General features: G+C 64.8%; 46 protein-coding genes and 2 rRNA genes (1 of these 48 only partly in view). 22 read left to right on the forward strand and 26 right to left on the reverse strand.

All coding sequences use genetic code 11. The features are described 5' to 3' along the window. Both AC07WS_RS13155 and rrf read left to right on the forward strand, forming a co-directional pair. Window positions 1-2,568 (forward strand): 23S ribosomal RNA (locus tag AC07WS_RS13155); the annotation flags it as partial. Window positions 2,569-2,694: 126 nt separating this feature from the next. Continuing rightward, window positions 2,695-2,807 (forward strand): 5S ribosomal RNA (gene rrf / locus AC07WS_RS13160). Between the two features lie 112 nt (window positions 2,808-2,919). Here rrf and AC07WS_RS13165 read toward each other — a convergent pair. Continuing rightward, a complete protein-coding gene (locus AC07WS_RS13165; RefSeq protein ID WP_494729522.1) occupies window positions 2,920-3,615 on the reverse strand; it encodes a FadR/GntR family transcriptional regulator in 696 nt (231 codons plus the stop codon). A gap of 108 nt (window positions 3,616-3,723) precedes the next feature. Between AC07WS_RS13165 and AC07WS_RS13170 the strand changes: the two genes are divergently transcribed. The 8 genes from AC07WS_RS13170 to glcF all read left to right on the forward strand — a co-directional run bounded on the left by AC07WS_RS13170 (window position 3,724) and on the right by glcF (window position 13,340). Then, entirely contained in the window at window positions 3,724-4,506 is a 783-nt protein-coding gene (locus tag AC07WS_RS13170) for a (Fe-S)-binding protein (RefSeq protein ID WP_494729523.1), read from the forward strand. Next, complete coding sequence (locus tag AC07WS_RS13175; protein WP_494729524.1) at window positions 4,503-5,192, forward strand: LutC/YkgG family protein; 690 nt, start codon at window positions 4,503-4,505, stop codon at window positions 5,190-5,192. The genes AC07WS_RS13170 and AC07WS_RS13175 overlap by 4 nt, the downstream gene beginning before the upstream one ends. Beyond that, window positions 5,189-6,631, forward strand: coding sequence for a LutB/LldF family L-lactate oxidation iron-sulfur protein (locus AC07WS_RS13180; RefSeq protein WP_494729525.1), 1,443 nt, complete (start codon window positions 5,189-5,191; stop codon window positions 6,629-6,631). The genes AC07WS_RS13175 and AC07WS_RS13180 overlap by 4 nt, the downstream gene beginning before the upstream one ends. Before the next feature lie 155 nt (window positions 6,632-6,786). Continuing rightward, window positions 6,787-8,499 (forward strand): lactate permease LctP family transporter, encoded by a 1,713-nt coding sequence (locus AC07WS_RS13185; RefSeq protein WP_494729526.1) that lies wholly within the window; start codon window positions 6,787-6,789, stop codon window positions 8,497-8,499. Window positions 8,500-8,544: 45 nt separating this feature from the next. Then, window positions 8,545-9,444: a LysR substrate-binding domain-containing protein gene (locus AC07WS_RS13190; RefSeq protein ID WP_494729527.1), complete on the forward strand. Its 900-nt coding sequence runs from the start codon at window positions 8,545-8,547 to the stop codon at window positions 9,442-9,444. A gap of 94 nt (window positions 9,445-9,538) precedes the next feature. Further along, complete coding sequence (locus AC07WS_RS13195; protein WP_494729528.1) at window positions 9,539-11,029, forward strand: FAD-linked oxidase C-terminal domain-containing protein; 1,491 nt, start codon at window positions 9,539-9,541, stop codon at window positions 11,027-11,029. Further along, entirely contained in the window at window positions 11,026-12,111 is a 1,086-nt protein-coding gene (glcE, locus tag AC07WS_RS13200) for a glycolate oxidase subunit GlcE (protein ID WP_494729529.1), read from the forward strand. The genes AC07WS_RS13195 and glcE overlap by 4 nt, the downstream gene beginning before the upstream one ends. 2 nt (window positions 12,112-12,113) lie before the next feature. Beyond that, window positions 12,114-13,340 carry a glycolate oxidase subunit GlcF gene (gene glcF, locus AC07WS_RS13205; RefSeq protein ID WP_494729530.1) on the forward strand — a complete coding sequence of 409 codons (1,227 nt, stop codon included), beginning with the start codon at window positions 12,114-12,116 and terminating at the stop codon, window positions 13,338-13,340. A gap of 13 nt (window positions 13,341-13,353) precedes the next feature. Here glcF and AC07WS_RS13210 read toward each other — a convergent pair whose 3' ends face one another. Together AC07WS_RS13210 and AC07WS_RS13215 are read right to left on the reverse strand one after the other, a co-directional pair. Beyond that, window positions 13,354-13,932, reverse strand: coding sequence for a C39 family peptidase (locus tag AC07WS_RS13210; RefSeq protein WP_494729531.1), 579 nt, complete (start codon window positions 13,930-13,932; stop codon window positions 13,354-13,356). A gap of 24 nt (window positions 13,933-13,956) precedes the next feature. Next, window positions 13,957-14,661, reverse strand: a complete 705-nt coding sequence (locus tag AC07WS_RS13215) for a hypothetical protein (protein WP_494729532.1) — start codon at window positions 14,659-14,661, stop codon at window positions 13,957-13,959. Between the two features lie 245 nt (window positions 14,662-14,906). On the opposite strand from AC07WS_RS13215, the gene AC07WS_RS13220 reads away from it, so the two are divergent. Continuing rightward, the gene (locus AC07WS_RS13220) at window positions 14,907-15,842 is read left to right on the forward strand and encodes an exopolyphosphatase (RefSeq protein ID WP_494729533.1); all 936 of its coding nucleotides are present in this window, start codon (window positions 14,907-14,909) and stop codon (window positions 15,840-15,842) included. Between the two features lie 34 nt (window positions 15,843-15,876). On the opposite strand, the gene AC07WS_RS13225 is transcribed toward AC07WS_RS13220, so the two are convergent. Together AC07WS_RS13225 and AC07WS_RS13230 are read right to left on the reverse strand one after the other, a co-directional pair. Continuing rightward, window positions 15,877-17,133 carry a nitronate monooxygenase gene (locus AC07WS_RS13225; RefSeq protein WP_494729534.1) on the reverse strand — a complete coding sequence of 419 codons (1,257 nt, stop codon included), beginning with the start codon at window positions 17,131-17,133 and terminating at the stop codon, window positions 15,877-15,879. A 157-nt stretch (window positions 17,134-17,290) separates the two neighbouring features. Next, window positions 17,291-17,776: a YajQ family cyclic di-GMP-binding protein gene (locus AC07WS_RS13230; protein WP_494729535.1), complete on the reverse strand. Its 486-nt coding sequence runs from the start codon at window positions 17,774-17,776 to the stop codon at window positions 17,291-17,293. A 154-nt stretch (window positions 17,777-17,930) separates the two neighbouring features. On the opposite strand from AC07WS_RS13230, the gene murB reads away from it, so the two are divergent. After that, complete coding sequence (gene murB, locus AC07WS_RS13235) at window positions 17,931-18,968, forward strand: UDP-N-acetylmuramate dehydrogenase (protein ID WP_494729536.1); 1,038 nt, start codon at window positions 17,931-17,933, stop codon at window positions 18,966-18,968. Between the two features lie 33 nt (window positions 18,969-19,001). Here the strand turns inward: murB and ppnP are convergent, their stop codons facing one another. The 15 genes from ppnP to AC07WS_RS13310 all read right to left on the reverse strand — a co-directional run bounded on the left by ppnP (window position 19,002) and on the right by AC07WS_RS13310 (window position 37,724). Continuing rightward, window positions 19,002-19,316: a pyrimidine/purine nucleoside phosphorylase gene (gene ppnP, locus AC07WS_RS13240; RefSeq protein ID WP_020705687.1), complete on the reverse strand. Its 315-nt coding sequence runs from the start codon at window positions 19,314-19,316 to the stop codon at window positions 19,002-19,004. Next, on the reverse strand, window positions 19,313-20,380 hold the full coding sequence (locus AC07WS_RS13245; RefSeq protein WP_494729537.1) for a diguanylate cyclase: 1,068 nt from the start codon (window positions 20,378-20,380) through the stop codon (window positions 19,313-19,315). Before AC07WS_RS13245 ends, ppnP begins: the two co-directional genes overlap by 4 nt. An 18-nt stretch (window positions 20,381-20,398) precedes the next feature. Beyond that, on the reverse strand, window positions 20,399-21,448 hold the full coding sequence (gene cheB, locus AC07WS_RS13250) for a chemotaxis-specific protein-glutamate methyltransferase CheB (protein WP_494729538.1): 1,050 nt from the start codon (window positions 21,446-21,448) through the stop codon (window positions 20,399-20,401). Beyond that, window positions 21,445-23,757, reverse strand: coding sequence for a hybrid sensor histidine kinase/response regulator (locus AC07WS_RS13255; RefSeq protein ID WP_494729539.1), 2,313 nt, complete (start codon window positions 23,755-23,757; stop codon window positions 21,445-21,447). The genes cheB and AC07WS_RS13255 overlap by 4 nt, the downstream gene beginning before the upstream one ends. Then, window positions 23,754-24,440 (reverse strand): chemotaxis protein CheW, encoded by a 687-nt coding sequence (locus AC07WS_RS13260; RefSeq protein ID WP_494729540.1) that lies wholly within the window; start codon window positions 24,438-24,440, stop codon window positions 23,754-23,756. The genes AC07WS_RS13255 and AC07WS_RS13260 overlap by 4 nt, the downstream gene beginning before the upstream one ends. A 12-nt stretch (window positions 24,441-24,452) precedes the next feature. Next, entirely contained in the window at window positions 24,453-25,676 is a 1,224-nt protein-coding gene (locus AC07WS_RS13265; RefSeq protein ID WP_494729541.1) for a CheR family methyltransferase, read from the reverse strand. Then, window positions 25,673-26,116 carry a chemotaxis protein CheW gene (locus tag AC07WS_RS13270; RefSeq protein ID WP_494729542.1) on the reverse strand — a complete coding sequence of 148 codons (444 nt, stop codon included), beginning with the start codon at window positions 26,114-26,116 and terminating at the stop codon, window positions 25,673-25,675. The genes AC07WS_RS13265 and AC07WS_RS13270 overlap by 4 nt, the downstream gene beginning before the upstream one ends. Before the next feature lie 12 nt (window positions 26,117-26,128). Continuing rightward, window positions 26,129-27,943 (reverse strand): methyl-accepting chemotaxis protein, encoded by a 1,815-nt coding sequence (locus tag AC07WS_RS13275; RefSeq protein WP_494729543.1) that lies wholly within the window; start codon window positions 27,941-27,943, stop codon window positions 26,129-26,131. Between the two features lie 22 nt (window positions 27,944-27,965). Next, entirely contained in the window at window positions 27,966-29,780 is a 1,815-nt protein-coding gene (locus AC07WS_RS13280) for a methyl-accepting chemotaxis protein (RefSeq protein WP_494729544.1), read from the reverse strand. Window positions 29,781-29,917: 137 nt separating this feature from the next. Then, a complete protein-coding gene (locus AC07WS_RS13285; RefSeq protein ID WP_494729545.1) occupies window positions 29,918-31,150 on the reverse strand; it encodes an argininosuccinate synthase in 1,233 nt (410 codons plus the stop codon). 24 nt (window positions 31,151-31,174) lie between these two features. Next, the gene (gene argF / locus AC07WS_RS13290; protein ID WP_494729546.1) at window positions 31,175-32,104 is read right to left on the reverse strand and encodes an ornithine carbamoyltransferase; all 930 of its coding nucleotides are present in this window, start codon (window positions 32,102-32,104) and stop codon (window positions 31,175-31,177) included. 137 nt (window positions 32,105-32,241) lie between these two features. Beyond that, the gene (locus AC07WS_RS13295; protein WP_494729547.1) at window positions 32,242-35,076 is read right to left on the reverse strand and encodes an ATP-binding protein; all 2,835 of its coding nucleotides are present in this window, start codon (window positions 35,074-35,076) and stop codon (window positions 32,242-32,244) included. A 124-nt stretch (window positions 35,077-35,200) separates the two neighbouring features. Next, window positions 35,201-36,103: a ribosome small subunit-dependent GTPase A gene (gene rsgA / locus AC07WS_RS13300; protein ID WP_494729548.1), complete on the reverse strand. Its 903-nt coding sequence runs from the start codon at window positions 36,101-36,103 to the stop codon at window positions 35,201-35,203. Beyond that, window positions 36,100-36,459 carry a 4a-hydroxytetrahydrobiopterin dehydratase gene (locus tag AC07WS_RS13305; protein ID WP_494729549.1) on the reverse strand — a complete coding sequence of 120 codons (360 nt, stop codon included), beginning with the start codon at window positions 36,457-36,459 and terminating at the stop codon, window positions 36,100-36,102. Before AC07WS_RS13305 ends, rsgA begins: the two co-directional genes overlap by 4 nt. Further along, window positions 36,456-37,724, reverse strand: a complete 1,269-nt coding sequence (locus AC07WS_RS13310) for a M48 family metallopeptidase (RefSeq protein ID WP_494729550.1) — start codon at window positions 37,722-37,724, stop codon at window positions 36,456-36,458. The genes AC07WS_RS13305 and AC07WS_RS13310 overlap by 4 nt, the downstream gene beginning before the upstream one ends. Window positions 37,725-37,777: 53 nt before the next feature. Here AC07WS_RS13310 and orn point away from each other — a divergent pair, with 53 nt between their 5' ends. Next, window positions 37,778-38,374, forward strand: coding sequence for an oligoribonuclease (gene orn, locus AC07WS_RS13315; RefSeq protein ID WP_494729551.1), 597 nt, complete (start codon window positions 37,778-37,780; stop codon window positions 38,372-38,374). A 62-nt stretch (window positions 38,375-38,436) separates the two neighbouring features. Beyond that, window positions 38,437-39,447: a DUF1176 domain-containing protein gene (locus AC07WS_RS13320; protein WP_494729552.1), complete on the forward strand. Its 1,011-nt coding sequence runs from the start codon at window positions 38,437-38,439 to the stop codon at window positions 39,445-39,447. A gap of 14 nt (window positions 39,448-39,461) precedes the next feature. Here AC07WS_RS13320 and AC07WS_RS13325 read toward each other — a convergent pair whose 3' ends face one another. Then, window positions 39,462-40,868 (reverse strand): hypothetical protein, encoded by a 1,407-nt coding sequence (locus AC07WS_RS13325; RefSeq protein WP_494729553.1) that lies wholly within the window; start codon window positions 40,866-40,868, stop codon window positions 39,462-39,464. Window positions 40,869-41,028: 160 nt separating this feature from the next. Here AC07WS_RS13325 and AC07WS_RS13330 point away from each other — a divergent pair, with 160 nt between their 5' ends. Next, window positions 41,029-42,003 (forward strand): hypothetical protein, encoded by a 975-nt coding sequence (locus tag AC07WS_RS13330; protein WP_494729554.1) that lies wholly within the window; start codon window positions 41,029-41,031, stop codon window positions 42,001-42,003. Between the two features lie 10 nt (window positions 42,004-42,013). Beyond that, complete coding sequence (locus AC07WS_RS13335) at window positions 42,014-42,661, forward strand: Pr6Pr family membrane protein (protein ID WP_494729555.1); 648 nt, start codon at window positions 42,014-42,016, stop codon at window positions 42,659-42,661. An 84-nt stretch (window positions 42,662-42,745) separates the two neighbouring features. On the opposite strand, the gene AC07WS_RS13340 is transcribed toward AC07WS_RS13335, so the two are convergent. Together AC07WS_RS13340 and AC07WS_RS13345 are read right to left on the reverse strand one after the other, a co-directional pair. Further along, entirely contained in the window at window positions 42,746-43,579 is an 834-nt protein-coding gene (locus AC07WS_RS13340) for a carboxylesterase family protein (protein ID WP_494729556.1), read from the reverse strand. Window positions 43,580-43,589: 10 nt separating this feature from the next. After that, window positions 43,590-44,285, reverse strand: a complete 696-nt coding sequence (locus AC07WS_RS13345; RefSeq protein ID WP_494729557.1) for a UPF0149 family protein — start codon at window positions 44,283-44,285, stop codon at window positions 43,590-43,592. Between the two features lie 126 nt (window positions 44,286-44,411). Between AC07WS_RS13345 and AC07WS_RS13350 the strand changes: the two genes are divergently transcribed. Together AC07WS_RS13350 and AC07WS_RS13355 are read left to right on the forward strand one after the other, a co-directional pair. Beyond that, window positions 44,412-45,437 carry a serine/threonine protein kinase gene (locus AC07WS_RS13350; protein WP_494730005.1) on the forward strand — a complete coding sequence of 342 codons (1,026 nt, stop codon included), beginning with the start codon at window positions 44,412-44,414 and terminating at the stop codon, window positions 45,435-45,437. Window positions 45,438-45,610: 173 nt separating this feature from the next. Further along, complete coding sequence (locus AC07WS_RS13355) at window positions 45,611-47,866, forward strand: coiled-coil domain-containing protein (protein WP_494730006.1); 2,256 nt, start codon at window positions 45,611-45,613, stop codon at window positions 47,864-47,866. 102 nt (window positions 47,867-47,968) lie between these two features. Here AC07WS_RS13355 and AC07WS_RS13360 read toward each other — a convergent pair whose 3' ends face one another. From AC07WS_RS13360 to AC07WS_RS13370, 3 genes are read right to left on the reverse strand one after another with little or no spacing between them, the layout of a single operon-like run. Continuing rightward, window positions 47,969-48,925, reverse strand: a complete 957-nt coding sequence (locus tag AC07WS_RS13360) for a hypothetical protein (RefSeq protein WP_494729558.1) — start codon at window positions 48,923-48,925, stop codon at window positions 47,969-47,971. An 8-nt stretch (window positions 48,926-48,933) separates the two neighbouring features. Further along, window positions 48,934-49,305 carry a DUF8785 domain-containing protein gene (locus AC07WS_RS13365; RefSeq protein ID WP_494729559.1) on the reverse strand — a complete coding sequence of 124 codons (372 nt, stop codon included), beginning with the start codon at window positions 49,303-49,305 and terminating at the stop codon, window positions 48,934-48,936. A gap of 37 nt (window positions 49,306-49,342) precedes the next feature. Next, window positions 49,343-50,401 carry a DUF475 domain-containing protein gene (locus AC07WS_RS13370; protein WP_494729560.1) on the reverse strand — a complete coding sequence of 353 codons (1,059 nt, stop codon included), beginning with the start codon at window positions 50,399-50,401 and terminating at the stop codon, window positions 49,343-49,345. Between the two features lie 107 nt (window positions 50,402-50,508). Between AC07WS_RS13370 and AC07WS_RS13375 the strand changes: the two genes are divergently transcribed. The 4 genes from AC07WS_RS13375 to AC07WS_RS13390 all read left to right on the forward strand — a co-directional run. Beyond that, on the forward strand, window positions 50,509-50,943 hold the full coding sequence (locus tag AC07WS_RS13375; protein ID WP_494729561.1) for a divergent PAP2 family protein: 435 nt from the start codon (window positions 50,509-50,511) through the stop codon (window positions 50,941-50,943). A 256-nt stretch (window positions 50,944-51,199) separates the two neighbouring features. Then, on the forward strand, window positions 51,200-52,408 hold the full coding sequence (locus AC07WS_RS13380; protein WP_494729562.1) for an efflux RND transporter periplasmic adaptor subunit: 1,209 nt from the start codon (window positions 51,200-51,202) through the stop codon (window positions 52,406-52,408). A 3-nt stretch (window positions 52,409-52,411) separates the two neighbouring features. Further along, a complete protein-coding gene (locus AC07WS_RS13385) occupies window positions 52,412-55,633 on the forward strand; it encodes an efflux RND transporter permease subunit (RefSeq protein ID WP_494729563.1) in 3,222 nt (1,073 codons plus the stop codon). A 228-nt stretch (window positions 55,634-55,861) separates the two neighbouring features. Then, a protein-coding gene (locus AC07WS_RS13390; protein WP_494729564.1) for an OmpP1/FadL family transporter crosses the window boundary here: on the forward strand, window positions 55,862-57,165 show its 5' portion. The gene runs 109 nt beyond the window's last position; only the first 1,304 of its 1,413 coding nucleotides appear in the window; it begins with the start codon at window positions 55,862-55,864; its stop codon lies off the right edge, out of view.

Consider the following 57,165-nt stretch of genomic DNA (forward strand, 5'->3'; position numbering starts at 1 on the left):
GGAGCCATAGCGGGTGATAGCCCCGTATGTGAAATGCGATGTGTGGAACTAAGCGTACGACAAGTAGGGCGGGACACGAGAAATCCTGTCTGAATATGGGGGGACCATCCTCCAAGGCTAAATACTCGTAATCGACCGATAGTGAACCAGTACCGTGAGGGAAAGGCGAAAAGAACCCCGGGAGGGGAGTGAAATAGATCCTGAAACCGTGTGCATACAAACAGTAGGAGCGGACTTGTTCCGTGACTGCGTACCTTTTGTATAATGGGTCAGCGACTTACATTCAGTGGCAAGGTTAACCAGATCGGGAAGCCGTAGAGAAATCGAGTCCGAACAGGGCGATAGTCGCTGGGTGTAGACCCGAAACCAAGTGATCTACTCATGGCCAGGATGAAGGTGCGGTAACACGCACTGGAGGTCCGAACCCACTAATGTTGAAAAATTAGGGGATGAGCTGTGGGTAGGGGTGAAAGGCTAAACAAACTTGGAAATAGCTGGTTCTCTCCGAAAACTATTTAGGTAGTGCCTCAAGTATCACCATCGGGGGTAGAGCACTGTTATGGCTAGGGGGTCATCGCGACTTACCAAACCATTGCAAACTCCGAATACCGATGAGTGCGAGCTTGGGAGACAGACGTCGGGTGCTAACGTCCGGCGTCAAGAGGGAAACAACCCAGACCGCCAGCTAAGGTCCCAAAGATTGGCTAAGTGGAAAACGAAGTGGGAAGGCTAAAACAGTCAGGATGTTGGCTTAGAAGCAGCCATCATTTAAAGAAAGCGTAATAGCTCACTGATCGAGTCGTCCTGCGCGGAAGATGTAACGGGGCTAAGCCAGTCACCGAAGCTGCGGATATGCGTAAGCATATGGTAGGAGAGCGTTCTGTAAGCCTGCGAAGGTGTCTTGTAAAGGATGCTGGAGGTATCAGAAGTGCGAATGCTGACATGAGTAGCGATAATGGGGGTGAAAAGCCCCCACGCCGTAAGCCCAAGGTTTCCTGTTCAACGTTCATCGGAGCAGGGTGAGTCGGCCCCTAAGGCGAGGCAGAGATGCGTAGCTGATGGGAAGCAGGTTAATATTCCTGCACCGTCGTATGATGCGATGGGGGGACGGATCGCGGAAGGTTGTCTGACTGTTGGAATAGTCAGTTTCTGGTTCATAGAAGGCGCTTAGGCAAATCCGGGCGCAGGATTCAAGGGATCGGGACGAGGCACTTAGGTGCTGAAGCAATCGGAAGTGGTTCCAAGAAAAGCCTCTAAGCTTCAGTCATACGAGACCGTACCGCAAACCGACACAGGTGGGCGAGATGAGTATTCTAAGGCGCTTGAGAGAACTCGGGAGAAGGAACTCGGCAAATTGGTACCGTAACTTCGGGAAAAGGTACGCCCTTGTAGCTTGGCTGATTTACTTCAGTAGGGCGAACGGGTTGCAATAAACTGGTGGCTGCGACTGTTTAATAAAAACACAGCACTCTGCAAACACGAAAGTGGACGTATAGGGTGTGACGCCTGCCCGGTGCTGGAAGATTAAATGATGGGGTGCAAGCTCTTGATTGAAGTCCCAGTAAACGGCGGCCGTAACTATAACGGTCCTAAGGTAGCGAAATTCCTTGTCGGGTAAGTTCCGACCTGCACGAATGGCGTAACGATGGCCACACTGTCTCCTCCCGAGACTCAGCGAAGTTGAAGTGTTTGTGATGATGCAATCTACCCGCGGCTAGACGGAAAGACCCCATGAACCTTTACTGTAGCTTTGCATTGGACTTTGAATCAATCTGTGTAGGATAGGTGGGAGGCTTAGAAGCGGGGACGCCAGTTCTCGTGGAGCCATCCTTGAAATACCACCCTGGTTCATTTGAGGTTCTAACCTTGGCCCGTTATCCGGGTCGGGGACAGTGCATGGTAGGCAGTTTGACTGGGGCGGTCTCCTCCTAAAGTGTAACGGAGGAGTTCGAAGGTACGCTAGGTACGGTCGGACATCGTGCTAATAGTGCAATGGCATAAGCGTGCTTAACTGCGAGACTGACAAGTCGAGCAGGTACGAAAGTAGGACATAGTGATCCGGTGGTTCTGTATGGAAGGGCCATCGCTCAACGGATAAAAGGTACTCTGGGGATAACAGGCTGATTCCTCCCAAGAGTTCATATCGACGGGGGAGTTTGGCACCTCGATGTCGGCTCATCACATCCTGGGGCTGTAGCCGGTCCCAAGGGTATGGCTGTTCGCCATTTAAAGTGGTACGTGAGCTGGGTTTAAAACGTCGTGAGACAGTTTGGTCCCTATCTGCCGTGGGCGTTGGAAATTTGAAGGGGGCTGCTCCTAGTACGAGAGGACCGGAGTGGACAGACCTCTGGTGTACCGGTTGTCACGCCAGTGGCATTGCCGGGTAGCTAAGTCTGGAAGAGATAACCGCTGAAAGCATCTAAGCGGGAAACTTGCCTTAAGATGAGATTTCCCAGAGCCTTGAGCTCTTTGAAGGGTCGTTCGAGACCAGGACGTTGATAGGTCAGGTGTGGAAGTGCAGTAATGCATTAAGCTAACTGATACTAATTGCCCGTACGGCTTGTCCCTATAACCTTAGCAGGTTATGGTGAATGAGAAGTACGTTGTAACGTTCGTTGATACAACTTCATTACCCCATTTACTTACTTTCCAGATTCGGAGCGCCGCTGACAGCGTCGCTCGTACAAGTCAATGCCTGATGACCATAGCAAGTTGGTCCCACCCCTTCCCATCCCGAACAGGACCGTGAAACAACTCTGCGCCGATGATAGTGCTGCAACCAGTGTGAAAGTAGGTTATCGTCAGGCTAGTTATATAAAAAAGCCCACCAAGTGATCTTGGTGGGCTTTTTTTCGTTCATGTAACGCCAAACGACAGGATTGGCGCGATTTCCTGGGCGCGGAAGAGTGGTTGGACCAATCAAGCCGCTTCTATCCTGCTGACCACGTAATCGATGTGCGCCTGCATGGCGGTGCGCGCCGCTTCCGGTCTGCGCGCGCAAATCGCCTGGCAGATGGCGCGGTGCTGCTGCAGGAGCTGGCCCGACACTTCGGCGTCGAGCGCCCGCAGGCTGGAACCGTTCAACGTTATATGCTCGCGCAGGATGCCAAGCACGCTGGCATGCAGATGCAAAAACATGCTGTTGTGCGAGGCCAGCGCTATCGCCTCATGCAGCCGGGCGTCGATTGACGCTTCCACCGCCTGGTCGTCGCCGATGCGGGCTTGTTCCAGGCTATTCAATAAATTGCGGATTTGTCCGTGCTCCTCATCATTGCCACGTAGTGCCGCGTAGTAGGCCGTCGCGCCTTCGAGCACACGCCGGAATTCCAGCACATCGCCCAGCACGGCCGGATGGTCGGTCACCAGCTGCCCCCAAGGCGAAGCCGTGCTGGTGCGCAGCTGGTCGCTGACGAATACGCCGGCTCCGCGCTTGCTGCGCAATAGTCCCCGCGCCACCAGGCGCTGCAGCGCCTCGCGTATCGTGTTGCGCGACACCTCATATTGCTCCGCCAGTGCGCGTTCGGAGGGCAGGCGCGCATTGGCCGGATAAGTGCCGTCCAGCAGCGCCGTCTCCAGCTTGCGCAATACGCCCTCGACCAGTCCGCTTGTTTTCATTTCGACGCTCTCCTGTTGTAGCCGCTGGTCCAACCAATTTGCGACGGCTTCGATGCACGGGAATTATGGAGCTTGTCCGACGAATAAGCAAAACAGAGGAGACCTCACATGCTAGCGCGACACTATCCGCCCGGCCCGGACAAGGCCCACCCACACGTCTACCTGTTCGGCACCTGCGTGGTCGACCTGTTCATGCCGGAAGCCGGGCTCGATGCCGTGCGCCTGCTGGAACGCGAGGGCCTGACGGTGCATTTCCCGCGCGGCCAGAGCTGCTGCGGCCAACCTGCCTACAGCAGCGGCAATCCCGAACAGGCGCGCGCCGTGGCGCGGGCACAACTTGATCTGTTTTCCCAACCCTGGCCGGTCATCGTGCCGTCCGGTTCCTGCGCCGGCATGATGCGCCACCACTGGCCGACGCTGTTCGACGACGATCCGCAAGCAGCCGCCCAGGCGCGCGAGCTGTCCGAGCGTGTCTACGAACTGAGTGAATTCCTGCTGCACGTACTGCACGTGAATTTTTCCGAGACATCGCCGCAACCGGACGAACAGGTGGTGCTGCATACGTCCTGCGGCGCGCGGCGCGAGATGGGCACGCGCGCCCACGGCGTCGCCCTGCTCGACGCGCTGCCCGGCGTAACGCGCGTGGAGCACGCACATGAATCGGAGTGCTGCGGATTCGGCGGCACCTTCTCCCTCAAGCACGACGACATCTCCGGCGCCATGGTCAGCGACAAAATCGCCTCCGCCTGCGCCACGGGTTGTGAGCGGTTGGTCTCCGCCGATTGCGGCTGCCTGCTCAACATCGGCCACGCCGCCAAGCGGCAGGGCGCACCGCTACAGGTGGAACACTTGGCCAGCTTCCTGTGGCGCCGGGTGGGAGGCGCGGCATGAGCGCACGTGAACTCATACTGGGCAAACTGCTCGCAGCGGCACCGGCTCCCGGCATGCCTCTACGCGAACTGGAAGACCGCATCAACGCGCATCATGCGCGCGGCCCGTTGCGCGAGGCGTCAGCCACCAAACTGGCAGATACGCTGGAGCGCGTGATGACGTCGGTGCGCACCGACGTGTGGCGAGTCGATGTACACGGTTGGCCCACGCTGCTGGCGCAGAAGCTCGCAGCCGCTGGCGTAGCCAATCTGCTGCTCGACACCGCCCGTGCCGAAGGCGCTGCGCTGGCCGCGGCCTTGCCCGCCGAAGTGCGCACCGTGCCGTTCGACCGTCCGCTGGAGGAGTGGAAGAACGAGCTGTTTGCCGGCGTCGACGCCGGCTTCACCGTGGCCCGCTCAGGTATCGCCGCCACCGGCACGCTGGTGCTGGCGCCTGACGCGGGATCGCCGCGCACGGTGTCGCTGGTCCCGCCGCTGCATGTGGCGCTGGTCTATGCGAGCACGCTGCATGCGGACCTGCATGCGGCGATGCACGCCGAAGCCTGGAGCGCGACCATGCCGACCAACCTGGTTCTGGTGTCCGGCCCGTCGAAGACTTCGGACATCCAGCAAACGCTGGCTTACGGTGCGCACGGCCCGCGCGCGCTATGGGTATTTATCATCGACGACTCAGGAGCGACAGCATGAACGCCCCCATGCACTTCATGCCGCCGGCCGATTTCCGCGCCCGCGTCAGCGACGCGCTGCAAGACACCAAACTGCGCGGCAGCATGCGTGGTGCGATGGACTTCCTGCAGGATAAGCGCCGCGCACAGTTCCCCGACAGCGACGAACTGGAACAGCTGCGCGATCTGGGCGAAGCGGTGCGGCAGCACGCGCTGGCGCATCTGCCGGAACTGCTGGTGCAGTTCGAAGCGAAGCTGCAAGCGGCCGGCGCCCACGTGCACTGGGCCGCGACCGCCGACGAAGCCAACGCCATCATCCTTGAAATCGCCCGGCGGCGCGGCGCGCGCAGCGTCATCAAGGGCAAGTCGATGGCCAGCGAAGAGGTGGAGCTGAACCACTACATGGCGCAACACGGCATCGACTGCATCGAATCCGACATGGGCGAATACATCGTGCAGCTGGCGGGCGAGAAGCCGTCGCACATCGTCATGCCGGCGGTGCACAAGACGCGCGCCGATATCGGCGCGCTGTTCGAACGCCACATCCCCGGCACGCCGTACAGCGAAGACGTCGATACGTTGATCCAGGCGGGCCGGCGCGCGCTGCGCCAGGCGTTTGCCGATGCCGACATCGGCCTGTCCGGCGTGAACTTTGCGGCGGCCGATACCGGCACCCTGTGGCTGGTCGAAAACGAGGGTAACGGCCGCCTGTCGACCAGCGTGCCCGATGTGCATATCGCCTTGATGGGTATGGAAAAGGTGGTGGCAAAGCTGGAGCACATCGTACCGCTGGCCAGCCTGCTGACACGTTCGGCGACCGGGCAGGCCATCACCACCTACTTCAACCTGATCACGGGACCACGCCGCACTGGCGAAATGGACGGGCCGCGCGAACTGCACGTGGTGCTGCTCGATAACGGCCGCACGCAAGCCTACGCCGACGAGCAGTTGCGCGCCACGCTGCAGTGCATACGCTGCGGCGCCTGCATCAACCACTGCCCGGTCTATGCGCGGGTGGGCGGCCACGCCTATGGCACCACCTATCCCGGCCCGATCGGCAAGATCATTTCGCCACACCTGCTGGGGCTTGAAGCGACCGCCGACCTGGCGACCGCCTCCAGCCTGTGCGGCGCGTGCGGCGAGGTATGCCCGGTGCGCATCCCGATACCGGCCCTGCTGGTGCGCCTGCGCACCGAGGCCAATCGCGATCCGGCGCAGAAAGTCGAGCATGCGCTGCGCGGGCAGGGCGCCAGCTTCAGTCGCAGCGAGCGGCTGGTGTGGCGGTTCTGGAGCGGCGCATTCGCGCGGCCTGGCGTGTATCGCTGGTTCCGCTGGGCGGCCACGCGGCTGCGCGCCTTCACGCCGAGCAGCCAGCTGGGATGGACCCGTCACCGCGAACCGCTCAAGCCGGCCGCGCGCAGCCTGGCCGACCTGCTGCGTGAAAGGGGGCAGGCCGAATAGCGTTGTATCGCCGTCTCGGGGTGGGGTGAATATTTTTCACGGCTGCGGCCAATTCATTTCATCTTTTCGTACCACCGAAAGCCGGCGCCCCGCCTATAAACTCGTCGCATCTTTTAGCTGTCAAAAAAATACTTGTACTCTTGGAGGAGACCGCAATGCAAACCTGGAATCAGATATACGCGCCGCTAGGCAGTTTGGGGCTGTCCGCCCTGGTTGCCGCCGTGCCGATCATTTTCTTCTTTCTCGCGCTGGCAGTGCTGCGCATCAAAGGCCACGTCGCCGCCGCCGTGACGCTGGCGTTGGCGCTGGCAGTGGCCATCTTCGCCTATGGCATGCCGGTGCCGCAGGCGCTGGCCGCGGCGGGCTATGGCTTCGCCTACGGCCTGTGGCCGATCGCCTGGATCATCGTCACCGCGGTGTTCCTGTACAAAGTGGTCGACCGCACCGGCCAGCTCGATATCATCCGCGCCTCGGTGCTGTCGATTACCGACGACCAGCGCCTGCAGATGCTGCTGATCGGCTTTTCGTTCGGTGCCTTCCTCGAAGGCGCGGCGGGCTTCGGCGCGCCGGTGGCGATTACGTCGGCGCTGCTGGTCGGCCTGGGCTTCAATCCGCTGTACGCTGCGGGCCTGTGCCTGATCGCCAACACGGCGCCGGTGGCGTTCGGCGCGATGGGCATTCCCATCATCGTCGCCGGCCAGGTCACCGGCATCGACGCCATGCAGATCGGCGCGATGGCCGGCCGTCAGCTGCCGCTGCTGTCGCTGGCGGTGCCATTCTGGCTGGTGTTCATGATGGACGGCACGCGCGGCATCAAGGAAACCTGGCCTGCGGCGCTGGTCGCCGGCGGCAGCTTCGCTGTGACGCAGTACATCACCTCCAACTTCATCGGACCTGAACTGCCGGACATTACGTCCGCGCTGGTCAGCCTTGGTTCGCTGACGGCACTGCTGAAAGTATGGCAGCCGGCCAGCGCCAAGGCCGGCGCCCGCAGCGCCATCTCGATGGGTGGCGGTACGGCGGCCATGGCCACCTTCGGCGGCGGCTCGCCAATCGGCGCCGCACCGCGTATCCGCAAGCAGTCGCCATACAGCACCGCGCAGACGGTGCGCGCCTGGGCGCCGTTCGGCATCCTGACCGCCATCGTCACCGTATGGAGCCTGCCGCAGTTCAAAGCGCTGTTCGCCGGCAGCGGCGCGCTGGCCGGCACCGTGATGAAATTCCATGTGCCCTACCTGGACCAGATGGTGATCAAGATGACGCCTATCGTGGCGGCCCCCAAGGCCTACGAGGCGGTCTTCAAGCTGGACCTGTTGTCGGCTGTCGGTACCGCGATCCTGCTGTCCACGCTGGTCTCGATGGCGCTGCTGCGCTTCAAGCCGATGGCCGGCCTGCGCGCGCTGGGCGATACGGTAGTTGAACTGCGCCGTCCTATCCTGTCCATTGGCCTGGTGTTGGCGTTTGCGTTTGTCGCCAACTACTCCGGCATGTCGTCGACCCTGGCGCTGGTACTGGCCGGCACCGGCGCTGCCTTCCCGTTCTTCTCGCCGTTCCTCGGCTGGCTGGGCGTTTTCCTGACCGGCTCGGACACTTCGTCGAACGCTTTGTTCTGCTCCCTGCAAAACACCACGGCGCATCAGATCAATGTATCCGACACCTTGCTGGTGGCAGCCAACACCACCGGCGGCGTGACTGGCAAGATGATCTCCCCGCAATCGATCGCCGTGGCTTGCGCCGCGACCGGATTGGTGGGCCGCGAATCCGAGTTGTTCCGCTTTACCCTCAAACATAGCCTGCTGTTCGCCACCATCGTTGGTATCATGACGGTATTGCAGGCGTATGTATTGACGGGGATGGTGCCGCACTGACGCCGAATCCCAGCCCTGCCAAGGGTTTGTGAAAGGCGCATAACCATGCCCAGACGTTTCCCCCCAGTGCACGCGCTATCCGCCTTCGAGGCGGCGGCGCGTGCCGGTTCATTTGCAGTCGCCGCGCAGCAGCTGTGCATTACGCCGTCGGCGTTATCGCACCGCATCCGTCTCTTGGAGGAGTTTGTAGGCGACCGCTTGTTCGTGCGCGACGGACGTTCGCTGACGCTGTCGCCGTTCGGCCGCAGTTACCTGGACGTGGTATGCCAGGCGCTGCGCACACTGACCGATTTCCCCCTTCCGCACCGCAGCGCGCCGACACAGCCGCGCGTCAAGATCACGGTGCCGCCGACCTTCGCGCGCTACCTGCTGATGCCGCGACTGGCCGAGTTCACCGAAGCCCATCCCGAGATCGTGGTCGAAGTGTTCCTGTCGGTTCCCCTGTATGACCTGTGTGTGAACGAGACGGATCTGGAAGTGCGCTTCGGCGCCGGCAAGTATCCCGACATGGTGACCACGCGGCTGTTCGGCGAACCGGCATTTGCGGTCGCCAGCCCGGCCTATCTGGAGAAGATAGGCGGCATCGCCACGCCGGCCGATTTGAAGAAGGCCACCTTGCTGCGCTCCGCGCTGGAGCAATGGAAGCCATGGTTCGAGCAGGCCGGCCTGGATTGGCCGGAGCCGGCCGACGCGTTGCGCGTCGACGACCTTGGCCTGCTGCTGGAGGCGGTACGCCACGGCCACGGTGTGGGTTTGACGCGACAGCACTTCGCGCAGGACATGATCGCCAGCGGCGAAGTGGTGCAGCTGTTCGACGTGCGCCTGGCGTCGCCGCCGCACGCGTATTACGTGGTGTACGAGCAGAGCGCCCATATCCGGCCGGAGGTGAGCTTGTTCATCGATTGGCTGATGGCGGCCTATCCGGACCACGAACGCGACGCATGAAAAATCTGCGCTTCAGCGGTTAATTCTTTTCACCGCTGGCGCACTTCGCAGGCCGCTACACTGGACGCTATTTCCATCGCATCCAAGGCCACTCATGAACGCGCCGCCAGCCCCGCCACTGTTACGGCAGGAACGCAAACAAGCCATACTGGCCGCGCTGCGTGGCCTGCTTCCACCGCATTGCCTGCTGTCCGAGCAGGAAGACACCCGCCCCTACGAATGCGACGGCCTGACCGCCTACCGGCAGCTGCCGCTGGCCGTGGCGCTGCCCGAGACGGAGCAGCAGCTGATCGCGCTGCTGAAGGCGTGCAGCGCGCTGCGGGTGCCCATCGTGCCGCGCGGCGCGGGCACCGGTCTGTCCGGCGGCGCGATGCCGATCGCCGACGGCATCGTCATCTCGACCGCAAAGATGAGCCGCATCCTGGCGCTCGATCCGCTGGCGCGCACGGCGCGCGTGCAGCCCGGCGTGCGCAACCTGGCCATCTCCGAGGCCGCCGCGCCGCACGCGCTGTACTACGCGCCGGACCCGTCGTCGCAGATCGCCTGCACCATCGCCGGCAACGTGGCCGAGAACTCGGGCGGCGTCCACTGCCTCAAGTACGGCCTGACCCTGCATAACGTGATGGGAGTGCGGATGGTGTCGATGGACGGCGAGGTTATCGAACTCGGTGGCGCCGCGCTTGACGCGCCGGGACTGGACCTGCTGGCCGTGTTCATCGGCTCCGAGGGCATGCTGGGCGTGGTCACCGAGGTGACGGTGCGCCTGATTCCCAAGCCGCCGCTGGCGCGCGTCATCATGGCGTCGTTCGACGATGTCGTCACCGGCGGCGACGCGGTGGCGGAGGTGATCGCCGCCGGCATCATCCCGGCCGGCCTGGAGATGATGGACCGCACCAGCGCGCGCATGGTCGAACCCTTCGTCAAGGCCGGCTACGACACCGACGCCGCCGCCATCCTGCTGTGCGAATCGGACGGCATGCCGGAAGAGGTGGAGGAGGAAATCGAACGCATGAGCGAAGTGCTGCGGCGCGCCGGCGCCAGCGCCATCGCGGTCTCGGGCAGCGAGGCGGAACGCATGCGCTTCTGGTCCGGCCGCAAGAACGCTTTTCCGGCGGCGGGGCGCATCTCGCCCGACTACTACTGCATGGACGGCACGATCCCGCGCAAGCGCCTGGCCGAAGTCCTGCAAGGCATCGCCGCGATGAGTGAGACCTACGGCCTGCGTTGCGCCAACGTGTTCCACGCCGGCGACGGCAACCTGCATCCGTTGATCATGTTCGACGCCAACGAGCCGGGCGAATTCGACCGCGCCGAACGCTTCGGCGAGGCGATCCTGGCGCTGTGCGTGGAAGTGGGCGGCACCATCACCGGCGAGCATGGCGTGGGCATCGAGAAGATCGACGCCATGTGCGGGCAGTTCACGGTGAACGAGGTGGCCGCCTTCATCGGCGTCAAGCGCGCCTTCGACGGTGCCTTCCTGCTCAATCCAAACAAAGCCATACCCACGCTGGACCGCTGCGCCGCGTATGGCAAACGGCAGGCGCGCGGCGGCATATTCAAGTTTGTCAAACAGGTGGGGGCATGACGATGGAATCGATAGTGAACCAGTTCCGCGACCGCATCGTGGCGGCCGGCGCGGCGCGTACGCCGCTGCGCCTGCGCGGAGGTGGCAGCAAGAACTGGTACGGACAAACGCCGGAGGGCGACGTGCTGGAGACGTCCGCCTACCAGGGCATCGTGGCCTATGAACCGACGGAGCTGGTGGTGACGGCGCGCTGCGGCACGCCGCTGCGCGAGCTGGAACGGGAGCTGGCGCTGCAAGGCCAGATGCTGGCGTTCGAGCCGCCGCATTTCGGCCCCGGCGCCACGGTGGGCGGCATGGTGGCGGCCGGGCTTTCCGGCCCGCGCCGCCAGAACGTGGGCGCGGTGCGCGATTTCGTGCTCGGCGCGGTGCTGATGGACGGCCGTGGCGACATGCTGCGTTTCGGCGGGCAGGTGATGAAGAACGTCGCCGGCTACGATGTCTCGCGCCTGCTGGCCGGGTCGTTGGGCGTGCTGGGACTGATGCTGGAGGTGTCGCTGAAAGTGCTGCCACGGCCAATGGCGGAAGCCACGCTGCGGCTGCAGCTGGATCAGGAGGAAGCCTTGCTGCGCCTGAACCGCTGGGCGGGGCAGCCGTTGCCGCTGTCCGCGTCCGCGTGGCACGATGGCGCGTTGACGCTGCGCCTGTCCGGCGCGCGGGCGGCGGTGGCGGCGGCCGCGCAGCATATCGGCGGCGAGGCGCTGGAGCCGGAAGCGTCCACGCAATGGTGGAGCGATTTGCGCGAGCACCGGCACGCCTGGTTCGGGGAAGCGGAGACGCCGCTGTGGCGCTTGTCGCTGCCGTCCGCGACGCCGGCACGATCGCTGTCCACATTGGACGACGGCGCGCAGCTGATCGAATGGGGCGGTTCGCAACGCTGGCTGCGCAGCGACGCAGATCCGGCCGCGCTGCGCGCGCGGGTGGCGGAGCTGGGCGGCCACGCCACCATGTTCCGCGGCGGCGACAAGCGCTATGGCGTGTTCCAGCCGCTGGCGCCGGCCGTGCACGCGATCCACCGCAATCTCAAACAGCACTTCGACCCGGCCGGCATCTTCAATCCCGGCCGCATGTACCGGGATCTGTAATCATGCAAACCAATCTGGCAGAACAATTCAAGAACACCGCCGACGGCGACGAGGCCGAAGCCATCCTGCGCGCCTGCGTGCATTGTGGCTTTTGCACCGCGACCTGTCCCACCTACCAGCTGCTGGGCGACGAACTGGATGGTCCGCGCGGCCGCATCTACCTGATCAAGCAGGTGCTGGAAGGGCAGGCGGCCACGGAGCGCACGCAGTTGCACCTGGACCGCTGCCTGAGCTGCCGCAACTGCGAAAGCACCTGTCCGTCCGGCGTGCAGTATGGCCGCCTGCTCGACATCGGCCGCAAGGTTGTGGAGCAGCAGGTGGGCAGGCCTGCGCGCCAGCGTTATCAGCGCCTGCTGCTGAAGGAGGCGCTGCCGCGCGCTTGGCTGTTCCGGCCCGCGATGAAGATGGGGCGCATGGTGCGTCCATTGCTGCCGGCGGCGCTGCAGGAGAAGGTGCAGCCGGTGCCCGCGCCCGGCCCTTGGCCACGCGGCGGACAGGCGCGCAAGATGCTGCTGCTGGACGGTTGCGTGCAGCCGGAGATGGCGCCGAATATCAACAGCTCGGCGGCGCGCATCCTGGCGGCGCTGGATGTGGAACTGGTGGTGGCGCCGCGCGCCGGCTGCTGCGGCGCGATCCGCTATCACCTGGCCGACCACGACGGCGGGCTGGATGACATGCGGCGCAATATCGACGCGTGGTGGCCGCTGCTGGAAGCCGGTGCGGAGGCCATCGTGATGACCGCCTCCGGCTGCGGCGCCACCGTCAAGGAATACGGCCATCTGCTACGGGACGATCCAGCCTATGCGGCCAAGGCGCACCGCGTGTCCGAGCTGACGCGCGACATCAGCGAGATACTGTACGACGAGCAGGCGGGCTTGCAGGCGTTGCTGAAGCAGCGACCACCGGCCGAGCCGGTGGCGTTTCATCCGCCATGCACGCTGCAGCATGCGCAGCGCATACGCGGCAAGGTCGAGGAGCTGTTGCGCGGCGCTGGCGTCGACGTGCGCCTGTGTGCCGACAGCCATCTGTGCTGCGGCTCGGCCGGCACGTATTCGGTGCTGCAGCCGGAGCTGTCTCACCAGCTGCGCGACCGCAAGCTGGCCAATTTGCAGGCCACGGGCGCGGCCCGCATCGTGTCCGCCAACATCGGCTGTCAAAGCCATTTGCAATCGGGGACGCCGATGCCGGTCGGGCACTGGATCGAATTGATCGACCAGATGCTGGCGTGACGAGCGGCGCGCTCTAGTTGTTCATGCGCTGGGTGTGCGTCCACTGGTGGTCGGACGCATACACGGCCGAGCTGTAGGTGCGGTAGGTCTGGCCTTCGCCCGGCCACGGGTTCATGATGTAGACGTAGTTGACGCCATTGGCGGTTTCATAGCCGCGCCCCACCATGATGTGGCCGCCGCCGCCGGTCCAGCCGTAGCGGATCACGAACGGGCGGTTGGCGTTGATGTCCGAGACCACGCTGTTCCAGGACGAGGCCGAGTTGTAGGCCGTGTTGGATACGCCCCAGGCCTGCAGGATGTTCTGCACGCTGCCATTGCTGCCGTACATATTGTTGGGCTGGTTGGCGTAGCTGTTCCAGTTGAAGGTCGAATTGCCGCAGGCGTAGTTCAGGCCGAAGGCCCAGTTGACGATCTGGCATTGGCTGGGCGTTTGTCCGTAGTAGTTCAGCACGGCCTTGCTGGAGCCGGCCCAGCACCACTGGCTGTGCTCCTGCGTGACCAGCGGCACGTTCAGGGTTTTCCATTGCGCGAAGGCGGATGGCAAGGCCGCCAGCAGGGCGGCGCTCAAGATCAGGTTGTTCATTTTTTTCATGTGAGTCTCCTTGTCTCACGCGGCTCAGCGCGTACTGTCCAGATTTTTTTTGACCGCCACGCGCAGCGGCTCCAGCAGCTCGCTCGCATCCAGCAAGCCGTCGCCCGCGCCTTTGCGTTGCAGCAGCAGCGACTGGCGCGCCGAATGCAGCGGCGCGAAGCGCACCGCGCCGTTCTGGGCGGCGCTCACTTCGAGGAAATCGGATTGCGCCTGGTAGATGCGCAGCACGCGCACGTTCGAGCGTTCCGCGTTGGCGTAGGCGGCCATCGCGGCGTCGAGATCCTTGGCCATGACGGACGCGCCGTAGGCCACCGTCTCCCATTTGCCGTTGACCTGTTCGACCGTGGCCAGGCCGATAGGCTGGTCGTTGAGGGTGATGACGAAGCGCCAGATGCCGGTCGGCCTGGCCATTGCCTTCATCTCGCGGCGGCCGGCCAGCAGGTCGGCGGGATCGATGGTGTAGACCGGGAAGCCGTAGGCGATGCGGGCGTCCTTCAAGTCCTGCACGTCGGCCACTTCCAGCGGAAAGCCCTGCGGCGCGCTGCCGGCGTGGTTCTGCACCTGGTACTGGACGAACTGGGCGAAATCGCGCCGGGCGGCGTTGGCGGCGCCGTCGCGCTGCGACTGCGGCGATGCGCTGATCTGCGCGGTCTGCGCGTACGGCGCGGGGCTGGACAGGCTCAGGCAGCCTGCGACGGCCAGTCCAAGTAAGGTTGAAATACGCGGCATGGTATCGGTCTCCTCTTGCAGGTGGAATGGGGGGCAGCGCAGCCATTCTAGGTAATCCAAATTGCAAGTTTGTCGTTTTTGAACAATTGAGACAGACGCCCTTAGGCTTTTCCGTTTCTTAACAATCGAAAGGCGCTGCCGGCAGATGTGACGTATTGCAACGTGTAATCACAATTGCTGTCCACGTGCAGATTTGGGTTGTATTATTAAGTCCATCGTCTTGTTCAATCCACAGAGGTGCATTCATGTCAGAAGCAAAAAAATATCGTCTGGTTACACGCAGCGACTTCGACGGTTTGGTGTGCGCGGTCCTGTTAAAACACCTGGACATGATCGATGAGATCCTGTTCGTGCACCCGAAGGATATGCAGGACGGTAAGATCGCCATCAGCGACAATGACATCACCACCAATCTGCCGTTCGTGCCGGGCGTGCACATCGCGTTCGACCACCATTTGTCGGAGACTATCCGCAATACGGGCGAGCGCAAGAATCATGTGATCCACCCGGAAGCGCCGTCGGCCGCGCGCGTGGTGTACGACTACTACGGCGCCGAGAAGGCCTTCCCGGCCTCGTGGCACGACATGATGGTGGCGGTGGACAAGGGCGACGCGGCCCGCTTCAACGAGCAGGAGGTGCTCAATCCCCAGGGCTGGGATCTGCTGAACTTCCTGATGGATGCGCGCACCGGCCTGGGCCGCTTCCGCGAGTTCCGCATCTCGAACTACAACCTGATGATGGACTTGATCGACTACTGCAAGAACCACACGATAGACGAGATCATGGCCTTGCCGGATGTGAAGGAGCGCAAGGAGCTGTACTTCGAGCACGCCGAAAAGTGCAAGGAGCAGATCCGCCGCTGCGCCACCGTGCACAAGAACCTGGTGGTGCTGGATCTGCGCGACGAGGAGATCATCTACGCAGGCAACCGCTTCATCATCTACGCCATGTATCCGCAGACGAATATCTCGATCCACGTGCTGTGGGGCTTGAAGAATCAGAACACGGTATTCGCCACTGGCAAGTCGATCCTGAACCGCACGTCCAAGACCAATATCGGCGCGCTGATGCTGGAGTACGGCGGTGGCGGGCACGAGAACGCCGGCACTTGCCAGGTCGATAACGAGCTGGCGGAAGAGGTGCTGGGCGCCTTGATCGCTCGAATAAATTCGGAAGGGTAAAAAGAAACGGCGCTCAGTGAGCGCCGTTTTTAATTCAGACCTCTTCCTTTTCAGGCAGGGCGATCTGGTTGTCTGTGCTGAACTGGTAGTCCTTGAACACGTGCTCTGCGGTCAGCAGCTGGTACTCGCCGTCCGCCTTCTTGTGCGTGGTGTCCTTCAGGCGGTAGGTGTAGTGGCCGCAGGTCCAGCAGTTGAAGTTGCGCATGTGGGTGCACAGGCAGGTCTTGTCCATCACCACGATGTTCTTCTCGGTCGGATGCGCCGCCACTTCGCGGTTGTAGGAATTGATGTAGGCGCAGTTGCCGGTCGCGTCCAGCAGGTAGCCATACGATTCGCAGCCCGGACGGATGCCCGCGCCGATGGCCGGCGTGTTCTTGAGCATGCGCATCGGATAGCCGGTCGGCGAGATGCCGTTGACGATGATGTCCTCTTCCGACGCCTTGAAATACTCCTGCTTGACCTTGGCCGGCAGGCCGCACTCGTTGGTGACGGTGAAGCGGGTCGCCACCTGCACGCCCGCAGCGCCCGCTTCCAGGAAGCGCACCGCGTCGCTGCCGGTGAAGATGCCGCCGGCCGCGATCAGCGGAATGTCCAGGTTCTCGGCCTTCAGGTAGTCCAGCAGCTCCTGGGTGATGGTCATCAGGTCGTACTCGGCCCAGTCCATGCCGAAGCCCAGGTGGCCGCCGGCCAGCGGGCCTTCGACGATGATGTAGTCGGGCAGGCGGTCCAGCTTGGCGTTCTTGCGCAGGAAGATCTGCAGCGCGCGCACCGACGAGACGATGATGCCCAGCTTGGCTTCGCGGAAGCGCGGGTGGTCGGCCATCAAGGCGAACGAGCCGAAGTGCAGGCCGGCCGACAGCGTGATGCCGTCGATGCCGGCGTCCAGCGCCGCGTTCAGGCGGGTGCGCAGGGTTTCGCGCGGGCCGTTCATGGTCAGCTTTTCCATGCAGTTGACGAAGATCAGGCCGGGGCCTTGCTTCGCCGCCATGGTGGCGCCGATGTGGCGGCGCTGCGCGTCGGCCAAGCGTTCCAGGTCGAACTGCACCACGGACTTGTCCATGTTGTTGATGTTGAACTTGTAGAGCCTGGTCTTGTCCTTGACGAAGCTGGTGTCGAACTTGCGGTCGGACACGTCCTCGACCATGGCGTCCGAGATATGGCCGATGCCGCCCAGGCGGGCCGCTTCCAGCGCAAGTTCCGAGGTCGAGATGTCCACTCCCATTCCGCCGACCATGATGGGCACGTACTCGTTTTTGCCAAATCGCAGGCGGAAATCATCAACACGTTTCATTGCTATCCTTAGACTACCGTAGTGGTTGCCGGGCAAAAAAGCCCGGCGCTATGCGTGATATGCGGTCGCGCGGCAGTACACCTTGCATGGAGCCGGTTCGATTCTACTCCATGTGTACTACAGCATTGTGACGCCGCGGCGGGCGTCGCGCGAGGGATCAGTCGCGGAAGTTGTTGAATTCCAGCGGCATGTCCGGCACGTCCTTGCGCAGCATGGCCATGGCCGCCTGCAGGTCGTCGCGCTTGGCGCCGGTGACGCGCACGGCGTCGCCCTGGATGCTCGCTTGCACTTTCATCTTGCTATCCTTGATGACGCGCACGATTTTCTTGGCATCGTCGGATTCGATGCCGTTCTTGACCTTGATCACTTGCTTGACCTTGTCGCCGCCGATCTTTTTAATGTCGCCGTCTTCCAGGAAGCGGACATCGACTTTGCGTTTGGACAGCTTGTTGGTCAGCACGTCGCGCACCTGCTGCAACTGGAATTCGGAGTCGGCGATCACGGTCAGTTCCTGTTCCTTGTGCTCGACCGAGGCGCTCGTACCCTTGAAATCGAAGCGGGTGGCGATTTCCTTTTGAGATTGCTCGACGGCATTCTTCACTTCGATCATATCGGCTTCGGAGACTACATCAAACGACGGCATAACTATTTCCTTTTCGTGTGGCATGCAGCATGCACTCACTGGCTGCATCAAAGACTGACATTTTAACGGACAACCGGCCCAAAGCCGCCATATCGACGCTGGTTTTTTGCTTGTTTCGCTCTATAATCGATTAAATTTCCCAGGTTTTTCCTCCATGCATCCACAGTCAGCCATCCAGTACCAGTTCCCACTTCAATCCCTCAACACTTTTGGCATCGCGGCGAGCGCGCACGCGTATTTGCGCGTGACGAAAACAGAGCAACTGCTCGGCGTTTTTGCCGATGCCGCCTGGGTTTCCTTGCCCAAGCTGGTGCTGGGCGGCGGCAGCAATCTGCTGCTGACCGGAGACTTTCCCGGCCTGGTGCTGCACATCGCGCTGCAGGGGCGCGAGGTGCTGGCCGATGATGCGGACCACCCGGATCATCACTACGTGCGCGCGGCGGCCGGCGAGAACTGGCACGAGTTCGTGCAGTGGACGCTGGCGCAGGGCATAGGCGGGCTGGAAAACCTGTCGCTGATCCCGGGTACGGTGGGCGCGGCGCCGATCCAGAACATCGGCGCCTACGGCCTCGAAACCAAGGACGTGTTCCACAGCGTGACCGTGTTCGATCCGGCCAGCGGCAAGACGCGCACGATGGACGCAGCAGCATGCCGCTTCGGTTATCGCGACAGCATCTTCAAGCAGGAGGGCGGGCGCCACCTGATCATCCTCGACGTGTGCTTCGCGCTGCCCAAGGCCTGGCGGCCCAACCTGCGCTACGCCGAACTGGCGCAGGCGCTGGCGGAGCAGGGCATCTCCGCGCCGTCCGCGCAGCAGGTGGCCGACACGGTGATCGCGATCCGCCGCCGCAAGCTGCCCGATCCCGCGGTAATCGGCAACGCGGGCAGCTTCTTCAAGAATCCGGTGGTGACGGGCGCGCAGTGCGCGGCATTGCTGGAGCAGTTTCCGGCGCTGGTGCATCACGCGCAGCCGGACGGCAGCGAGAAGCTGGCGGCGGGATGGCTGATCGATCAATGCGGATGGAAGGGGCGCAAGCTGGGCGCGGCGGGCGTGTACCCGAAACAGGCGCTGGTGCTGGTCAACAACGGCGGCGCGAAGGGCGCCGACGTGGTGGCGCTGGCGCGCGCGATCCAGGCGGACGTGCAGACGCGCTATGGCGTGCTGCTGGAGCCGGAGCCGGTGTTCATTTGAAAATGGCGGGCCGCCGGCCCGCCATGACGTGCGTTAGCCGAAGTGGCAAACGTAATCGACCGTCTCCACGGTTTCGATATCGAAGCTCGAATTGCCGCCCACCTTGAACTCCTGGCCAGCCGCGTAGGTCTGCCACTCGCTGGCGCCGGCCAGGCGCACCTTGCACACGCCGCCGATGATCTCCATCGTTTCCGGCGCGCCGGTGTTGAAGGTCAGGCTGGAAGGGAAGATCACGCCGACGCTTTTCTTGCTGCCGTCGGCGAAAATCACATTGTGCGAAACGCATTTGCCGTCGAAGTAGATATTCGATTTCTTGACGACGCTGACTTGATCAAATTGAGCACTCATACTGCTGTTTTTCCTTGGTTCGATGCGGAGGGAGGACCAGGCAGCGCGGCCGCGTTCATCACGCGGTTACGGCCGCCGCGCTTGGCGGCGTACAGTGCCTGGTCGGCTTGGTGGATCAACTGCTCGATGCTGGAGGAGGCCGACGGCACCACGCTCGCCACGCCGATCGACATGGTCACGGTGGAAAATTCGGTCTCCGCCAGCGGGTTCTCGATGGCCAGTTGTTCCAGATGGCGGCGGCACGACTCGGCCACGATCAGTGCCCCAGTCAGTGGTGTCTCCGGCAGGATAATGGCGAATTCCTCGCCGCCGTAGCGCGCGGCCAGGTCGGCCGGTCGCTTGAGGTGTTCGGTCAATACGGCGGCCACCTTTTTCAGGCACAAATCGCCTGCCAGGTGGCCGAAGCTGTCGTTGTAGCGCTTGAAGAAATCCACGTCGCACAACAGCAGCGTCAAGGGCTGCTTGTCGCGCTGGCCGCGCTGCCATTCCACGCGCATGGTTTCGTCGAAGCGGCGGCGGTTGGCGATGCCGGTCAGGCCGTCGAGCGCTGCCAGCTTTTGCAGTTCCAGGTTGGCCTCGGCCAGCCGCTGCTGGCTCTCGCGCAGGAAGCGGAAGGCCTGGTCGCGCTGCAGCCGGCTGATATGCGCGCCCGAATGGTAGCGGATGCGAGCCAGCAGCTCCAGCTGGTCCGGCAGCTTGACCATGTAGTCGTTGGCGCCGGTGGCGAAGCTGTGCGCCTTGAGCTTGGGGTCTTCCTTGGCCGAGAGTACGATCACCGGCACATGGCGCAGTTCCTCCCGCGCGCGGTATTGCTGGATCAGGGCGAAGCCGTCGATGGCCGGCATCACCAGGTCTTGCAGGATCACGGTCGGCTGCAACTGCAGCGCGCTTTGCAGGGCCTGCGCGGCATCGGTCACGTAGTGGAATTCGATGTCGTCCTGGCCGCTCAGCATGCGGCGCACCGCTTCGACGATGATCAACTGGTCGTCCACCAACAGCACATGGGCCTTGAACGCCGTCAGCGACTGCTCCGGATCTGCTGCGATTACATGTGCTTCTGACATCGGTGTTCTCTTTTACTTTCAGGAGCCGCCGCCCAAGGTGCTGCGCAAGACCGGCCCGATCTTCGCCAGCGGTAAAATCATCTGCGCCGCATCCAGTTCGGCGGCGGCGCGCGGCATGCCGTAGACGGCGCTGCTGGCCTGGTCCTGGGCGATGGTCGACTGGCCGGCGCGTCGCATGGCCAGCAGGCCTTCGGCGCCGTCGCGGCCCATGCCGGTCAATAGTACACCCACCGCCTCGCCCTTCCAGTTCTGCGCCACGCAACGGAAAAACACATCGACCGAAGGACGGTAGGCATAGTCCTTCGGATTTGCATCGTAACGTAATCGATTGCTTTGATCCAGCGTTAAGTGGTCGTTGCTCTTGGCGATAAGGACGGTGCCGGCCACCAGCTCGTCGCCGTCTTCGGCCGAGCGCACCGGCATTTCCAGGTGCTCGCCCAGCCAGCGGGCGAAATTGTCGGCGAAGTGCTGGTCGATGTGCTGCACCACCACGATCGCGCAGCCACGCGGCGGCTTCCAGCCGGCCAGCATCTTCGCCACCGCCATCGGGCCGCCGGTGGAGGCGCCGATCGCCAGCAGCGACGTGACGCGCGCCGGCGCATCGAGGTTCTCCTCGCCGTGGTAGGTGCCGTTGGCGTTGGCGGCCGTTTTCGGCATCATCGCCTGATTGCCGCCGCTGTGGCGTATCAGCTTGTCCATGGTGCGGATCTTGGCCAGCAGCTCGGCGTCGCCGTCCGGTTTCCCTTGCAGCACCGGGGTCGCCGTCACGTCGAGCGCGCCGGCGCCCAGTGCGCGGAACACCTGGTTGACGTTGTCCTGCGGCCGCCCGGTCACCACCAGGATGGCGCACGGGCTTTGTTCCATGATCTGGCGGGTCGCCTCGACGCCGTCCAGCTCCGGCATGTTCAGGTCCATCAGGATCAGGTCCGGCCGGTTGTCGGCGCACATGCGCACCGCCTCCGCGCCGGTGCGGGCGATCCACAGCACCTGGTGTTCCGCGGTGCTGGCCACTACCCGCCGCAGCGCTTCGGCTGCCATGGCGACGTCGTTGGCGATGGCGATCTTCATATGCGGGCCTCTCCAATCAAATCGCTGACCGCGTCGAGCAGCGTCTCGTCGTGGAAGCTGCCCTTGGTCAGGTAATAATCGGCGCCGGCCGACAGCCCGCGTGCGCGGTCTTCGGGGCGGTCCTTGTAGGAGACTATCATGACCGGCAGCTTGTGCAGGTGAATATCCTTTTTGATCAGCGTGACCAGTTCGATGCCGTCCATGCGCGGCATGTCGACGTCGGTGATCACCAGGTCGTAGTCGCCGCTGCGCACCACGTTCCAGCCGTCGATGCCGTCGATGGCGATATCGACCAGGAAGCCCCGGCCAAGCAGCAGCTTGCGCTCCATCTCGCGCACGGTGAGCGAATCGTCGACCACCAGGATGCGCTTGGTCTTGCGGCGTCCGGCCGGGTCGGACCTGGTCAGCTGATGCAGGCCGCCTTCGTGCAGCAGCTTGTCGATCGACAGCAGCAGGTCGGGCACGTCGAGGATCAGCACCGGCTCGCCGTCGTCGAGCAGGGCGGCGGCCGAGATGTCGCGCATCTTGCCGAAGGTCGGGTCGAGCGCCTGCACCGCCAGGCTTTGTTCGCCGCGTATGGCTTGCACCACCAGCGCGTAGCGGCGCGTGCCGCTGCCGATGACCACCACCGCCAGTTCGTCGCTGCCGGCGTCGGTGTCGCCCAGCTCCAGCACCTGCGCCGCCGAGACCAACCCCAGATGCTCGCCGCCCAAATCGAAGAACTGCTTGCTCTCGAGCGTATGGATGGCGGCGCGCGGCACCTTGACCACGCGCTCCACCTGCACGATGGGCACGGCGTAGGCTTCGCCTTTGATGTCGACCACCAGCGCGCGCACGATCGATTGCGTCAGCGGCAGCGTGATGAAGGTGCGGAAGCCGACGCCCAGTTCCGATTCGATGCGTACGGTGCCGTTCTGTGCGCGGATGGTTTCATGCACGATGTCCAGGCCTACGCCGCGCCCGGAAATCTCGGTGGTGCTTTCTTTCAGGCTGAAGGCTGGCAGGAACAGGAACTCCAGCAGCTCGGCGGGCGACAGCGAGGCCGCCATCTGCTCGCTGGCCATCTTGCGCTCGACCACTTGCGCGCGGATTTTTTCCAGGTCCACGCCGCGCCCATCGTCGCTGATCTCGATACTGAGCATGCCGGCGCGGTGCTTCGCTTCCAGCACGATGACGCCGGTGCCGGGCTTGCCGGCGGCGATGCGGCCGGCCGGCGTGTCCATGCCGTGGTCGACCGAGTTGCGCAGCATATGGTTGAGCGGACTTTCGATCCGGGCCAGGATGTCGCGGTCGACCAGCGTGTCCTCGCCGATGATCTGCAGCTGCACTTCCTTGCCCATGCTGCGGGCCAGGTCGCGCACCATGCGCGGGAAGGCCTGCACGCCGTCGCGGAAGGGACGCATGCGCAGCGTCAGCACCTCGTCCACCATGCCTTGCGAGACGGCCAGCAGGCGGCGCTCGTAGGCTTCGATGTCGGCGATGTGCTCCAGCACGAACTGCTTGAGCGGGTGGGTCTTTTGCAGCGCCAGCAGGGACTTCTCTTTCAGGCCGGCGTCGCTGCTGTTGGCGATCACTTCGTGCAGCTGCTCGACCAGCGCGAACAGGCTGCTCTGGTTGCGCTTGAAGCGTTGCAGGTCCTGGATGAAGGGATGCATCTGGTGCGCGTTGATGCGCGACTCGCTGGCCAGCGACAGCAGGCGGTCGAAGTTCTGCGCGGATTTCAGTACGGCCGGCGCGCGCGGCGCGGCGGCTTGCGCTTCCTCGGCCGGAGGCGGGGCGGGGGAGGGCGCTTCGGCCGTGGGCGGGGCGGCGGCCTGCGCGGCGGGCTGCGGTACGGGCGTCGGCGCGGGCATCGGCGCGGACGCCGGCGGCTGCAGGGCCGCCGGCTCGGGCAGGAAGGCGATGTTGGCGATGGCGTCCAGCGTTTGCCGGATCAGCGCCGCGTTGGCGCCCAGCCAGGCGTCGACGCCGCTGTCCTGCAATCGCGACAGCTGCAGTATCAGGTCGACGCCGGCCAGCAGCGCGTCCACGCGGTTGGGCGTGAGCGCCAGCTTGCCGCGCTGCGCGGCGACGAAGGCGTCCTCCATGCCGTGCGCCAGCTGCACCACCACCTCCAGGCCGACGATGGCGGCCGCGCCCTTGATCGAGTGCGCCGCGCGCATCATCGATTCGACCGCGCCGGCGTCGTCCTTCAGGCGCTCCATGGCCAGCAGGCCGTCGGTGAGGATCTGGGTCTGGCTCTCGGCCTCCATGCGGAACAGGTCCAGCATGGAGAACTGGCTCAGGTCTCCGTTGTTATCCTGGCTCATCGCAGCGACCTCGCAAGTTGGTAGCCGATCAGCGCCGAATCGAGCACGCCGATATGCATGTCTTGATGCGCTATCACGCCCGACAGGAAGCGCGACAGGCCCTTGTTGATGGTGGCGGCCGGCGCCAGCACGGAGGCGGTGGCGTAGCGCAGGATGCCGTGCAGGTCGGCCACCGGCAGCGCGTAGGCCTGGTCCTGCCATTGCGTGAGCAGCAGGCGCGCGAAGGTGTGGCGATCGGTGGCGGCTTCGCCTTCGTTTTCGTCGATGCCCAGCAGCGCCGCCAGCGACATGCAGGGATACAGCGTGCCGCCGACGTTGACGATGCCGCTCAAGCCGGGTTCCGTGCGGTGCGGCAGGCGGTGCGGCTTGGCCTGCGGCGCCACCGACACGAACATTTTGGTCGGCAGCGACAACCACTCGCGGCCGATGCGGAACACCAGGCAGGAGGCATCCAGCTGCTGCGTGCTGGCGGCGGCCTGTCGGAAGTGGGCGGCCCAGTCTTTCTTGTAGTCGTCGCCGACTGCGCGCTGCAGGTTGCGCTGGGCGGCGCCTGCGTAGACTTCGCAATTGCGGCAGTGGACCGCCTGCTCCAGCTTCTCGCAGCTTTGGTCGCCGATCACGCCGATGCGGTTCCAGCAGTCGTCGATGCCGACGATGGCGATGGGGGAAGTGGTCGTGTTCATGGTCGTTCGCCCTTATGATCCTTGCTGGCGGTGGTAGACGCGCGCGGCGCGGGCCTTGAGCGCGGCCGCCGCGCCGGGATCGTTGTTGGTTTCGGCCAGCAGGGCCAGGTGGCAGAGCGCTTCATAATGGTCCGGTTGCAGGTAGACGCAGCGCTTCCAGTAGTCCTCGGCGAGCTGGCGCTTGTCCGTCAGCTCGTTGACCAGGCCGAGGATGAAATAGGCTTCCGCCGAATCGGGCGCCTGCGCCAGATGGTCGCGGCTCTTGTTCTCTGCTTCCTTCAGCTGGCCCAGGTCGGCCAGCTGGCGGGCTTCCGCCAGCAGGTCGGTGTTGGCCGGCGTGGCGGCGGGTGCCGGCACGGGCGTCAGGCGCGGCGGCTTGTGCGGTGCTTGCGGTTGCGGCGCCGCTGCACGGCGCACGGTGCGTGCTGCGGCTTTCGGAACCGCCTTGACCGCAGGCGCCGGCCGCGCCGGCTCTTTCTTCAGGCCGAACGCCTGCGGGTACTGGATGGGCGTAAAGCCCTGTTGGCAGAACGACGGCACTTCTGCGTAGCCGGCGAACAGCACGCCGTTCTCGGCCAGCAGGGCTTCCAGCTTGGCGATGGCCGTCTTGGTGGTCTGCTTGTCGAAGTAGATCAGCAGGTTGCGGCAAAAGATCACGTCGTAATAGCCCGTCCGGGTGGCGAGCTCGAACTCCAGCAGGTTGCCCTGCTTGAAGCGCACCTGCTGGCGCAAGGCGTCGTTGATGACGTAGTCTTCGCCGTCGGCGCTGAAGTGGCGGTCGCGGAAGGCCAGGTCCTGGCTGCGGAAGGCGTTGCGGTTGTAGATGCCGCTCTTGGCGCGCTCCACGCAGCCGGGGCTGATGTCGTAGGCGTCGATGATGTAGCCGTCGCGCCGCACGCCGGCGTCGGCCAGCACCATCGCCATGGTGTACGGTTCCTCGCCGCCGGCGCAGGGGATGGACAGGATGCGCACCATGCGGTTGGCATCGCCGGCCAGGCGCGCGCGGACGAATTCGGCGGCGGCCTGGAAGGCTTGCGGTTCGCGGTAGAACCAGGACTCCGGCACCACCACCAGCTCCACCAGCGCGGTCAACTCGTCCGGCGTCATGCGGTCCAGGTAGACGTCCTGGTTGGCGGCGGCGGTTTGCTCCATGCGGCTCCTGATCGCGCGTTCGACCGCGGACCTGGACAGCGTCAAGCCGGTGGCCTCGTGCAGCATGGACTGGGCGGGCGTCATGGCTGGAACAGTATCGCGCGCAGCGTTGCAGGCAGCAGATGTTCAAGCTCCACCAGCTGCAGCATGCCGCCCGGATCGCTGGCGACCGCGCCGAGGAAGGGCGCGGCCTGCACGCCGCTGCCGGTGAGCTGCGCTTCGGCCACCTCCTGCACGCCCAGCACGCGCTCCGCGCGCAGGCCGAGCAGGTGGTCCGTGCCTTCCGGCGCGTGGTAGTCCACCAGGATGATGCGCGTGTCGAAATGATCGGCGCCGCCCGGCAGTCCGCTGGCGCGGCGCAAGTCGATCACCGGCACCGACTGGCCGTGGAAGTCCATCAGGCCGGCGACGGTGTCCGGCGCCAGCGGCAGGTGCTTCAGTTCCAGCAGCGGCAGCACGCGCACCACGTCGCGCAGGCGCAGGCCGTAGCGGTCGGCGCCGATGTGGAAGATCAGCAGCTTCATCGCCCGCTCCGGTCAGGCCGCCACGGCGAAGTTGGCGACGCTGGTCTGCAGGTCGCCGGCCGCGTACTGCAGCTGGTGCACCGCCTCGCTGGTGGCCTTGAGCGATTCCACCGTCTGCTGGGTGGCGTCGTTCAGCTGCATCATGGTCTCCGAGATCTGCTGCGCGCCCACGGCTTGCGACTGCATCCCCTGCAGCACCGCGTCGAATTGCGGCGCCAGTTTCTGCACCTGGTCCATTACGCCGGACAGCTGGTCCGTCACCTGGCGCACCTCGCCGACGCTGCGGCGTATCTCTTCCGAGAATTTGTCCATGCCCATCACGCTGGCCGACACCGCCGACTGCATCTCCTTGAGCATCTGTTCGATGTCCCAGGTGGAGACCGAGGTCTGGTCGGCCAGGCGGCGGATTTCGGTGGCCACCACCGAGAAGCCGCGTCCCGCCTCGCCGGCCTTCTCGGCCTCGATGGCGGCGTTGAGCGAGAGGATGTTGGTCTGGTCGGCCACCTTGGTGATGGTGATCAGAACGCTGTTGATGTTGGAGGCCTTCTCCGACAACGCGGCCAGCTTGGCGTTGATCGAATCGGTGGCGGAGACCATGTGCTGCATGGTGCTGTCCATGCGGCGCAGGTTGTTCTGGGCGTCGGCGGTGGCGCTGGTGGTGTAGTCGGCCACCGCGGTGGCGTCTTCCATGGTCTTCAACAGCTGCGAGGTGTTGGCGGAGATTTCCTTGGTGGTGCTGAGGATCTCGACGCTGGTCTGCGCCTGTTCGATGCCGGTCGCTTCCTGCTGCCTGGCCGAGGCGGCGATCTCGGTGGCCGAGGTGGTGACCTGGATGCCGGCCTTCTGCACGTTGTTGAGCAGCGCGCGCAGGTTCTCGAACATGCGGTCCAGGCCATGCGCCAGCTGGCCGATGGCGTCGCTGCCGGACACGTCGATCTTGCCGGTCAAATCGCCGGCGGCGGCCTTGGAGACCACGCCGAGCAGCGAGTCGACCTTGGACTTGAGCACATTGGTGGCCGCCAGTTCGTTGGCCTGGCTGTCCTGGATGGACTGCGCCATGCGGTTGAATTCCATCGTCACCAGGCCCAGTTCATCGGCCGACAGCACCGCAGCCCGCGCCGACTGTTCGCCGGCGGCGATGCGGCCGACCGCGTGGGTCAGGTTGTTCAGGGGCGTCAGCAGCGCGCCTCCCAGCAGCCATGCGATCGATGCCGACAGCAGCACGCAGACCAAGCCGCCGGCGCTGAGCACCAGGCGCATGGTTTCCTGCAGGCGGTTTGAGGCTTCGGAGCGCTGCGCCAGCAGCCCGCGTTCCTCCGCGGTCGCGTCGTCCAGCAGCTTGTAGATGCCGGTGATGGCGGCGTTGCCGTTCGATAGAGAACCGGTGTGGCCCATGATGTCGGCGGCGCCGGGCTTGTTGCCCAGATCCCGGCGTTCGGCCAGCTGCGCCTCGATGACTTCCTTGACCCAGGCGGCGATCTTGCCCTCGGTCTCCTTGAAGCGCGCCACCTGGACAGGATTGTCGCCGGTGAGTTTTTGCAGCGCCTGGAGGGAGCCGGGCAGGTCGCCCAACTCCTTGTGGGTGCGTTCAAAGCGGACAGGGTCGCCGGTCAGGTAGTAGCCGCGCGCTTCCACCTGCACTTGCAGCAGGTCGTTGCGCATCTGGTCGACGGACTGGATCACTTCCATCGTGTGCCTGTCCCACCCGTTGGCGTCGGACAGGCTGTTGAACTTGGTGTAGGCCATGGACAGCAGCACCAGGATGATGGCGAGGATGGCGCCAAAACTCAGATACAGCTTTTTCTTGATGCTCAGGTCTTTAAACATTTGGTCTCCATGTTCCTGTGCTTTACGCCGCAACGGCAAAATTGGCCACGCTGGTCTGCAGGTCGCCGGCCGCGTATTGTAGTTGGTGCACCGCTTCGCTGGTGGCCTTGAGCGAGTCCACCGTTTGCCGGGTGGCGTCGCTCAGCTGCATCATGGTCTCCGAGATCTGCTGCGCGCCCACGGCTTGCGACTGCATCCCCTGCAGCACCGCGTCGAACTGCGGCGCCAGTTTCTGCACCTGGTCCATCACGCCGGACAGCTGGTCCGTCACCTGGCGCACCTCGCCGACGCTGCGGCGTATCTCTTCCGAGAATTTGTCCATGCCCATCACGCTGGCCGACACCGCCGACTGCATCTCCTTGAGCATCTGTTCGATGTCCCAGGTGGAGACCGAGGTCTGGTCGGCCAGGCGGCGGATTTCAGTGGCCACCACCGAGAAGCCGCGTCCCGCCTCGCCGGCCTTCTCGGCCTCGATGGCGGCGTTGAGCGAGAGGATGTTGGTCTGGTCGGCCACCTTGGTGATGGTGATCAGAACGCTGTTGATGTTGGAGGCCTTCTCCGACAACGCGGCCAGCTTGGCGTTGATCGAATCGGTGGCGGAGACCATGTGCTGCATGGTGCTGTCCATGCGGCGCAAGTTGTTCTGGGCGTCGGCGGTGGCGCTGGTGGTGTAGTCGGCCACCGCGGTGGCGTCTTCCATGGTCTTCAACAGCTGCGCGGTGCTGGCGGAGATTTCCTTGGTGGTGCTGAGGATCTCGACGCTGGTCTGCGCCTGTTCGATGCCGGTGGCCTCCTGCTGCTTGGCCGAGGCGGCGATCTCGGTGGCCGAGGTGGTGACCTGGATGCCGGCCTTCTGCACGTTGTTGAGCAGCGCGCGCAGGTTTTCGAACATGCGGTCCAGGCCATGGGCCAGCTGGCCGATGGCATCGCTGCCGGCGACCTCGATCTTGCCGGTCAAATCGCCGGCGGCGGCCTTGGAGACCACGCCGAGCAGCGAGTCGACCTTGGACTTGAGCAGGTTGGTGGCCGCCAGTTCGTTGGCCTGGCTGTCCTGGATGGCCTGCGCCATGCGGTTGAATTCTGCCGTCACGCGGCCCATTTCATCGTCCGACAGCACCGCGGCCCGCGCCGACTGTTCGCCGGCGGCGATGCGGCCCAGCGCGTGCGTGAGGTTGTTGAGGGGGGAGAGCAGGGCGCCGGCCAGCATCAGGCCGATCACCACCGCCAGCACCACGCACAAGCCGCCGCCCAGGATCAGCACCAGCGACATGGTTTGCTGCAGGCCCTGCGAGGTGCGGGTGCGGGCGTCGAGCAGGCGGGCTTCCTCGGCGGTGGCTTCGTCGATCAGGGCGCGGATGGCGCCGACGTTGCGGGCGCCGTTGCGCAGTTCGACGCCGTGGCCCAGCTGGTCCGCCGCGCCGGCGTTCTGGCCCAGCGCCCGGCGTTTGTCCAGCAGCGGATGGTAGACCTGCGTCAGCCAGTCGTTGACCATGGCGTGCAGCTTGCGCAGGCGTTCCTGCTGGACGGGATTGTCGGCGGTGAGCGTCAGCAGCCGTTGCAAGCGATGTTCCAGCGTGGCCTCGGCGTCGGCACTGACGGAGAGCAGCTTGTCGTCGCCGCTGAGCACATAGCCGCGTTCCGCCGCTTGCAGCTCCAGTACCGCGACCGAGGTGCGGTCGGCTTCGCGCAGCACTTCCAGTGTGTGCTTGTCCCACTGGCGTGCATCGGACAGCCGGCTGAAATTGAGGTAGGCCATGGCCAGCAGCACCAGGATGGTGGCGACCACCGCGCCGAAACCGATAGCGAGTTTTGATTTGATACTGACGTTCTTGAACATATGCGCTCCACTGTGGCCTGGCAGTGGAAACAATGTATCATTTTGTCGCCCTTTGCGGAGGACAAAAAAAACCCGATGCGACCTTGCGGTGGCCAAGGCCGCCGCAAGGCCGCATCGGGCCGTTGGATAGAACTGGCTTACTGGCCGCGCTTCAGGCGCGCGTTGGCGGCGATGCGCATGCGCAGCGCGTTCAGTTTGATGAAGCCGCCGGCGTCGGCCTGGTTGTAGGCGCCGCCGTCTTCGTCGAAGGTGGCGATGTTCATATCAAACAGGGAGTCGGTCTTCGAATCGCGCGAGACGACGATCACGTTGCCCTTGTAGAGCTTCACGCGCACCCAGCCATTGACGGTGGCCTGGGTGTGGTCGATCAGCGTCTGGATGGCGACGCGCTCCGGCGCCCACCAGTAGCCGTTGTAGATCATCGAGGCGTAGCGCGGCATCAGGTCGTCCTTCAGGTGGGCCACTTCGCGGTCCAGCGTGATCGACTCGATGGCGCGGTGCGCCTTGAGCATGATGGTGCCGCCAGGGGTTTCGTAGCAGCCGCGTGACTTCATGCCGACGTAGCGGTTCTCCACCAGGTCCAGGCGGCCGATGCCATGCTTGCCGCCCAGGCGATTCAGCTCGGTCAGCACGGTGGCCGGCGACATGCGCACGCCGTTCAGGGCGACGATGTCGCCTTTCTCGTATTCGATGTCCAGGTATTCCGGCTGGTCCGGCGCCGCCTCGGGGCTGACGCTCCAGCGCCACATGGTTTCCTCGGCTTCGGCGCTCGGGTTTTCCAGGTGGCGGCCTTCGAAGGAGATGTGCAGCAGGTTGGCGTCCATCGAGTAGGGCGCGCCGCCGTTCTTGTGCTTCATGTCGATTTCGATGCCGGCGTCTTCCGCGTACTTCAGCAGTTTTTCGCGCGACAGCAGGTCCCATTCGCGCCATGGGGCGATGATTTTCACGCCTGGTTTCAGCGCGTAGGCGCCCAGCTCGAAGCGCACCTGGTCGTTGCCCTTGCCGGTGGCGCCGTGCGAGATGGCGTCGGCGCCGGTGGCGTTGGCGATCTCGATCAGGCGCTTGGCGATCAGCGGACGCGCGATCGAGGTGCCCAGCAGGTATTCGCCTTCGTACACGGTGTTGGCGCGGAACATAGGGAACACGAAGTCGCGCACGAATTCCTCGCGCACGTCGTCGATGTAGATGTTCTCCGGCTTGATGCCGAACTTGATCGCCTTGGCGCGCGCCGGTTCCAGTTCCTCGCCCTGTCCCAGGTCGGCGGTGAAGGTGACGATTTCGCACTGGTAGTTATCTTGCAGCCATTTGAGGATGACGGAGGTATCGAGGCCGCCCGAGTAGGCGAGGACTACTTTTTTAATATCGCTCATGCTAGTTCCAATTGGTGGGTAGTGTTAGTTGTTGGTGTCGACGCGGCCGATCAGCAGGTACTCGATGAGCGCCTTCTGCACGTGCAGGCGGTTCTCCGCCTCGTCCCAGACCACCGACTGCGGGCCGTCGATGACGTCGGCCGAGACTTCCTCGCCGCGGTGGGCGGGCAGGCAATGCATGAACAGCGCGTCCGGCGCGGCGCGCGCCATCTTGGCGCTGTCGACGATCCAGCCGTCGAAGGCCTTCAGGCGGGCGGCGTTCTCCTCTTCGTAGCCCATGCTGGTCCAGACGTCGGTGTTGACCAGGTGCGCGCCCTGGCAGGCGTCGGACGGGTTGTCGAAGAAGGTGTAGCGGTCGGTCGAGACCAGCGACATGTCCATGTCGTAGCCCTTGGGCGTGGACACGTTGACGTGGAAGCCGAACACCTCGGCCGCCTGCAGCCAGGAGTACAGCATGTTGTTGGCGTCGCCCACCCAGGCCACGGTCTTGCCGGTGATAGCCCCGCGGTGCTCGTAGTAGGTGAAGATGTCGGCGAACACCTGGCACGGATGGTGTTCGTTGGTCAGGCCGTTAATCACCGGCACGCGCGAGTTGGCGGCGAAACGCTCGATGATGTCCTGGCCGAAGGTGCGCACCATGATGATGTCGCACATGCGGCTCATCACCTGGCCGGCGTCTTCCACCGGCTCGCCGCGGCCCAGCTGCGAATCGCGCGTGTTCAGGTAGATCGCCGCGCCGCCCAGCTGGTGCATGCCGGCCTCGAAGGACAGGCGGGTGCGGGTCGAGTTCTTCTCGAACACCATGACCAGCGTGCGGTCGATCAGCGGGTGGTAGATTTCGTAGTTCTTGAATTTTCGCTTGATCAGGTGCGCGCGTTCAATCACGTATTCGTATTCGGCTAACGAAAAGTCGGAAAACTGCAGGTAATGCTTGATCGGTTTTTGGATAGGCATAGTAACAACTGACAGGAGAGCGGGCGTGGGGCGATGTGCCTGGCCGGCTTAGCCGGACAATTATAAAGGCAATTCGGCGGATAGGGCGGATTGCCGCAGATTCTCCTGTCTATACAGGTATCGCGGCCCCGTGGTTGCTAGGTGTAGATCTGCGTGGTGGCCGAGGTTTTGTGCTCGGGCGCCGTCAGCGGCAGGTCGAGCGCGAAGGCGGTGCCGCCGCGCGAGCTGTGGACCGTGATCTGGCCGCCCAGTAGCGAAGTGACAATGTTGTAGCTGATCGACAGTCCCAGCCCGCTGCCGCCCTGACCGAGCTTGGTGGTGAAGAAGGGGTCGAAGATGCGCGACATGTGCTCCGGCGCGATGCCGCCGCCGTTGTCGCGGAAGGTGAGCAGCACCCGGCCCTCGGCCGGCGTGGACGCCTGCAGCCACATGCCGCCGCTGCGCTCGCGCGCGAAGGCGTGCAGCAGCGCGTTGTTGATGAAATTGGCGATCACCTGGCCCAGCGGGCCCGGATAGCTGTCCATCGAGATCGGCGCCGGCACGTCGATCTCGATGCGGTGGTTGGCGGCGCGGATGCGGTTCATCATCGTCGCGATCACCTCGTGCGACACCTGCTGCAGGTTGAACACGCGGCGCTGCTCGGTGGTGCGGTCGACCGCCACCTGCTTGAAGCTGTTGACCAGGTCCGCCGCGCTGGTCAGGCCGCGCATCACCAGCTCGTGCGCCTTGCGGGCGTCGGCCAGGTAGCCGGCCAGCTCGGAGCGGCGCAGGCCGGGGCCGTTGACCCGGAGCTCCAGCTCCTCGGTCTTTTGGATCAGGGTGCTGGCGATCAGCAGGCTGTTGCCGATCGGCGTATTGAGCTCGTGCGCCACGCCGGCCATCAGGGAGCCCAGCGCCGCCAGCTTCTCCTGCGACACCAGCTGCGTTTGCGCGTCCTTCAACTGGCGGTAGGCCTCGGCGTTGTCGAGCGCGATGGCGCCGTAGGCGCACAGCGTGCGGAAGATCAGCCGTTCGCGCTCGCCGTAGGCGCGCGCGTGCATGGCCTGCACCGTCATCACGCCCAGCGCGCGCTCGCCCACCACCAGCGGCACGTACAGCGCGCTGACCATCAGCTGGGTGCCGGGCGCCAGGAAGATGTCGTCCGGCCCCGCCTCCTCGACGTAGATCTCGCGCCGCTCGCGCACGCAGCGCGCCGAGTTGGCGCGCGGGTTGTCGACGGCGATGGTGTTGGTCGGCAGCGGGCGGCCGTTCTCGATGCCGAAGGCGCGGCTGACCGTGGCGCCGCCGGCGTCGCACAGGTAGATGGCGAAGCTGTGCGCCGGCAGCAGGCCCTGGACGTGGCGGTTCAGCGCCTGGAACACGGCGGCGGCGTCGAGGTGGATGGTGATCTCCTGGCCGATGGCCGACAGGCGCTCGAGCGTGTCGCTGGTCTGCTGCAGCACCTCGGCGCGGCGCGCCTCGGAGGCGGCCAGCTCGCGGTGGTGCTGGCCCTCGGCGCGGGCGTGCTCGGTCTGGTGGTGCACCTGCATGGCGATGGCGCGGCTGGTCGCTTCCTGGCTGTGGGTCTTGTGGCGCGCGGCGGCCGCCGCCTGCGCCGAGGCGTAGGCCGCCGCGTAGTCGCCGACCCGCGCGTACTCGCGTCCCAGCGCGTCGTGCAGGTCGCCGGGCAGGGTGTAGCCGTCGATGGCGGAGGCCACGTCCAGCGCCTGGTGCAGGTAGTGCAGCGTGGCGTTTTGCTCGGTCATGCCGGGCGGCGGCGGCAGCGTGTGGCGCTCGTGGATCACCGACAGCACGCGCAGCGCGGCCACGTGGTTGTCGCGGTTGGCCTGTTCGGCCGCCAGTTCGACCGCGCGCTCGGCCATCTCCAGCGCCTCCTGCGGACGGCCGAGGAAGCACAGCGCGTGCGCCTGGCCGCGCCGCGCGATCGACTGGAAGTCGGCCTGGCCCAGCGCGTCGGCGCGCGCGGCCATGCGGTGGAAGGCGTTCAGCGCGCCGCTGTAGTCGCCCTTGTCGAGCGCCAGGTCGCCCAGGTAGGACAGCGCGTGCGCGTAGCTGCGCGCGCCCGGCAGCGGCGTCATGATCTGCAGCGCCTCGTGCAGCAGCTCCTCGGTGGCGTCGAGCCGGCCCAGGCGGCGCATGGTTTCGGCGGTGTGCATCAGGCAGGCGCCGATGCTGCGCGGCCAGCCGGTGGGGCGCGCCAGATCGAGCGCGCTTTGCATCCATTCCAGCGCCGAGTGGTGGTCGTTGAGGATGGTGAAATTGAGGCCGATGTTGATCGCGGCGGTGACGGCCACGCGCACCTGGCCCGTCTCCAGCGCCGTCTCGTAGCAGTGGATGTAGTGGCGCGCGGCGGTGCCGTGGTCGCTGTGCTGGCTGGCGGACAGGCCGAAGAAGTCGTACACCCAGGCCGCCACGCCGGGATGCTGCGGCGCCTCGTCGGTGGCGAAGCGCTGGCCCCAGCGGCGCTCGGCCGAGCGCAGGTCCTGCAGCACGGCCCAGCGGGCGATGGCCGCTTCGGCGATGTCGGCGCGCTGGGTGTCGCCGCAGGCGCGGGCGGCGGCGGCCATCTGTTCCAGCTCGCGCTCGCCGCTGCGGTGGTCGCCGCGGTCGATGGCGATCCAGGCCCGCAGCCAGTGGGCGTCGGCGCGGCCCTGGTGGTCGTCCAGGCGGCACAGCTGTTCGAAGGAGAGTTCGGTCAGGGCGGCGGCGTCATCGAGTTCGCCGGCCAGCCACACCGCTTCGGCCTGCACCAGTTGCAGGCGGGCCGAGATCAGGCACATGTCGTCCGGCGACAGCGCGGTGGCGGTCAGCAGCTGGCGGCCCTCGGCGGCCAGGGCGGTGGCGCGCGCGGTGTCGCGCTGGCGCAGGTGCCAGGCCAGCGGCACCAGCACCGGCAGGCGCGCAGGCCCGCGCAGCGGCTGCAGGGCCGCTTCCCATTGCGCTACTTCTTCGTCGACCGCGTAAATGTCCATCGGTGTCCTTGGACTGCCTGGCGCAGCGGGGATGGGGCTGTTGAAAGTCGCCACGCAGATACTTGCCTTGAGGAATTATAGTCCGCAAATGCAAATTGTGCGTGTGCTACGACAATTGTTTTTTTTAATATAGGGTTTGCGACGATTCATGCAACAGTTGGCCATACAGCGTGTGGCGCATTTTGGCGATCTTGCCCTCGGCCACGGCGGCCAGGATCGCGCATTGCGGCTCGATCAGGTGACGGCAGTTGTAGAACTTGCAATGCCCGAGGTAGGGTTCGAAGTCCACGAAGGCGCGCTCCAGCATACCTTCGCTCAGGTGGTACAGGCCGAACTCCTGGAAGCCGGGCGAATCGATGATCGATGAATCGGGCCCCAGTTCGGGCAGCTGGTACAGGCGGGTGAAGGTGGTGGTGTGCTTGCCGGTGTCGAGCGCGGCGGAGATTTCGCGCACGGCGATGTCGGCGTCCGGCACAAGCAGGTTGATCAGCGAGGACTTGCCCATGCCGGACTGGCCGATCAGGATCGACGACTGTCCGGCCAGCAGCGGTTTCAACACGGCCAGCGCCTCGTCCGGCCGCGCCTTGGCCGACACCTCGTGCACCGGGTAGCCCAGCGAGGCGTACGGCTGCAGGCGCTCGCGGGTGCGCTCCAGCGATTCGGCGACGTCGGTCTTGTTGAGGATCAGGCGGGCCGTGATGCCGGCCGCCTCGGCCGCCACCAGCGAGCGCGACACCAGGTCGTCGGCGAAGCCGGGCTCGGTGGCGACCACGATGAACAGCTGCGTCAGGTTGGCCGCCAGCAGCTTGGACTTGTACTGGTCCGAGCGGTAGAGCAGGGTCTTGCGTTCCTCGATCTTGTCGATCACGCCCTGGTCGGGCGAGGTCAGCGTGATGCGCACCTGGTCGCCGACGGCGACGTTGGTCTTCTTGCCGCGCGTGACGCATTGCAGCTTGACGCCGTCCGCTTCGGCCAGGTAGTGGCGGCCGTGGGCGGCGATGATGGTGGCGGTCAGTTGCTGGCTCATTGCTTGACCGCCGCCGAATGGAACAGCACGCCGGCCTTGGCCGCGCAGATGAAGTCGTTGTCGGACAGGCCGCCCTGGCCTTGGTTGACCGAGTGGGTGTCGTAGCGGACGATGCAGGTTTTGTAAGTCACGGTCATTTCCGGGTGATGGTCTTCCGCGTGGTTCAGGTAGGCCAGCGCGTTGACGAAGGCCATGGTGCGATAGTAGTTGGCGAAGCCGAAGGTGCGGACCAGCTTGCCGCCCTCCAGCGACCAGCCGGGCAGCAGCGCCAGCAGGCGCGCGGCCTCCTCGGCGCCGAGCGCGTCCTTGGCCGGACGGCAGTTGCGGGCCAGCAGGTCGGCGTGGGTGGCGATCATGCGGCCGCCGCGTGCAGGTGGCGGATGCGCACGCTGGCCGGCGGGTGCGAGTCGTAGAAGGCCGAGTGCAGCGGGTCCGGCGTCAGGGTGGAGGCGTTGTCCTCGTACATCTTGACCAGCGCCGACACCAGGTCGCGCGCGTCGGTGTGCTTGGCGGCGAAGGCGTCGGCCTCGAACTCGTGCTTGCGCGAGCTGAGCGAGGTCAACGGGCCGAACAGGAAGGTGAACACCGGCAGCACCAGCATGAACAGCAGCAGCACCATGGCGTCGTTGCCCTGGCCGGGCAGCAGCAGCGGATCGACGCCCAGGCCGGTGTAGAACCACAACTGGTTCTTCAGGTAGCCCAGCAGCGCCAGGAAGGCCAGCGAAATGGCGAACATCATGGCGATGCGCTTGATGATGTGCTTGAGCTTGAAGTGGCCCAGCTCGTGCGCCAGCACCGCCTCGATCTCCTGCGGCTGCAGGCGTTCAATCAAAGTATCGTAGAAGACGATGCGTTTGCTGGCGCCAAAACCGGAGAAGTAGGCGTTGCCATGGGCGCTGCGCTTGGAACCGTCCATGACGAACAGGCCGCGTGCCGCGAAGCCGACGCGCGCCATTAATCCTTCAATGCGCGCTTTCAGCGACTGGTCCGCCAGCGGCGTGAACTTATTAAACAGAGGCATGATCAGGTTGGGCGCCAGTACCATCATCAGCAACTGATAGCCGCTGACCACCAGCCATGTGTACAGCCACCACTGGGCGCCAGCCTTGTCCATCAATGTCAGCACGACCCAAAGCAGCGGCAGGGCGATAGCTACGCCAATGGCGGTCCATTTGATCAGGTCGATGAAGAACAGGCTCTTACTCATCTTGTTGAAGCCGAAGCGCTGCTCGAGGCCGAACTGCTTGTAGTAGTCGAACGGCAGGTCGACGATGCCGGACGCGGCGGCGAACGCCGCCAGCAGCGCCAGCTGGTAGACCATGCCGGGGCCGGTCAGCTTGAAGATTTCCACCGACAGCCATTGCAGGCCGCCCAGCAGCGTGAAGCCGACCAGCACCACGGTGTTGACCAGCAAGGTGAGCAGGCCGAACTTGGTGCGGGCGACGGTGTAGTCGGCGGCCTTCTGGTGGGCGGCCAGGGGGATTTTCTCGGCGAATTCGGCCGGCACGGCGCTGCGGTGCGCCAGCACATGGCGGATATGGCGCGAGGCGAGCCAGAAGCGCACGATCAGCGTCAAAATGATGAAAGATACAAACAAAATCGAAAACGCGAGTGAATACATTCTATGCCTGTGAGAAAATGGCGGATTCGGATTAATGAAGCCAAGAGAGAATTATGTCACAAGCTAACGAATTGCCAGAAGGTTCCGCACCAGAGGTCATCACCCCGCGCCAGAATGAATTCAACCTGGTCTGGGTGGACATGGAGATGACCGGCCTGGAGCCGGACACCGACCGCATCATCGAAGTGGCCGTGGTGGTCACCGACATGCATCTGAACGTGCTGGCCGAAGGTCCGGTATTCGCGATCCACCAGAGCGACGAGACGCTGGACAAGATGGACGCCTGGAACAAGGGCACGCACGGCCGCTCGGGCCTGATCGAGCGCGTCAAGGCGTCGACCGTGAGCGAAGCCGAGGCGGAAGAGGAACTGATCAAGTTCATGAAGCTGTGGGTGCCGAAGGGCAAAGCGCCGATGTGCGGCAACACCATCGGCCAGGACCGCCGCTTCATGGTGCGCTACATGCCCAAGCTGGAAGCGTATTTCCACTACCGGAACATCGACGTGTCGACGTTGAAAGAGCTGTGCAAGCGCTGGAAACCGGAAATCGTCGGCGGCTTCAAGAAGCATCAGAAGCACACGGCGATGGCCGACATCATCGAGTCGATCGACGAGCTGAAATACTACCGCGAGCACTTCATCAAGCTGTAAGCTGCGCGCTGCACCGAAACAGGTTCCGTCGAACCTGTTTTTTTTCGTCTGCGGGAAAAGACATGAAAATATTGAAACTGGTTTTGATAACGCCGGTGCTGGCCGCCGCGGCCTCGGCCGGTGCCGCGCCGGCCGAGGCTGCGCGCTTCGGCTCCAAGGACTGGGAAGTCGCTTGCGACAACACGCGCCGCTGCGAGGCGGTCGGCTTCCAGAGCGAGGAATCGGAAAGCGCGCCAGTGGCCTTGTGGCTGGGGCGCGATGCCGGCGGCACCGCAGCGCCGGAGGCCAAGTTGCTCGTGGTGACACCGGATGACAAGGACGCCGGTCCCTTGACCATCACCGTCGGCAAGCTGGCAGTGGGCGGTCTGAAGGCGGATAACGGATTGACGGCGGAGCAGATCGCGCGGCTGATGCCGCAGTTGCTGAACGCCGAGTCGGCCAGGGTGTCGGACGGGAAGCATCAGTGGCTGCTGTCGCTGGCCGGCCTGAAGGCGGTCCTGCTGAAGATGGACGATGTGCAAGGGCGGGTGGGCACGGTCACGGCGCTGGTCAAGCCGGGCGCGCGGCCGGCCAGCGCGGTGTTGCCGCCGCTGGCGCCGCCGACGGTGCGGCCGCTGCCGCTGCCGCCCGCGCAACCGGGCGACGAGAGGCTGCTGGCCGCTATCGTCAAGACGATGCGTGTTGAAGATTGCGAAGTGGCCCTCGGCGATTCCGGCGGCGACCAGAGCATTCACCGTCTGCCGGGCGGCAAGGTGCTGCTGGTGCTGGAGTGCGACCGCGCGGCCTATCAATCGTCCTACGGGCTGTGGGTGGCGCGCGACAAGCCGCCGTACGACATCAAGCCGCTGGAGCTGCTGGGCATGGAGGGCGGCGGCGTGATGAACGCGTCGCTGGAAGGCGGCAAGTTGAGCAGCTATGCCAAGGGCCGGGGCGTGTTCGATTGCGGCGGTTTCTGGAGCTGGGTGTGGACGGCCCAGGGCTTCCAGCTGGTCGATATGTCCCAGGCCAATCTGTGCCGCGGCCTGCCGGGCGGCGTCACCCTGCGCGACTGGGTGGCCCGGGAGGTCAAGTAGGAAGCTGCGCCGTTTTACTTCGGCAGTGCTATGCGAGCGTAGTAGACAGTTAGCGTTCCGTCCCCATAGCACTGTGTCAGGTCGACAGGTGTGTTTGCATCGATGTACATCAACTTGCTGCAGGTATTGACGAGCATGTCGACATACAAGCTAGGCTTGCTGCCGCCGCGCGGCGCCGCGAGATACGCGTAGCCGTCCGGCACATGGTTCTGCAAGCCGGCCGACAGATCAACGGGCTGATCCAAAGTGAAGGTCTGCGATTTCGTTCCCTCAATGATGCGGTAGATCTTCAAGCCGGGCGAGCGGGTTCCTTGATTGATCCACAGCAGCCAGAGGCGCTGCAACGAGTCCTCATATACCCTGGTGGAGCCGTAACCGGAGACGTTCGCATCGAACGCGCCCTGCATCAAGGTATTGCCCTTGGCGTCGGCGATGTAGATGTAGTTGCCGTTCACCGCCGCGCTGGACGGGTCGCTCACATGGTAGGTGACGATCAGGCGGCCTTTGCTGTCGATAAGCGAGTCGTTGATGACGGCTTCAGGCGGCACGGTAGCGCCTGGCGCCGCGTACATTTCCGGAATAAAGTCAAATTCACGCCAGCCGGCAGCGCTGGTCAGGCCCGTGCTGTAGCTGCGGATGCCGTTCTTGACGTAGGCGCTGTATTTCACGGTGTCGGAGTTGGGCACATTCGATGCGGTGTAGTACAGGTCGCGCTTTGACACGCCATACAGGCCTGTGGGACGCTGGGCGGGGGCGTTGTCGCTCTGGTACACATGCAGGTAGTCGTACGCATAGCGCTTGCCGATCGGCTGGGATGTGATTTGCGGCCAAGTGTAAGTGTTGGGGGCGCTGAAGGCTGCGCAGGCATAGTTGGTGATCGATGCGGTGGTATGCGCCACAGTGTTCGGTTCGTCCCATGCCTTCAGGCACAGCGTGCCATCCGCGCCGATTGCGGTATTGCTGTATTGACGATTGTCTGCCTGCTTCTGTGGCCAGCCGGCTCCCATCGGCGTTTCCTGGAAGTCCGGTAGCCGGTACAGGGTCGGGACGCCGCCTGGCCAGGCGGTGACGTAATCGGTATCGTTTATTTGATTGTGCAGCAGCGTTACGTCGTCGTAAGTCCGATGATCCTGGCCTTCCTGCACAAATTCGCTATTGGCGCCTGGCGAGCGCCGCATGACGCGCCATTTCAAACCGTTGTCATCGGTGAGCAGGTAGGCGACGCGCACGGTTTCGTCCTCGTGCCGCACGATGCGCGCCTGATGCCCGCCCCAGTTGTTGGGGATGGTTTTTTGTGCCCCACGCGACGCTCCCGTTCCAACCAGCTTGAAGGTATCGATTATTTGAGCGCCGGCGGGAATACTGAAGCCTAAGGTCATCGCCAGGATTGTGCCCAGCGGGATTAATTTTCCGATTGTCATAGTCTGCCCTGTGGTGGTTGATATATTGTAAAAAGTAACTTAATGGTAACACCTTATTTTCCGGCCGGAGCTTGGGGAGCGCATATCGCGCGCACGGTTTTTCCTTTTGGCATTACAATTCTGCAAATGTTAAATTAGCAATCTCTTTGCGGGAATTCTTATGTCTGATCTGATTGAACCCGGCGTCGCCGAACAAAACCCCATCCAAACCCCGCCGCCGCCCAAGCGCCGCAAGTGGGGCCGCTATGTGCTGTACACGCTGGCGGTGCTGGGCGTGCTGATGATCGCGCTGCTGGCGGCGGTGTTCTACAAGGCCAGCACCGAGCCGCAACTGATCAAGATCGACGAGGCGGCCTCCATCGACGAGGCGATGACGCGCACCTACGGCAAATACTCGGCGGAGAAAAAAGGCTGGGTGTATGTGGACGAGTCCAACGAACCGTTCCTGGTGCGGGTGATCCAGCAGGCGCGCATCGAGGCGGTGGGCGCCAGCGACGAGCTGTTCTTTGCCGTCAGCGGCGTGTCGCTCAATGCCAATGGCCGCAATTTCTACGGCGTGTTCCAGATCCGCGCCGACACCAAACCGGGCGGCGGACTGGTCGAGGTCAGCTCGCCGTACCGCTATGAAAGCGATGTGCCGGTGACGCCGGAGAAGGTGCGCTTTGAAGCCTTGTCCGAGCACACCTGGGGCTGGGTGCTGAAGGTGCAGAACGGCACCCGGGCGAGCAGCGAGCAGGTCACGGTGAGCAACGTGATGCTGGCGCCGCACGGCGACGAGATCGCCCTGCTGGCCCGCTTCAAGGCCGCGGTCGACGCCGAGCCGGGCGACTGCGCGCAGGCCAACGCCGAGCACGAAACGTGGCGCAAGGCGGTGGAGGCGATGGGCAGCCAGGAACAAACGACCGAGCAGGAAGTGCACGAAGCCGAGGCGATGGACGATACCGAACCGCTGCGCTGCGAGCACAGCCGCTGGACCTATCGCACCGCCGATGTCGTCGGCCCGCTGCCCGGCCCGTTGACGGTCAGCGTCAAGGGCACGCAGTACGGCGCGCCGATGGAGGCGAAGTCGTGGAAGCTGATGTTCGACAGCAAAGCCTTTGTCTACAATGTCCCCGATGAATTGACAGTTGAGTGAGCGAGAATCCATGACGACAACATCCATCCCCCGTGACCGCCGCGTATTGATCCTGATCGCGGTGATAACCTGGTTCGGCCTCATCCTGCGATTGGACGGGTATATCGGCATCAGCAAGTCCGTTGTCGATGGCCTGGTTCTCTACTTTGGCTTTTTCACGATCTTGACCAACATCTTTGTTGGCCTGGTGCTGACGTTGCCGCTGGTCTGCGGTGACACGCGGGTGGGGCGCTGGTTTGCCACGGACGCCAAGCTGGGCTGTGCCACAACGGCCATCGTGTTTGTCTGCATCGCCTACCATATCTTGCTGCAGCATCTCTGGAGCCCCCAAGGCTGGCAGTGGGTGGCCGACATGACGCTCCACTATGTCGTGCCGCTGATGCTGCTCGCTTACTGGATCTGGCGTGTGCCACGACAGGATGCTGCAACGCTGTCGCCGTTCGCCTGGAGCGCTTATCCGGCGGTTTATTTCGTCTACGCCTTGCTGCGGGGCGAGTTGATTGGCATGTACCCGTATCACTTCATCGACGCGGCCAGCATCGGCTATGGCCGGACTTTGCTGAACGCGGTCGGCTTGCTGGTTCTGTTTGTCGGGCTGGGAAGCCTGGTCAAAGGGATAGCCCGGTTTCGCATGCCGGCTAGCGTCAACCAGGGGTGAGCTAACTTAGATCCGCTTTTGTTTTTGTATATACAATGCCAGTCAGGTGAGCCAAGTCAGAATTGCATTGCCATGGGGGGGCGGTCAGCGGGCATTGCGCTGGGCGAACAGCCAGTCGCGCCAGGCGGGGGCGAGCAGCATGTCGGCCGGCACGGTGTGCTCCATGCCGCGGTATTCGAGCAGGCGGGCTTTGGCGCCGCCGGGCTGGCGCTGCAAGGCGGCGTACAGCGCGCGGTCGGGCTCGATGGGGTTTTCGGTGTCGGCATCGCCGTGCACCAGCAGCAGCGGCAGGTCTTTGAGCTGCGCGGCGGCGGCCCGTTCCGGGGCTATGCCCGAGAAGGCCACGGCGGCAGCGAACATGTCCTGACGTTGCAGTACCGCCTGCGTGGCGGCGGAAGCGCCCATCGAGAAGCCGGTGACATAGATGCGGCCGGTGTCGATGGCGAATTGCGGTATCAGGTTGTCCACCAGCGCGGCCACGCTGGGCAGGTTGGGGCCGGGACGGGACGCCAGCAAGCCGTCGTCGGCGGACGGCGTGTAGTTGGCGCTGCGTTCGGCAAATTGCGGCACCAGGATGTAGGCGGGGTAGCGCTTGCGGATGGACGGCGCGGCCCAGGACATGGCCAGCGCGCCAAGCTGGCGGATGTTGTCGTTGCCGACCGCGCCGGAGCCGTGCAGCACGATGACCAGCGGATAGCGCTTGCCGGGCTGAACGGAGGCCGGCGGCATCAGTCGATAGCTCAGCCTGCCGGTCGGGCCGGCGTAGGCGCCGTTGAGGAAAACGTCGCGGTCCAGCGATTTGAGCAGGGCCGCGTCGGACGCCTGGCGGGCAGGCGTGGTGCGGTCGGTCAGCAGCTCGGGCTGGGCGGCGGACGCGCAGCCGGCCGCCAGCAACAATGCGATGAGAGCACCACGCATGGCCATCGGCTTACTCCGCCGATTCAGCGCCGTGGCACTTCTTGTACTTCTTGCCGCTGCCGCAAGGGCAGTCGTCGTTGCGGCCGACCTTGGGCTCGTCGCGCACCAGGGTGGTGACGGCCGGCTTGCGGCGCGGTACCCAGAACTTGTAGATGGCCGGCAGGTTCGCTTCCAGTTCCTGCGCCAGCTTGTGCGCCTTGACCGGATCTTCCACCAGCGGCAGTTCCTCTTCCTCGATTTCGTCGGCGCCCAGCAGGTAGATCGGCTTCATCAGCTCCTGCACGTCCGATTCCCAGATCTCGTCCCACGAGCCCGGACGCAGCTCCATGCCTTCCCAGAAGCCCCAGCACCAGGCTTCGGCGTCGATCAGGGTCTGGCCTTCGTGCTCGTGCTCGACGAACAGCGGCTCGAATTCCTTCGGCGCCACTTCGAACGTCACCAGCACTTCGTTCATGAAGCGCATGATCAGGTTGAGGATGCGCTCCTCTTCCTTCTCGTTCTTGAATTTCGGGATGTCGGTGTCTTCCTGGCCCCACACGCGCTTGAGCCATTCGGCTGGCATGATGGGTTCCGGGCCGATGGCGATGGCGGTCAGATAGCCGTGCAGCATATCCATCGTCATCGCATCTTCAGGGCTGCGGTCGGACAGCAGGAAGTTGTCTAGTTCGTCGAATTCTTTTTCGCTCAGTGGCTGGTCGAGTTGCATGGCTTGCTCTTTTTATTGGATTGAAGCCGACAGTATACACGCCGCGCCCCGTACAATGCGGGGATGAGCCAAGATCATTTCGACGACGAAGAAGAAGACGCCCGCGCCGCCGCCCTGGCCGCCGGCATGGCCGACGCGCTGGCGGGGGCGTCGGACAGCCCGCAGGAGCAGGCGCCGCATCCGTATTCGGCCCTCAATCCCGAGTGCGTGCTCGACGCGCTCGACAGCATAGGCTTGCATGGCGATGGCCGCCTGCTGGCGCTGAACAGCTATGAAAACCGCGTCTACCAGGTGGGCATCGAGGACGCTCAGCCGCTGGTGGTGAAGTTTTACCGCCCCGGCCGCTGGAGCGACGCCGCCATCCTGGAAGAGCACGCCTTCACCGAGGAGCTGGCCGCGTGCGAGATTCCGGTGGTGCCGGCGCTGCCGCTGGGGCCGCAGCGGGCCACGCTGCATCATTTCAAGGGTTTCCGCTTCGCCGTGTTCACCCGCCACGGCGGCCGCGCGCCCGAGCTGAGCGATCCCTCGGTGCTGGAGTGGACCGGGCGCTTCATCGCCCGCATCCACGCCGTGGGCGCGATCAAGCCGTATCTGGAGCGGCCGGCGATCGACATCGCCACCTTCGGCACCGAGCCTTGCGAGTATTTGCAGGCCAAGCAGTTCATTCCGGCCGATTTGAAGGAGGCCTATGCCAGCGTCTCGGCGCAGGCGCTGGACGGCGTGCGCCGCTGCTACGACCGCGCCGGCGAGCTGCCGCAGCTGCGCCTGCACGGCGATTGCCACGGCGGCAATGTGCTGTGGACCGACGCCGGCCCGCATTTCGTCGACTTCGACGACAGCCGCATGGGGCCGGCGATCCAGGATCTGTGGATGATGTTGTCCGGCGAGCGCGCCGACCAGGTGCGCCAGATGAGCGACATCCTGGCCGGCTACGAGGATTTCTGCGAATTCGAGCCGCGCCAGCTGCACCTGGTGGAGGCGCTGCGCACGCTGCGGCTGATCCATTACTCGGCCTGGCTGGCGCGGCGCTGGGACGATCCGGCCTTCCCGGTGGCGTTCCCGTGGTTTAACACCCAGCGCTACTGGCAGGACCGCATCCTCGAGCTCAAGGAGCAGATCTCGCTGATGGACGAGCCGCCGCTGCCGATCTAGCGAATTGACGGGGTTTTCCCACTCTCCTTGCGGTTCGGCTTGCCTTGCCCCTGCTTGATAATGAGAACTCAGAAGTCCCGGTGGGTGCCGGGGCATATCGTCTAGCGAGAACTCTCATGCAAGCACAAATGGCCAAACAAGACAGCGCACCAGACAGCGTCACTCTGCTCCCCATGGTATCGCTGCATGACCCGGACGAACCGAGCCACACCCCGCGCGCCGCGATGGAAATGAAGGCGATCCAGGAAGCGATCGCCCGCGTCGAGGCCGACGCCAAAGCCGCCTGCGCCGCCGAGAACCGCGCCCACGCCGAAGCCCGCGCCCGCGCGCTGGCCGAGGACCGCGCCGCCATGGACGCCGCCGCCGCCGCCGTCGCGCTGCAGAACGCGCAGGCGTCAGAAGAGGCGATCGCCGCCAACCGCGAGCGCCTTGAATCGCTGCGCGCCGCCGCCCAGGCCAGCGTGGCCCGGCTGGACGCCGTCAAACAGGAGACCGCCGAGCTGCGCGCCCGCGTCGAGGCCGATACGCAGATCCGCGTGGCCGCCGAACAGCGCGCCAAGGCCGAGAGCGAAAGCCGCAAGCGCGCCCACGAACAGATCGCCGCCGAATCCGAACTGGCCGAGCAAGCCGCGCGCGCCGCCGAGGAACTGGCCGCGCAAACCGAGCAAGCCCGTCTGCAGGCGGTGGAGCGCGTGGCAGCGGTGCAGGCCGCCAAGGAGGAAGTGGTGGGCATCGCGTCGGCCGACGCCCGCGTGGCCACGCTGGCGCGCGAACGCGAACGCCACGCCTACGCCGCCCGCCAGACCGCGCAGATGCTGGCGCAAGCCGAGGCCGAGGCGCTGGACCTGACCGTGCAGCGCGAACGCGCCGACCAGATCGCGCTGGAGTCGGCCTTCAACCGCGCCGCCGCCGAGGTGCGCGCGCTGGAGGAGGCCCGCGCGCTGGCGCATCTGGAGCAGGAGCGCGAGCAGATCGCGCTGGCCAAGGCCGAATCCGAGCGCAGCGCCGCGCAATCGCTGCATCTGCGCCTGCAAACCGAAAAGGAAATCCGCGACGCGGCGATCCACCGCGAACGCCTGGAGATGGTGGCCGCCGCCAGCGCCCAGGCGCGCCGCGACGCGGACGCCAGCATCCTGGCCGCCACCGAGGCGCGCATCGAGGTCGACAGCCAGCTGCGCGCGGTCGCGCTGGCCCGCGTGCAGGCCGAGCAGGAAGCCGAACTGAAAACCCATGCCAAGGTCGAGGCTGAAACGCAGGCGCTGGAGCAGGCCAAGCTGCGCCAGGCAGCGGACGAAGCCGCCGCCGAGGCGGCCCGTGCCGACAGCCTGGAACAGCAGCGCGCCGCCGAGCTGGCCGAGGAACGCGCGGCCCTGTCGCGTGCCGCCGCCGAGCTGGCCGCCAGCCAGAACGCCGCCGAACAACAGGAAATCGCCACGCTGGCGCTGCATGTCGAGGCGCAGAATCAGGCCAACGCGCTGGCCATGCAAAAGACCGCGCAGGCCGAGGCTTTGTTGCAGGCCGAGCAGGCGCGCGCCGCCGCCGAGCAGCAAGCCATCGCCGCGTTGAAGGAGAAGTTGCAAGCCGAGCAGGAGGCCAGCGACGCGGCGCAGCAGCGCATCGCCGCCGAGCGCGCGCAGACCGAAGCGTATCGCGAGCAGAAGGAAGCCGAGCAGCGCCTGGCCGCCGCCGCCGACAAGGAAGCCGAAGCGGCGCGCGTGATGGCGCAGCAGGTGTCGCTGGAGGCGGAACAGAAAGCCATCGCCGGCCAGGCGCTGGCGGCGCAGGCGCGTCTGGCGGTCGAGCTGGGCGTGGTGCATGCCGAGCGTGCGCGCGTCGAGCAGGAGAAGGCCGCCACCGCCGAAGCGCTGCTGCTGGCTGAACGCGAATTCGTCGAGACCGAGCGTCAATCGCTGGCGCTGATCGACCAGAAGCTGACGCAGCAGCGTTTGACCACGGCCTCGGAAATCCGCGCATCGAAAGCGATCGCGGGCCGTCTGGAAGCCGAGCGCAACGTGGCGACCAGTGCGCGCCAGCGCGCCGACGCCGAGCAGACCGAAGCCGACGCGATGCACCAGCGCGAGCTGGCCGAGCAGGCCGCGACGCAGGCCGTGGCCGACAAGGCCGCCGCGCAGCAAGCCCTGCTGGAGACGGCACAAGCGCACGCGGCGATGCAGCGCAAGGTGGCCGACACCACGGCCGCGATGACCGCCGCCAAGCAGAAATTGCTGGAACTGGAAACCCGCCGTCACGCCGCCGCGCAAAAAGCGCTGGCAGCGGTGCAGGCCAAGGTGGCCGCGGCCGCCGGCGAATGCAAGCAAGCGGAAGAGGGCGCAGTGGTCGCCACCTTGGACGCAGCGCGCGCCCGCAAGGAAGCGGCCCGCCTGACGCCGCCAGCCGAAGCCGGCAAAGCCGTCTGGCGCGCCCGCTAAAAAACAGTGGGGTCAAGTCTGACATTCGGACACGAGCTCTGCGGTAGGCGCGCGCCTACCGCAGAGCTCGTGTCCGAATGTCAGACTTGACCCCAATTTAATTTAGTAGCTGTAGCCCAGGCCGAGCAGCAGCAGGTCGGCGTCGCGGTGGTAGTCGGTGACGACGCGGTTCAGCGATAGCGTGCCGACTACCCGTTTGTTGAAATGGTAGCGTCCCGCTATCGACACCAGGCCCGCCTGGTGCGAGTGCGGGCCCGGCACGTCGTGCACTTCGAAGGCCAGGTAGGGCCCCACGCCCATCCCCAGTTCCACTTCGCGGTTCAAGGACCGGATCAGCCACAGCTGCGTCGCCACGCCGCTGCGGTGCGTGCCGGCCGAGGTGCCTTCGCGCAGGCCGCTCACGGTCCAGTCCACATAGCGCCCGACCGCGCGCCGGTATTCGATGGTGCCGGCCCGCGAACGCTCCGACTCCAGGCTGTTGACGATGCTTTGCCCGGCCAGCAGCGTCAGCGTGTCGTCGGTGCTGTTGCCGCCGTCCAGATGCAGCTTGTCGCCGCGCACGGTGTCGAAGCGGTAGCCCACGCCCACCAGCAGCGAGGTGGTCGGCTCCTTGGCGCCGGTCGGTATCACGCGGTTCAGCTGCACCTGCGTGTACCAGCGGCTGGGATGGTGCCAGGTGGCTTGCACGCTGTAGATCGGCGCCCAGCCGTGGTCGTTGATGTAGGCCTCGCTGCCCCCGCGCGGACGCGAAGTGTCGAAGAAATAGTACTGGCCCGCGCCCACCGCCCACGACATGCCTTGCTCGCTGACGCGCGAACGCAGCCACACCTGGCCGGACACGCCGTCGCGGTGGTGGTTGGTCGGATGCCCTTCGTTCAGGTAGCCCAGGCTGAGCGCGAGGTAGTCGCCGAACGGCTGGACGTAGTTGACGCCGACCGCGAACGAGTTTTCATGCGCGCCGCTGACGCGCAGCGCGCCACCCTGCATCGACAGGTCTTGCGCCGAGGCGGCGCCGGCCATCAACACGGTTGCGAGCAGGAGGGATGGGCGCCGGGACATGGACGGCCTCAGGGTTGAACCTGCACCTTGGTGATGTAGTACTCGGTCTCGCCGAAGCACTGGCTGGGCACGCCTTTGTGCTGGGCGTAGCTCAGCACCACGCGCTTGCCGGTGGCGGCCATCAGCTGCTGGGCGACGGCGTCGTCGCGCACGCTGAATTCAAATTTCTCGGGTATGGCGCCCGGCATCGAGGTCAGCAGGATCTCGCCTTCCCAGGTCTTGCAGACCCAGCCCCGGCTGGAGAACTTTTGCAGGTAGCCCGCCCGTTCGCCGTTCGAGTACGAGATGTGCAGCATGACCCAGGTGTAGGCGATGAAGAGCAGCAGGGCGGCGCCCAGCAGGCCGGCGAGGTAGAGCGTTACGCGTTTGGAAGTGGTCATGGATACGCTTGAGTTGAGTGCAATGTTTTAAATCTTATCACGCGGCCAGCCGGCGCTTGTGACGGATCGACGACCACAGCGATACGGCGATGAAGGCCGCGCCCGACAGGCCGGTCAGCCATTCCGGGATGTGGTATTTGACGCTGGCCAGCATGATCAGCGCCAGGATGCCGATGGCGTAGTGGGCGCCGTGCTCCAGGTAGACGTATTCCTCCAGCGTGCCCTTGTGCACCAGGAACACGGTCAGCGAGCGCACGAACATGGCGCCGATGGCCAGCCCCAGCATGATGATGACGACGTCGCTGGTGATGGCGAAGGCGCCGATCACGCCGTCAAAGCTGAACGAGGCGTCCAGCACTTCCAGGTACAGGAAGCCGCCGAAGCTGCCGCGCGCCACGGTCGCCACCACCGCGCCGACGCCGGCCTCGGTGATGTCGTCCTCGTCCTCGGGCGGTTCCTCCTCCAGCAGCGTGCTGATCCAGCCGACCGCCAGGTAGACCACCACGCCGATCACGCCGGCCGCCAGCACCGTGTACTTTTCCTCCACCGGCACCAGGCCGACGCAGCCGAACACCGCGCCCAGCGCCAGCAGCACGGCCAGCGTTTCGGTGCCGTGCTGGCCCATTTTCTTCTCCAGCCAGCCCAGCCAGTGCAACTCCTTTTCCTCGTCGAACAGGAAGTTGAGGAACACCAGCAGCAGGAAGGCGCCGCCGAAGGCCGCCACCTGGGCGTGGGCGCCGGTCAGGTGGCGCGAGTATTCGGCCGGGTTGGCGGTGGCCATCTGCCACACGTCGGCCAGGCCCAGGCCGGTGGCCAGCGAGACGATCAGCAGCGGGAACAGCAGCCGCATGCCGAACACGGCCACGACGATGCCCACCGTCAGGAACAGCTTTTGCCAGAACGCGTCCCAGTGCCGCAGCACCGAGGCGTTGACCACGGCGTTGTCGAACGACAGCGAGACTTCCATCACGCCCAGCACGGCGGCCACCCACACCGCCTGCAGCAGGCCGGCGGCGCCGCCGTGGTGGTAGCCCCACCAGGCGGCCAGCGCCATGAGGACCAGGGTGACTGCCAGGGAGAGTCGGAAGTGTCGCATCGTTGTTTTTATGGAAATGGGGACAGGGCTGAATTTTATATTACTTGCTTCCGTCGCTGGGGACCCATCTGCGATAATGTGGCCACAAAAATGCAAAGGAACCACCGATGGACATCGCTTATCTCGTCACCCCGCTGATCACCTGGATCACGGTGGGACCGATCAAGTTTCTGATTAATAGCGCCAAGGCGCGCAAATGGGCGTTCAAGCTGGTCGGCAACGGCGGTTTTCCCAGCAATCACAGCGCGGTGGTGTCGAGCATGGCGACGCTGATCGCGCTGCGCGAGGGCATCGGCCATCCGGCCTTCGGGGTGGCGGTGACCCTGTGCTTCATCGTCGTCATCGACGCCAACAGCCTGCGCCAGCACGTCGGCAAGCAGGCGGCGGCGATCAACCGGCTGGCCGACGGCGACCAGGCCGCAAGCAAGGGCCACACCTGGCTGCGCGAGCGCATGGGCCACACGCTGGTGGAGATCGCCGGCGGCCTGTGCACCGGCATCGCCATCGCCCACGCCATCCACGCCGTGTTCGGCCGCGGCTGACCCGGCCCCGCCGGCGCACCGTCCTGGTGCGCCGGGCCGCATTCCCCGGCGGTTTTCCTGTTCTTTTGGCCGCTCCGGCCTATGCTGACATTTCACCGTCTATCCCAGCATTTGGCAATTCAGCCACGTTTTTTGTCGTCCAGTCGCACGTGCATTGACCGGTTCCGGACACTCGGGGATACTCTGCGCCCTGTAGTCTGGCTAAAACTTTACAAGCTATTAATAGCACCAACGTGCCACTTTCTCGGAGAACTTTATGTTGCGCAAAACCCTTCTAGCTCTCGCCGTCGCTTCAGCCCTGGTTGCCTGCGGCAAGTCCTCCAAGGAGCCTGAAAAGGCGGGCGCCAGCGCCTCGGCCACCGCCGCCAAGGACGGCAAGGACGGCAAGACCCCGGCCGTCCTGTCGCTGGCGCCGGAGGACCTGCTGACCATCGAATCGAACGCGCTGGCCTCGGGGCCGGTCATCACCGGTTCGGTCCAGCCCGAGCGCAAGGCCGACCTGCGCGCCGAGGTGAGCGCGGTGGTGCTGCAAGTGATGAAGGAAAATGGCGAGGCGGTCAAGAAGGGCGACATCCTGGTGCGCCTGGACGAGACCTCGATCCGCGATGCCCTCAATTCGGCCGACGAGGCCACCCGCGCCGCCCAGCAGTCGCTGGAGCAGGCCACCCGCATGTTCGAGCGCCAGAAGACGCTGCGCTCGTCGGGCATGGTGTCGACCCAGGCGCTGGAGGACTCCGAGATCCGCCGCAACAACGCCCAGAGCGAGCTGGCGGGCGCCAAGTCGCGCTCGGTCGCGGCCCACCAGCAGCTCACCCGCACGCTGGTGCGCGCGCCGTTCGACGGCATCGTCAGCGAGCGCAAGGTGTCCAACGGCGACACGGCCGCCATCGGCAAGGAACTGATCAAGGTGATCGATCCGGCCAGCATGCGCTTCGAGGGCCTGGTGTCGGCCGACAAGATCGGCGTGGTCAAGGTCGGCCAGCCGGTGCGCTTCCGCATCAACGGCTACCAGAACCGCGACTTCAGCGGCCGCGTCAAGCGGGTCGATCCGTCGGCCAACGCGGTCACGCGCCAGGTCGAGGTGCTCGTCGAGTTCGCCGGCCAGGACATGCCCGGCGTGGCCGGCCTGTACGCGGAAGGCCGCGTCGAGTCCGACATCTCCAATTCGCTGATGATCCCCGACTCGGCGCTGGTGGTCAGCGGCGATCAAAGCTATACCTGGCGCGTCAACGGCAAGGCGCTCAACAAGGTGACGCTCAGCATCGGCGTGCGCGATCCGCGCACCGGCCAGTGGGAAGTGCGCAGCGGCCTGGCCGCCGGCGACCGCGTGCTGCGCGTGCCGAACTCCGGCTACAAAGAGGGTCAGGGCGTCGAACTGGCGGCATCGAGAGTGGCGCCGGCCGGCAACGGCGCGGCCCAGGCCTCGGCCGCCCCTGTGCAGAGCACCGCAGCGAAAGGGAACTGATCCATGTTCTTATCCGATTTCAGTATCAAACGGCCGATCGCGACCATCGTCCTGATCGTCGCCATGATGTGCCTGGGCTTGCTGGCGCTGAAGAAGCTGCGCGTCAACCAGAATCCGGACGTCGAAGTGCCGTTCATCATCGTCAGCGTGCCGTATCCGGGCGCCTCGCCCGACACGGTCGAGCGCGAGATCGTCAACCGCCTGGAAAAGCCGCTGCTGGCCATTTCCGGCGCCACCAAGCTCGAGAGCACGGCCAACGAAGGCTCGGCGCAGATCTTCATCGAGTTCAGCTTCAAGAAGAACCTGATCGAGGCCTCCGACGAGATCCGCAACGCGATCGCCTCGGTGCGCTACAAGCTGCCCACCGAGATGCGCGAGCCCATCCTGCAGCGCATCGACCCGGCCTCCGATCCGGTGATGCAGATTTCGCTGTCGTCGACCAGCCAGAGCCACGCCGAGATTTCGCGCCTGGCCGAGGACACCCTGTCCGACCGCTTCCGCGCGGTGGACGGCGTGTCGCAGGTGCAGGTCAACGGTTCGCTCAAGCGCGAGCTGTCGGTGCTGCTGCACGCGGAAAAGCTGCGCGAATATAACGTCTCGGTCAGCGAGGTGGTCAACGCGCTGCGCAACCAGAACACCAACGCGCCGGTGGGCAAGGTGCGCGGCGTGCTCGACGAGAAGAGCATACGCCTGGTCGGCCGCATCATCACCCCGCGCGAATTCGAGGGCGTGGTGGTCAAGCGCCGCGGCGACGAGGTGGTGCGGCTGGCGCAGCTGGCCACCATCGAGGACGGCTTCGCCGAGATCAACGGCCTGAGCATCCGCAGCGGCAAGCCCAACGTCGGCATCGCCATCTCCCGTTCGCGCGACGCCAGCACGGTGTCGGTGGCGGTCAAGCTGCGCGAGGAAATCAAGGCGATCAACGCCACGCTGCCGGCCGGCACCAAGCTGGAAATCACGCGCGACGGCGGCGACGATTCGCAGCGCAGCCTGAACAACGTGATCGAATCGCTGGTGCTGGGCGCGGTGCTGACCATCTTCGTGGTGTACGCCTTCCTGAACTCGTGGCGCTCGACCCTGATCACCGCCATGAGCCTGCCGACCTCGGTGGTGGCGGCCTTCATCGCCGTGTGGTTGTGCGGTTTCACGCTGAACTTCATGACGCTGCTGGGCCTGTCGCTGGCGATCGGCGTGCTGATCGACGACGCCATCGTGGTGCGGGAAAACATCGTGCGCCACATGCAGATGGGCTTTGACCGCCGCACGGCCGCCCTCAACGGCACCGCCGAGATCGGCCTGGCCGTGGCCGCGACCACCTTCTCCATCATCGCCGTGTTCATTCCGGTGGCCTTCATGCCGGGCATCTCGGGTGAATGGTTCCGTCCGTTCGCGCTGACGGTGACCTGCTCGGTGCTGGTCAGCCTGGGCATCTCGTTCACGCTCGACCCGATGCTGTCGGCCTACTGGGGCGACCCGGTCGACCACCACACGGCGCCGAAGAAGGGCCTGGGCAAGTTCCTGCAGAAGTTCAACGACTGGTTCGACCACCAGTCCGACCGCTACGGCCACGTGATCGCCTGGGCGCTGCACCACCGCCGCTGGATGGCCGTGATCGCCTTCGGCACCTTCGTCGGCGCCATCGTGCTGCACGCCAAGTGGGGCGGTTCGAGCTTCCTGCCGGCGGCCGACCGCAGCACCATCGCCATCGACGTGCGCATGCCGCCGTCGGGCAGCGTGGAGATCGCGCGCCGCAAGATGGAGACCGTGGCCGCCATCGCCCGCACCATTGCTGAAACCAAGGACACCAACTCCAACATCAACGCCGGCGGCGGCCGCATCTATATCGACATCGGCAAGCGCCAGTACCGCAAGCGCACCGCGTTCCAGATCGGCGCCGAGCTGCGCGAGAAGATGAGCCACATCGCCGGCGCCGAGATCTCGGTGATCGACGACCTGGGCAACTCGGGCAAGCCGGTGCAGATCGAATTCACCGGCCCGGATTCGCGCCGCCTGATGGAGATCACCAACGCCTACATGGACAAGCTGCGCCAGATCCCGGGCGCGGTGGACGTCGGCCTGTCGCAGCAGGACCCGAAGAACGAGCTGCAGATCGAGCTCAACCGCGGCCTGGCCAATTCGATGGGCATTTCCGTCAACGACGCGGCGCAGTCGCTGCGGGTGGCGTTCGCCGGCGTCGAGGTGGGCGACTGGGTCGACCCGACCGGCGAATCGCGCGACGTCGCGGTACGCCTGGCGCCGGAAGACCGCGTCAACTCGGAAAACATCGAGCGCCTGCCGATCTCGGTCACGGGCACCAACCAGATGGTGCCGCTGGACCAGATCGCCACGATCACGATGGGCAAGGGCCCGTCCACCATCGAGCACAAGAACGGCAAGCGCACCGTGACCGTGTCGGCCAACGTGCAGGGCCGTTCGCCCGGCGAGGTGACGGCCGACGCCATGAAGCTGGCCAACGCGATCGACTTCCCGCCCGGCTATGGCCTGGACCTAGGCGGCGACGGCAAGAACCAGAGCGAGCTGTTCACGGAGATGGGCATCGCGCTGGTCATGGGCATCGGCCTGATGTACCTGATCCTGGTGATGCAGTTCGGTTCGTTCACGGCGCCGGTGGCGGTGATGCTGTCGCTGCCGCTGTCGCTGATCGGCGTGGTGGTGGCGCTGCTGATCACCGGCGGCACGCTCAACCTGATGAGCTTTATCGGCGTCATCATGCTGATGGGCCTGGTGGCGAAGAACGCCATCCTCTTGCTGGACGCGGCGCGCAAGCGCGAGGCCGAGGGCTACGGCCGCGAGGACGCGCTGATGTACGCGGGCCGCATGCGCCTGCGTCCCATCCTGATGACCACCTTCGCGCTGATCGCCGGCATGTTCCCGGTCGCGCTGGGGCTGGGCGAGGGCGGCGAGTTCTACCGTCCGCTGGCGATCGCCATCATCGGCGGCACCATCACCTCGACCATCCTGACCTTGCTGGTGGTGCCGACCTTCTACGACAGCATCGAGATCGCCAAGGATCGCGCGATCGCCAAGTTCCACCGCCGCGCGGCGCGCTGGACGGCGGCGCCGGCGCTGATCATGACCCTGGTCGAGGCGCTGCTGACGCTGATCTTCGTGCGCTTCGTGTTCCGCATGGTGATGTGGGTGGTGTACAAGGTGACGGGCAAGGGCGGCCGCAACATGCCGTCCGCCGCGCTGGACCCGCATTAAGTCGTTGTTTTGTCGACACTAAAAAAGGGCCTGCGGGCCCTTTTTTGACGCCTGGAATGCAGAGCAACTGCTCGGTTTCAAGGTTTTAATTAGAGCTTTACTTCTAACGACTTGCCTTTTGAATAGTTTTATAAATGTAGTATGCTGCTGGCCTTCCTGCACCGGTTTTGGCGCAAGAAATCCAGAAAAACCTGGCGCAGAGCCGCCAACTTATAAAGCGAGACCACCATGCAACACAAATACCTCCCCCTGATCATTGCCGCCGCTCTGAGCGCCATGTCCGCAGGCGCCCAGGCGTCCGGTTACCGTTTCGGCTCGCAGAGCGTGTCGGCCCAGGGCACGGCGGACGCCAACGCCGCCGAAGCCAACGACGCCTCGACCATTTTCTACAATCCGGCCGGCCTGTCCCGCCTGGACGGTATGCAGGTGAGCGCCGGCGCCACCGTTGTGGTGCCGCATTCGACCTTCAGCGATAGCGGCTCGACCCGCTTCACCGGCACCCCGACCGGCGGCACCGCCGCCAATGACTACGTGCCGACCGCCGTGGTCGCGCCAGCGCTGTACCTGAGCAAGAAACTGAACGACAAGTGGACCGTCGGCATGGGCATGTTCGTGCCATACGGTACCAAGATCAACTATGGCAACACCTGGACCGGCCGCTACGCGCTGTCCGACGTGAAGCTGGAATCGGTCACGCTGAACCCATCGGCCTCGTTCAAGCTGGACGAGCACCACGCCTTCGGCTTCGGCATCGACGCCGAGTTCATGAAGGCCAGCCTGGGCCAGGCCGTGGATGTTCCCGGCTCGGTCGCTGTGCTGCTGACCTCCCCGCAAGGCGCGGCGCTGGCCAATCAGATCGGTCTGCTGGGCGGCAACCCGAAACTGCTGCGCACGGCGGGCGACGCGCACGGCTCCAACGACGGCAAGGATTGGGGCTGGGGCTTCAACCTGGGCTATATGTTCACGCTGGACCAGAACACCCGCTTCGGCCTGGCTTACCGCTCGTCGATCTCGCACCAGCTGCGCGGCAGCACCGTGTGGGACTTCTCGCAGGTGACGTCCGACCCTATCGTCAACGGCGTGTTGTCGAAGGCCTCGAACAAGGCCAACTCGGCCGCGCTGGTCGCGCTGCGCACGCCTGAGACGCTGTCGGCCAACGTGTTCCACCAGTTCGATGCCAAGTGGGCCGGCATGGCCGACGTGACCTTCGTGCGCCACAACCGTCTGGGCGACCTGGACATCCAGTTCCCGGGCACGACCGAAGGCGCCGAAGTGATCCGCCAGCAGTGGAAGAACACCGTGCGCGTTTCGCTGGGCGGCAACTACGTCTACAACGAAAACCTGACGCTGCGCGCCGGCATCGCCTACGACGAGTCGCCAGTCAAGAACGCCGAGCTGACCCACCCAGCGCTGCCGGACAGCGACCGCATGCAGTACTCCATCGGCGCCAACTGGAAGCTCAACACCCGCTCGTCGATCGACGTGGCGTACAGCTTCCTGGATTTCAAGGACGCGTCGATGAACTACACCAA

The organism is Duganella sp. GW821-FHT01E12 (assembly GCF_059422325.1).

Coding starts and splice junctions, on each gene's coding strand:
- AC07WS_RS13340 (WP_494729556.1), bottom strand. CDS start 43,579: ATGCGTGGTGCTCTCATCGCATTGTTGCTGGCGGCCGGCTGCGCGTCC.
- AC07WS_RS13320 (WP_494729552.1), top strand. CDS start 38,437: ATGAAAATATTGAAACTGGTTTTGATAACGCCGGTGCTGGCCGCCGCG.
- AC07WS_RS13345 (WP_494729557.1), bottom strand. CDS start 44,285: ATGCAACTCGACCAGCCACTGAGCGAAAAAGAATTCGACGAACTAGAC.
- AC07WS_RS13190 (WP_494729527.1), top strand. CDS start 8,545: ATGCCCAGACGTTTCCCCCCAGTGCACGCGCTATCCGCCTTCGAGGCG.
- AC07WS_RS13295 (WP_494729547.1), bottom strand. CDS start 35,076: ATGGACATTTACGCGGTCGACGAAGAAGTAGCGCAATGGGAAGCGGCC.
- AC07WS_RS13385 (WP_494729563.1), top strand. CDS start 52,412: ATGTTCTTATCCGATTTCAGTATCAAACGGCCGATCGCGACCATCGTC.
- AC07WS_RS13325 (WP_494729553.1), bottom strand. CDS start 40,868: ATGACAATCGGAAAATTAATCCCGCTGGGCACAATCCTGGCGATGACC.
- AC07WS_RS13305 (WP_494729549.1), bottom strand. CDS start 36,459: ATGATCGCCACCCACGCCGACCTGCTGGCCCGCAACTGCCGTCCGGCC.
- AC07WS_RS13335 (WP_494729555.1), top strand. CDS start 42,014: ATGACGACAACATCCATCCCCCGTGACCGCCGCGTATTGATCCTGATC.
- AC07WS_RS13275 (WP_494729543.1), bottom strand. CDS start 27,943: ATGTTTAAAGACCTGAGCATCAAGAAAAAGCTGTATCTGAGTTTTGGC.
- AC07WS_RS13225 (WP_494729534.1), bottom strand. CDS start 17,133: ATGAAACGTGTTGATGATTTCCGCCTGCGATTTGGCAAAAACGAGTAC.
- AC07WS_RS13360 (WP_494729558.1), bottom strand. CDS start 48,925: ATGTCCCGGCGCCCATCCCTCCTGCTCGCAACCGTGTTGATGGCCGGC.
- AC07WS_RS13285 (WP_494729545.1), bottom strand. CDS start 31,150: ATGAGCGATATTAAAAAAGTAGTCCTCGCCTACTCGGGCGGCCTCGAT.
- AC07WS_RS13255 (WP_494729539.1), bottom strand. CDS start 23,757: ATGAGCCAGGATAACAACGGAGACCTGAGCCAGTTCTCCATGCTGGAC.
- AC07WS_RS13310 (WP_494729550.1), bottom strand. CDS start 37,724: ATGTATTCACTCGCGTTTTCGATTTTGTTTGTATCTTTCATCATTTTG.
- AC07WS_RS13260 (WP_494729540.1), bottom strand. CDS start 24,440: ATGAACACGACCACTTCCCCCATCGCCATCGTCGGCATCGACGACTGC.
- AC07WS_RS13280 (WP_494729544.1), bottom strand. CDS start 29,780: ATGTTCAAGAACGTCAGTATCAAATCAAAACTCGCTATCGGTTTCGGC.
- glcE (WP_494729529.1), top strand. CDS start 11,026: ATGACGATGGAATCGATAGTGAACCAGTTCCGCGACCGCATCGTGGCG.
- AC07WS_RS13330 (WP_494729554.1), top strand. CDS start 41,029: ATGTCTGATCTGATTGAACCCGGCGTCGCCGAACAAAACCCCATCCAA.
- AC07WS_RS13365 (WP_494729559.1), bottom strand. CDS start 49,305: ATGACCACTTCCAAACGCGTAACGCTCTACCTCGCCGGCCTGCTGGGC.
- AC07WS_RS13170 (WP_494729523.1), top strand. CDS start 3,724: ATGCTAGCGCGACACTATCCGCCCGGCCCGGACAAGGCCCACCCACAC.
- AC07WS_RS13355 (WP_494730006.1), top strand. CDS start 45,611: ATGGTATCGCTGCATGACCCGGACGAACCGAGCCACACCCCGCGCGCC.
- AC07WS_RS13375 (WP_494729561.1), top strand. CDS start 50,509: ATGGACATCGCTTATCTCGTCACCCCGCTGATCACCTGGATCACGGTG.
- AC07WS_RS13180 (WP_494729525.1), top strand. CDS start 5,189: ATGAACGCCCCCATGCACTTCATGCCGCCGGCCGATTTCCGCGCCCGC.
- AC07WS_RS13270 (WP_494729542.1), bottom strand. CDS start 26,116: ATGAAGCTGCTGATCTTCCACATCGGCGCCGACCGCTACGGCCTGCGC.
- murB (WP_494729536.1), top strand. CDS start 17,931: ATGCATCCACAGTCAGCCATCCAGTACCAGTTCCCACTTCAATCCCTC.
- AC07WS_RS13370 (WP_494729560.1), bottom strand. CDS start 50,401: ATGCGACACTTCCGACTCTCCCTGGCAGTCACCCTGGTCCTCATGGCG.
- orn (WP_494729551.1), top strand. CDS start 37,778: ATGTCACAAGCTAACGAATTGCCAGAAGGTTCCGCACCAGAGGTCATC.
- glcF (WP_494729530.1), top strand. CDS start 12,114: ATGCAAACCAATCTGGCAGAACAATTCAAGAACACCGCCGACGGCGAC.
- AC07WS_RS13245 (WP_494729537.1), bottom strand. CDS start 20,380: ATGTCAGAAGCACATGTAATCGCAGCAGATCCGGAGCAGTCGCTGACG.
- AC07WS_RS13215 (WP_494729532.1), bottom strand. CDS start 14,661: ATGCCGCGTATTTCAACCTTACTTGGACTGGCCGTCGCAGGCTGCCTG.
- AC07WS_RS13165 (WP_494729522.1), bottom strand. CDS start 3,615: ATGAAAACAAGCGGACTGGTCGAGGGCGTATTGCGCAAGCTGGAGACG.
- AC07WS_RS13220 (WP_494729533.1), top strand. CDS start 14,907: ATGTCAGAAGCAAAAAAATATCGTCTGGTTACACGCAGCGACTTCGAC.
- cheB (WP_494729538.1), bottom strand. CDS start 21,448: ATGAAGATCGCCATCGCCAACGACGTCGCCATGGCAGCCGAAGCGCTG.
- AC07WS_RS13210 (WP_494729531.1), bottom strand. CDS start 13,932: ATGAAAAAAATGAACAACCTGATCTTGAGCGCCGCCCTGCTGGCGGCC.
- AC07WS_RS13195 (WP_494729528.1), top strand. CDS start 9,539: ATGAACGCGCCGCCAGCCCCGCCACTGTTACGGCAGGAACGCAAACAA.
- AC07WS_RS13175 (WP_494729524.1), top strand. CDS start 4,503: ATGAGCGCACGTGAACTCATACTGGGCAAACTGCTCGCAGCGGCACCG.
- ppnP (WP_020705687.1), bottom strand. CDS start 19,316: ATGAGTGCTCAATTTGATCAAGTCAGCGTCGTCAAGAAATCGAATATC.
- rsgA (WP_494729548.1), bottom strand. CDS start 36,103: ATGAGCCAGCAACTGACCGCCACCATCATCGCCGCCCACGGCCGCCAC.
- AC07WS_RS13350 (WP_494730005.1), top strand. CDS start 44,412: ATGGCCGACGCGCTGGCGGGGGCGTCGGACAGCCCGCAGGAGCAGGCG.
- AC07WS_RS13265 (WP_494729541.1), bottom strand. CDS start 25,676: ATGACGCCCGCCCAGTCCATGCTGCACGAGGCCACCGGCTTGACGCTG.
- argF (WP_494729546.1), bottom strand. CDS start 32,104: ATGCCTATCCAAAAACCGATCAAGCATTACCTGCAGTTTTCCGACTTT.
- AC07WS_RS13185 (WP_494729526.1), top strand. CDS start 6,787: ATGCAAACCTGGAATCAGATATACGCGCCGCTAGGCAGTTTGGGGCTG.
- AC07WS_RS13230 (WP_494729535.1), bottom strand. CDS start 17,776: ATGCCGTCGTTTGATGTAGTCTCCGAAGCCGATATGATCGAAGTGAAG.
- AC07WS_RS13380 (WP_494729562.1), top strand. CDS start 51,200: ATGTTGCGCAAAACCCTTCTAGCTCTCGCCGTCGCTTCAGCCCTGGTT.